Origin of the sequence: Winogradskyella echinorum (assembly GCF_014297365.1) — a bacterium.
In the GTDB taxonomy this organism is placed as follows: Bacteria; Bacteroidota; Bacteroidia; order Flavobacteriales; family Flavobacteriaceae; genus Winogradskyella; species Winogradskyella echinorum.
Genome location: NZ_JACOQD010000002.1, coordinates 749,726 through 807,396 on the forward strand (window position 1 = coordinate 749,726; position 57,671 = coordinate 807,396).

General features: G+C 31.3%; 64 protein-coding genes (2 of these 64 running past the window's edge). 49 read left to right on the forward strand and 15 right to left on the reverse strand.

The features are described 5' to 3' along the window. The 4 genes from H8K90_RS10420 to H8K90_RS10435 all read left to right on the forward strand — a co-directional run. Positions 1-356 carry the 3' portion of an ABC transporter permease family protein gene (locus H8K90_RS10420; RefSeq protein ID WP_186845900.1) on the forward strand. It extends 43 nt beyond the left edge of the window, so only the last 356 of its 399 coding nucleotides appear in the window; its start codon lies off the left edge, out of view; the stop codon is at positions 354-356. Next, positions 349-600, forward strand: coding sequence for a hypothetical protein (locus H8K90_RS10425; RefSeq protein WP_186845901.1), 252 nt, complete (start codon positions 349-351; stop codon positions 598-600). Before H8K90_RS10420 ends, H8K90_RS10425 begins: the two co-directional genes overlap by 8 nt. 146 nt (positions 601-746) lie before the next feature. Further along, positions 747-1,337: a hypothetical protein gene (locus H8K90_RS10430; protein ID WP_186845902.1), complete on the forward strand. Its 591-nt coding sequence runs from the start codon at positions 747-749 to the stop codon at positions 1,335-1,337. 71 nt (positions 1,338-1,408) lie between these two features. Further along, complete coding sequence (locus H8K90_RS10435) at positions 1,409-2,008, forward strand: YdeI/OmpD-associated family protein (RefSeq protein WP_186845903.1); 600 nt, start codon at positions 1,409-1,411, stop codon at positions 2,006-2,008. A 216-nt stretch (positions 2,009-2,224) separates the two neighbouring features. On the opposite strand, the gene yajC is transcribed toward H8K90_RS10435, so the two are convergent. The 4 genes from yajC to H8K90_RS10455 all read right to left on the reverse strand — a co-directional run bounded on the left by yajC (position 2,225) and on the right by H8K90_RS10455 (position 5,415). Beyond that, on the reverse strand, positions 2,225-2,515 hold the full coding sequence (yajC, locus tag H8K90_RS10440) for a preprotein translocase subunit YajC (protein WP_186845904.1): 291 nt from the start codon (positions 2,513-2,515) through the stop codon (positions 2,225-2,227). 13 nt (positions 2,516-2,528) lie between these two features. Next, positions 2,529-3,083, reverse strand: a complete 555-nt coding sequence (locus tag H8K90_RS10445) for a DUF1573 domain-containing protein (protein WP_186845905.1) — start codon at positions 3,081-3,083, stop codon at positions 2,529-2,531. 194 nt (positions 3,084-3,277) lie between these two features. After that, positions 3,278-4,189: a transcription antitermination factor NusB gene (gene nusB / locus H8K90_RS10450; RefSeq protein WP_186845906.1), complete on the reverse strand. Its 912-nt coding sequence runs from the start codon at positions 4,187-4,189 to the stop codon at positions 3,278-3,280. Positions 4,190-4,311: 122 nt separating this feature from the next. Further along, on the reverse strand, positions 4,312-5,415 hold the full coding sequence (locus tag H8K90_RS10455; protein ID WP_186845907.1) for a Glu/Leu/Phe/Val family dehydrogenase: 1,104 nt from the start codon (positions 5,413-5,415) through the stop codon (positions 4,312-4,314). Positions 5,416-5,546: 131 nt separating this feature from the next. On the opposite strand from H8K90_RS10455, the gene H8K90_RS10460 reads away from it, so the two are divergent. From H8K90_RS10460 to H8K90_RS10470, 3 genes are all read left to right on the forward strand, one after another. Continuing rightward, positions 5,547-7,301, forward strand: a complete 1,755-nt coding sequence (locus tag H8K90_RS10460) for an ABC transporter ATP-binding protein (protein ID WP_186845908.1) — start codon at positions 5,547-5,549, stop codon at positions 7,299-7,301. Positions 7,302-7,366: 65 nt separating this feature from the next. Next, entirely contained in the window at positions 7,367-7,756 is a 390-nt protein-coding gene (locus H8K90_RS10465) for a PUR family DNA/RNA-binding protein (protein ID WP_186845909.1), read from the forward strand. Between the two features lie 84 nt (positions 7,757-7,840). Continuing rightward, positions 7,841-10,348, forward strand: coding sequence for a M14 family zinc carboxypeptidase (locus H8K90_RS10470; protein ID WP_186845910.1), 2,508 nt, complete (start codon positions 7,841-7,843; stop codon positions 10,346-10,348). A gap of 153 nt (positions 10,349-10,501) precedes the next feature. Here H8K90_RS10470 and H8K90_RS10475 read toward each other — a convergent pair whose 3' ends face one another. Continuing rightward, positions 10,502-10,837: a tRNA-binding protein gene (locus tag H8K90_RS10475; RefSeq protein WP_186845911.1), complete on the reverse strand. Its 336-nt coding sequence runs from the start codon at positions 10,835-10,837 to the stop codon at positions 10,502-10,504. Between the two features lie 57 nt (positions 10,838-10,894). Between H8K90_RS10475 and H8K90_RS10480 the strand changes: the two genes are divergently transcribed. The 11 genes from H8K90_RS10480 (at position 10,895) to H8K90_RS10535 (ending at position 20,345) form a co-directional block, all read left to right on the forward strand. Then, positions 10,895-11,449 carry a thioredoxin family protein gene (locus tag H8K90_RS10480; RefSeq protein WP_186845912.1) on the forward strand — a complete coding sequence of 185 codons (555 nt, stop codon included), beginning with the start codon at positions 10,895-10,897 and terminating at the stop codon, positions 11,447-11,449. A gap of 265 nt (positions 11,450-11,714) precedes the next feature. Continuing rightward, on the forward strand, positions 11,715-13,703 hold the full coding sequence (locus tag H8K90_RS10485) for a WD40/YVTN/BNR-like repeat-containing protein (RefSeq protein ID WP_186845913.1): 1,989 nt from the start codon (positions 11,715-11,717) through the stop codon (positions 13,701-13,703). A gap of 162 nt (positions 13,704-13,865) precedes the next feature. Continuing rightward, positions 13,866-14,780, forward strand: a complete 915-nt coding sequence (locus H8K90_RS10490) for a hypothetical protein (protein ID WP_186845914.1) — start codon at positions 13,866-13,868, stop codon at positions 14,778-14,780. A 165-nt stretch (positions 14,781-14,945) separates the two neighbouring features. After that, positions 14,946-15,590, forward strand: a complete 645-nt coding sequence (locus H8K90_RS16990; RefSeq protein WP_246457645.1) for a cyclic-phosphate processing receiver domain-containing protein — start codon at positions 14,946-14,948, stop codon at positions 15,588-15,590. 19 nt (positions 15,591-15,609) lie between these two features. Beyond that, positions 15,610-15,831 (forward strand): hypothetical protein, encoded by a 222-nt coding sequence (locus H8K90_RS10505; protein ID WP_186845915.1) that lies wholly within the window; start codon positions 15,610-15,612, stop codon positions 15,829-15,831. Between the two features lie 152 nt (positions 15,832-15,983). Then, the gene (locus H8K90_RS10510; RefSeq protein ID WP_186845916.1) at positions 15,984-16,628 is read left to right on the forward strand and encodes a hypothetical protein; all 645 of its coding nucleotides are present in this window, start codon (positions 15,984-15,986) and stop codon (positions 16,626-16,628) included. Positions 16,629-16,779: 151 nt separating this feature from the next. Further along, positions 16,780-17,298 (forward strand): hypothetical protein, encoded by a 519-nt coding sequence (locus H8K90_RS10515; RefSeq protein ID WP_186845917.1) that lies wholly within the window; start codon positions 16,780-16,782, stop codon positions 17,296-17,298. 146 nt (positions 17,299-17,444) lie between these two features. After that, the gene (locus H8K90_RS10520; protein WP_186845918.1) at positions 17,445-17,987 is read left to right on the forward strand and encodes a hypothetical protein; all 543 of its coding nucleotides are present in this window, start codon (positions 17,445-17,447) and stop codon (positions 17,985-17,987) included. After that, positions 17,987-18,436, forward strand: a complete 450-nt coding sequence (locus tag H8K90_RS10525) for an HAD family hydrolase (RefSeq protein ID WP_186845919.1) — start codon at positions 17,987-17,989, stop codon at positions 18,434-18,436. The genes H8K90_RS10520 and H8K90_RS10525 overlap by 1 nt, the downstream gene beginning before the upstream one ends. A gap of 137 nt (positions 18,437-18,573) precedes the next feature. Then, complete coding sequence (locus H8K90_RS10530) at positions 18,574-19,206, forward strand: NAD(P)-dependent oxidoreductase (RefSeq protein ID WP_186845920.1); 633 nt, start codon at positions 18,574-18,576, stop codon at positions 19,204-19,206. Between the two features lie 341 nt (positions 19,207-19,547). Next, on the forward strand, positions 19,548-20,345 hold the full coding sequence (locus H8K90_RS10535; RefSeq protein WP_186845921.1) for a DUF1963 domain-containing protein: 798 nt from the start codon (positions 19,548-19,550) through the stop codon (positions 20,343-20,345). Positions 20,346-20,501: 156 nt separating this feature from the next. Here the strand turns inward: H8K90_RS10535 and H8K90_RS10540 are convergent, their stop codons facing one another. Both H8K90_RS10540 and H8K90_RS10545 read right to left on the reverse strand, forming a co-directional pair. Continuing rightward, a complete protein-coding gene (locus H8K90_RS10540; RefSeq protein WP_186845922.1) occupies positions 20,502-21,197 on the reverse strand; it encodes a LytR/AlgR family response regulator transcription factor in 696 nt (231 codons plus the stop codon). Position 21,198: 1 nt separating this feature from the next. After that, positions 21,199-21,780, reverse strand: a complete 582-nt coding sequence (locus tag H8K90_RS10545; RefSeq protein WP_246457646.1) for a sensor histidine kinase — start codon at positions 21,778-21,780, stop codon at positions 21,199-21,201. Between the two features lie 431 nt (positions 21,781-22,211). Between H8K90_RS10545 and H8K90_RS10550 the strand changes: the two genes are divergently transcribed. The 7 genes from H8K90_RS10550 (at position 22,212) to H8K90_RS10580 (ending at position 27,864) form a co-directional block, all read left to right on the forward strand. Beyond that, positions 22,212-23,384: a metallophosphoesterase gene (locus H8K90_RS10550; RefSeq protein ID WP_186845924.1), complete on the forward strand. Its 1,173-nt coding sequence runs from the start codon at positions 22,212-22,214 to the stop codon at positions 23,382-23,384. A gap of 179 nt (positions 23,385-23,563) precedes the next feature. After that, the gene (locus H8K90_RS10555) at positions 23,564-24,109 is read left to right on the forward strand and encodes a dihydrofolate reductase family protein (RefSeq protein WP_074673399.1); all 546 of its coding nucleotides are present in this window, start codon (positions 23,564-23,566) and stop codon (positions 24,107-24,109) included. A 162-nt stretch (positions 24,110-24,271) separates the two neighbouring features. After that, positions 24,272-24,733 (forward strand): barstar family protein, encoded by a 462-nt coding sequence (locus tag H8K90_RS10560; RefSeq protein ID WP_186845925.1) that lies wholly within the window; start codon positions 24,272-24,274, stop codon positions 24,731-24,733. Continuing rightward, entirely contained in the window at positions 24,723-25,244 is a 522-nt protein-coding gene (locus H8K90_RS10565) for a hypothetical protein (RefSeq protein ID WP_186845926.1), read from the forward strand. Before H8K90_RS10560 ends, H8K90_RS10565 begins: the two co-directional genes overlap by 11 nt. Before the next feature lie 138 nt (positions 25,245-25,382). Further along, positions 25,383-26,156, forward strand: a complete 774-nt coding sequence (locus H8K90_RS10570) for a hypothetical protein (protein WP_186845927.1) — start codon at positions 25,383-25,385, stop codon at positions 26,154-26,156. 164 nt (positions 26,157-26,320) lie between these two features. Further along, complete coding sequence (locus H8K90_RS10575; RefSeq protein ID WP_186846201.1) at positions 26,321-27,085, forward strand: DUF6090 family protein; 765 nt, start codon at positions 26,321-26,323, stop codon at positions 27,083-27,085. A gap of 167 nt (positions 27,086-27,252) precedes the next feature. After that, a complete protein-coding gene (locus H8K90_RS10580) occupies positions 27,253-27,864 on the forward strand; it encodes a zinc-ribbon domain-containing protein (protein WP_186845928.1) in 612 nt (203 codons plus the stop codon). Between the two features lie 170 nt (positions 27,865-28,034). Here the strand turns inward: H8K90_RS10580 and H8K90_RS10585 are convergent, their stop codons facing one another. After that, positions 28,035-28,310, reverse strand: a complete 276-nt coding sequence (locus tag H8K90_RS10585; protein WP_186845929.1) for a winged helix-turn-helix transcriptional regulator — start codon at positions 28,308-28,310, stop codon at positions 28,035-28,037. A gap of 157 nt (positions 28,311-28,467) precedes the next feature. Here H8K90_RS10585 and H8K90_RS10590 point away from each other — a divergent pair, with 157 nt between their 5' ends. After that, positions 28,468-28,980: a VOC family protein gene (locus tag H8K90_RS10590; protein WP_186845930.1), complete on the forward strand. Its 513-nt coding sequence runs from the start codon at positions 28,468-28,470 to the stop codon at positions 28,978-28,980. Between the two features lie 378 nt (positions 28,981-29,358). Next, positions 29,359-29,883 carry a GNAT family N-acetyltransferase gene (locus tag H8K90_RS10595; protein WP_222611343.1) on the forward strand — a complete coding sequence of 175 codons (525 nt, stop codon included), beginning with the start codon at positions 29,359-29,361 and terminating at the stop codon, positions 29,881-29,883. 44 nt (positions 29,884-29,927) lie between these two features. Here the strand turns inward: H8K90_RS10595 and H8K90_RS10600 are convergent, their stop codons facing one another. Then, the gene (locus tag H8K90_RS10600; RefSeq protein WP_186845931.1) at positions 29,928-30,656 is read right to left on the reverse strand and encodes an energy transducer TonB; all 729 of its coding nucleotides are present in this window, start codon (positions 30,654-30,656) and stop codon (positions 29,928-29,930) included. Positions 30,657-30,749: 93 nt separating this feature from the next. Continuing rightward, positions 30,750-32,900, reverse strand: a complete 2,151-nt coding sequence (locus tag H8K90_RS10605; RefSeq protein ID WP_186845932.1) for a TonB-dependent receptor — start codon at positions 32,898-32,900, stop codon at positions 30,750-30,752. 203 nt (positions 32,901-33,103) lie between these two features. On the opposite strand from H8K90_RS10605, the gene H8K90_RS10610 reads away from it, so the two are divergent. Further along, positions 33,104-33,778: a lysoplasmalogenase gene (locus tag H8K90_RS10610; RefSeq protein WP_186845933.1), complete on the forward strand. Its 675-nt coding sequence runs from the start codon at positions 33,104-33,106 to the stop codon at positions 33,776-33,778. A gap of 9 nt (positions 33,779-33,787) precedes the next feature. On the opposite strand, the gene H8K90_RS10615 is transcribed toward H8K90_RS10610, so the two are convergent. Continuing rightward, on the reverse strand, positions 33,788-35,059 hold the full coding sequence (locus H8K90_RS10615; protein ID WP_186845934.1) for an NAD(P)/FAD-dependent oxidoreductase: 1,272 nt from the start codon (positions 35,057-35,059) through the stop codon (positions 33,788-33,790). Positions 35,060-35,194: 135 nt separating this feature from the next. Here H8K90_RS10615 and H8K90_RS10620 point away from each other — a divergent pair, with 135 nt between their 5' ends. Continuing rightward, on the forward strand, positions 35,195-35,689 hold the full coding sequence (locus H8K90_RS10620) for an RNA polymerase sigma factor (protein WP_186845935.1): 495 nt from the start codon (positions 35,195-35,197) through the stop codon (positions 35,687-35,689). Between the two features lie 4 nt (positions 35,690-35,693). Then, positions 35,694-36,326: a hypothetical protein gene (locus H8K90_RS10625; RefSeq protein ID WP_186845936.1), complete on the forward strand. Its 633-nt coding sequence runs from the start codon at positions 35,694-35,696 to the stop codon at positions 36,324-36,326. Between the two features lie 208 nt (positions 36,327-36,534). On the opposite strand, the gene H8K90_RS10630 is transcribed toward H8K90_RS10625, so the two are convergent. Both H8K90_RS10630 and H8K90_RS10635 read right to left on the reverse strand, forming a co-directional pair. Continuing rightward, positions 36,535-37,335 carry a lysophospholipid acyltransferase family protein gene (locus tag H8K90_RS10630; RefSeq protein ID WP_186845937.1) on the reverse strand — a complete coding sequence of 267 codons (801 nt, stop codon included), beginning with the start codon at positions 37,333-37,335 and terminating at the stop codon, positions 36,535-36,537. Positions 37,336-37,384: 49 nt separating this feature from the next. Further along, on the reverse strand, positions 37,385-38,026 hold the full coding sequence (locus H8K90_RS10635; protein WP_186845938.1) for an NUDIX hydrolase: 642 nt from the start codon (positions 38,024-38,026) through the stop codon (positions 37,385-37,387). A 217-nt stretch (positions 38,027-38,243) separates the two neighbouring features. On the opposite strand from H8K90_RS10635, the gene H8K90_RS10640 reads away from it, so the two are divergent. The 16 genes from H8K90_RS10640 (at position 38,244) to H8K90_RS10715 (ending at position 53,857) form a co-directional block, all read left to right on the forward strand. Next, a complete protein-coding gene (locus H8K90_RS10640; RefSeq protein ID WP_186845939.1) occupies positions 38,244-39,011 on the forward strand; it encodes a hypothetical protein in 768 nt (255 codons plus the stop codon). A 4-nt stretch (positions 39,012-39,015) separates the two neighbouring features. Next, positions 39,016-40,935 carry a T9SS type A sorting domain-containing protein gene (locus H8K90_RS10645; protein ID WP_186845940.1) on the forward strand — a complete coding sequence of 640 codons (1,920 nt, stop codon included), beginning with the start codon at positions 39,016-39,018 and terminating at the stop codon, positions 40,933-40,935. 66 nt (positions 40,936-41,001) lie between these two features. After that, the gene (locus H8K90_RS10650) at positions 41,002-41,715 is read left to right on the forward strand and encodes a peptidylprolyl isomerase (protein ID WP_186845941.1); all 714 of its coding nucleotides are present in this window, start codon (positions 41,002-41,004) and stop codon (positions 41,713-41,715) included. A gap of 193 nt (positions 41,716-41,908) precedes the next feature. Next, positions 41,909-44,053, forward strand: a complete 2,145-nt coding sequence (locus H8K90_RS10655; RefSeq protein WP_186845942.1) for a M3 family metallopeptidase — start codon at positions 41,909-41,911, stop codon at positions 44,051-44,053. 112 nt (positions 44,054-44,165) lie between these two features. Next, positions 44,166-45,182 (forward strand): TlpA family protein disulfide reductase, encoded by a 1,017-nt coding sequence (locus H8K90_RS10660; protein ID WP_186845943.1) that lies wholly within the window; start codon positions 44,166-44,168, stop codon positions 45,180-45,182. 152 nt (positions 45,183-45,334) lie between these two features. Further along, a complete protein-coding gene (locus H8K90_RS10665) occupies positions 45,335-45,904 on the forward strand; it encodes a hypothetical protein (RefSeq protein ID WP_186845944.1) in 570 nt (189 codons plus the stop codon). Positions 45,905-46,095: 191 nt separating this feature from the next. Beyond that, on the forward strand, positions 46,096-46,947 hold the full coding sequence (locus H8K90_RS10670; protein ID WP_186845945.1) for a hypothetical protein: 852 nt from the start codon (positions 46,096-46,098) through the stop codon (positions 46,945-46,947). A 224-nt stretch (positions 46,948-47,171) separates the two neighbouring features. Continuing rightward, complete coding sequence (locus H8K90_RS10675) at positions 47,172-47,990, forward strand: hypothetical protein (protein ID WP_186845946.1); 819 nt, start codon at positions 47,172-47,174, stop codon at positions 47,988-47,990. A gap of 145 nt (positions 47,991-48,135) precedes the next feature. Beyond that, on the forward strand, positions 48,136-48,579 hold the full coding sequence (locus H8K90_RS10680; RefSeq protein WP_186845947.1) for a hypothetical protein: 444 nt from the start codon (positions 48,136-48,138) through the stop codon (positions 48,577-48,579). 205 nt (positions 48,580-48,784) lie between these two features. Then, on the forward strand, positions 48,785-49,024 hold the full coding sequence (locus H8K90_RS10685) for a ribbon-helix-helix domain-containing protein (RefSeq protein WP_186845948.1): 240 nt from the start codon (positions 48,785-48,787) through the stop codon (positions 49,022-49,024). Next, complete coding sequence (locus tag H8K90_RS10690) at positions 49,017-49,304, forward strand: type II toxin-antitoxin system RelE/ParE family toxin (protein ID WP_186845949.1); 288 nt, start codon at positions 49,017-49,019, stop codon at positions 49,302-49,304. Before H8K90_RS10685 ends, H8K90_RS10690 begins: the two co-directional genes overlap by 8 nt. 157 nt (positions 49,305-49,461) lie before the next feature. After that, positions 49,462-50,373, forward strand: coding sequence for a hypothetical protein (locus H8K90_RS10695; RefSeq protein WP_186845950.1), 912 nt, complete (start codon positions 49,462-49,464; stop codon positions 50,371-50,373). Positions 50,374-50,514: 141 nt separating this feature from the next. Further along, entirely contained in the window at positions 50,515-51,306 is a 792-nt protein-coding gene (locus H8K90_RS10700) for a helix-turn-helix domain-containing protein (protein WP_222611344.1), read from the forward strand. A gap of 64 nt (positions 51,307-51,370) precedes the next feature. Continuing rightward, positions 51,371-52,765: a serine hydrolase domain-containing protein gene (locus H8K90_RS10705; protein ID WP_186845951.1), complete on the forward strand. Its 1,395-nt coding sequence runs from the start codon at positions 51,371-51,373 to the stop codon at positions 52,763-52,765. 86 nt (positions 52,766-52,851) lie between these two features. Next, the gene (locus tag H8K90_RS10710; protein WP_186845952.1) at positions 52,852-53,208 is read left to right on the forward strand and encodes a bleomycin resistance protein; all 357 of its coding nucleotides are present in this window, start codon (positions 52,852-52,854) and stop codon (positions 53,206-53,208) included. Between the two features lie 13 nt (positions 53,209-53,221). Further along, on the forward strand, positions 53,222-53,857 hold the full coding sequence (locus tag H8K90_RS10715; RefSeq protein ID WP_186845953.1) for a hypothetical protein: 636 nt from the start codon (positions 53,222-53,224) through the stop codon (positions 53,855-53,857). Between the two features lie 17 nt (positions 53,858-53,874). On the opposite strand, the gene H8K90_RS10720 is transcribed toward H8K90_RS10715, so the two are convergent. Both H8K90_RS10720 and H8K90_RS10725 read right to left on the reverse strand, forming a co-directional pair. Beyond that, positions 53,875-54,486: a trimeric intracellular cation channel family protein gene (locus H8K90_RS10720; protein WP_186845954.1), complete on the reverse strand. Its 612-nt coding sequence runs from the start codon at positions 54,484-54,486 to the stop codon at positions 53,875-53,877. A gap of 129 nt (positions 54,487-54,615) precedes the next feature. Then, positions 54,616-55,341, reverse strand: a complete 726-nt coding sequence (locus H8K90_RS10725) for an RDD family protein (RefSeq protein WP_186845955.1) — start codon at positions 55,339-55,341, stop codon at positions 54,616-54,618. Positions 55,342-55,376: 35 nt separating this feature from the next. Between H8K90_RS10725 and H8K90_RS10730 the strand changes: the two genes are divergently transcribed. The 3 genes in view from H8K90_RS10730 to H8K90_RS10740 are tightly spaced (each overlapping or abutting the next) and all read left to right on the forward strand, a layout consistent with a single transcriptional unit that may run on beyond the window. Then, positions 55,377-56,384: a stage II sporulation protein M gene (locus tag H8K90_RS10730; protein ID WP_186845956.1), complete on the forward strand. Its 1,008-nt coding sequence runs from the start codon at positions 55,377-55,379 to the stop codon at positions 56,382-56,384. Further along, positions 56,381-57,301 carry a cation-translocating P-type ATPase gene (locus H8K90_RS10735; RefSeq protein WP_186845957.1) on the forward strand — a complete coding sequence of 307 codons (921 nt, stop codon included), beginning with the start codon at positions 56,381-56,383 and terminating at the stop codon, positions 57,299-57,301. Before H8K90_RS10730 ends, H8K90_RS10735 begins: the two co-directional genes overlap by 4 nt. Continuing rightward, positions 57,294-57,671: the 5' portion of a DUF4129 domain-containing protein gene (locus tag H8K90_RS10740; RefSeq protein ID WP_186845958.1), read on the forward strand. The gene runs 351 nt beyond the window's last position; the window shows 378 of its 729 coding nt (coding positions 1-378); its start codon is at positions 57,294-57,296; the stop codon falls past the right edge of the window. The genes H8K90_RS10735 and H8K90_RS10740 overlap by 8 nt, the downstream gene beginning before the upstream one ends.

Genomic DNA, 57,671 nt, shown 5'->3' on the forward strand with positions numbered 1-57,671 from the left:
GAGAAATAATTGCAATGATACTATTTGGAGGTTTATTTATAGTAGGACTAGCAACATTATTTGGTTTTGTTGTTATGTGGTTATGGAATTGGTTAATGCCTATGATATTTGGCTTAACTACACTTACATTTTGGGAAGCTGTCGGAGTTTTTATTCTATTTAAAATTCTCTTAGGTGGTTGTGGAGGCTTTGGTGGTAAAGACAAAAAATCGTCTAAATCGCACAAATGTAATACGGATTCTAAAGGAGAGTTCTCTAAATGGAAGCATTACGACAACTTCTGGAAAGAAGAAGGAAACAAAGCCTATGAAAACTACGTAGATCGTCTAACCTCTAACCAAGAACAACATGATTAGTCCATTTTATAGAAATCTTAAAAACGCTATAAGAATTCACATCTTTAAAACAAATATTGAAACCAAACTAGATGTAGATATGTTACAACTACTTTTTAGTTCTAATAGAAGCATTATTAATTGGTCTGTAGATTTAGAAGATATTGATAACGTATTGAGAATTGAAGCGAGTAAAAACCTAAGTGAGAACGAAATTATAACTCAACTCAACCTTATTGGATTTTCTTGTGAAGAATTGGATTGATCTATTCTAGCGTATTTTAGCTATAAAAAATTGAATCTTTTAAAGTCAATTTGCTGATTTGACAATCTAGAAATTTTCAGTTAACTTGTCCTGAGCTTTACTAAGGAAAACAATTTTATCATTGGTTTATTAACGATAATTAGAGGATGAATACCACAGAAATCATAGGTCGTACTATTATAGACATTTTCGTTTGGTCAAAAATGGATGTTGATGGACTTGACGAGGCTGAAGTATCTATTCAGTTAGATAATGGCAAACTAATTGGAATTCCCTGGAGCTTTGAATCAGAAAAAATTGAAAAAGAACTAAAACCTGATTCAGAAAGTTTGTTTTTAGACCTTAGCGATATTCCTGTACACAGTATCAATCCTGAAAGAAAAACAATTCAAGAAGTTTTAGACGCTAAAAAGAAAAGAGAATCTTCATTAATTGGCAGATTAAAGAAGGCTGTTGGACTTGGTGAAGGAATTCCAAGAGAGTACAAAGTGTATAAAACTGAATACAGAGAAAACAAGTTGAAGTATTTAAAGAATCAAAAAATTAAAGACTTTTTAATGTTTGACGATTCTGATTCTGTGGGATATATAGAACTTGAAAATGGATACATAATAACCGAAACAATAATGTCTCCACAGGGAACTGGAGCTGCAGGATTAAAATATTATTCTAACTTAGAAAGTTTCGAAGAAAGTTGGGGTACAGAATATAAAAGATTAAAAAATAAAAACCAATAACAAAATGTTTATAGATAGTTCCCTTAGGGACAAAACGACACTATATACATATACCTTAAACAAAACCAAAAATGCAAAAAATCTATTCCGTAGAAGAATATATAGAACTCAACCAAAAATGGTCTAAGGAGTTAACACGTCTACGCAATATAATTTTAAAAACTGAGCTTACAGAGACCGTAAAATGGAGCATGCCTACCTATTGTCTTAATGGTAAGAATGTATTAGGTATTGGTGCTTTTAAAAATCATTTTTGTTTATGGTTTCATAATGGAGTGTTTTTAAAAGACACACAAGGCTTACTTGTTAATGCACAAGAGAATAAAACCAAAGCTATGCGCCAAATGCGTTTTAATAGTATAGAAGACATTAAAGATACTGTTGTACTCTCCTATGTAAAAGAAGCCATTGAAAATCAACGCGCTGGTAAAGAAATTAAACCAAAAAGAGCTTCGAAAACAGTTGTTATTCCCGATGAGTTAACAGCTATATTAAAATCAAATTCAGAATTAAACTCAGCTTTTAATGCCTTAACTCCTGGCAAGCAACGTGAATATTGCGAGTACATAGAAACTGCAAAACGCGAAGCGACTAAACAATCTCGACTAGAAAAAATTACACCTATGATTATAGCTGGTGTTGGGCTTCATGATAAGTATAAGAATTGTTGATATTTCAACTACTATCTGTAATCTAACATTTTGTCATTCCTGCGTCCACGTGTCGCTGTAGCTTTAGCGGAGGCGCAAGGCAGGAATCTAGTACTCTTTTCTGGTTATTAAAATGGATTACTGCTTTCGCAGGAATGACAATTAAAAATGGTATAAATAAAAAAAAGACCGTTCAAAGTAATGAACAGTCTTTTTATATTTTTTTAAACACTCAATCTATTTTACAACAGCTGGTGCATTTAGTTTTCTACTCATTTCCATAGAAATCGCAGAACGGTCAAATTTAATTTTACCAGCCATAGTTTCTATAACACAGCTGTTATCTTTATCGTTTAATTCTGCAATTTTTCCGTGCATACCACTTTTGGTAATCACACGATCGCCACGCTTTAACTCAGCAGCAAACTTCTTTTCTTGTTTAGCTCGTTTCATTTGTGGTGCAATCATAAAGAAATACATCACAGCAAAAATGGCAATAAATGGTAAAAAAGATCCTAATCCTTCCATTAAATAGTTTTAATTAGTTGTGGTTATGACCTTCGTGACCTGGTTGAGTCGATGTCTTTGTTGTTGGTGTCGCTAAAGGATTAATTGTAGCAGTTCCTGGCTTTTGTGCCGAAGCAGGTGCATTAGGATCCTTTTGAACGAAAGAAGTAATCTTTACAATTTCAGAACCTTTTTCAGTGTTTGTTGTCATTGTAATTGATTTAGAAACTTTTCCATTTCCTTTACCATTAAACTTAACATTAAACTCACCTGTTTGTCCTGGTGCAACTTCTTTTGTCCAGTTAGATGGTACAGTACATCCACATGTACTTTTAATATTACTTACAACTAACATAGAATTACCTGTATTAGTGTATTTAAATGTAGTTTCTACAGGTGTTCCATCTGCTATAGTACCAAAATCGTGCTCAGTTTTATCAAAAGAAATAACTGGAAAATCACCAGCATTTGCATCTCTATCTGCAGCTATAGCAACATTTTCTGATTTAACTTTACTTGCAGCATCTTCCTTACATGAAGTAAAAGCTACCATACATAATGCGCTAAGTCCTAAAATTACTTTTTTCATTAGTTTATTTTTTTAATTAATTTTTACTAAAATCTTTCAGGCGCCAAAGGTAGTAATATTTTCCACCAATTAAAATTTTTCACTAATTCTTAACACGTTTTTGTAAGAAAAAACTACTTTTTAATCGTTTATCAGTTATTTTTAAGGGGCAAAATGTATGTTTTTCACCTAATTAACCGTATAACAACGTAAAACTACATTAATCCTCTTCCTGTTTTTGGGTGGATACCTTTAGACTGATATTCTTTTACTACTTTATCTAAAATTCCGTTAATAAACAAACTACTTTTTGGTGTAGAATACGCTTTGGCAATTTCTAGATATTCATTTATAGTTACTTTGTAAGGTATAGACGAAAACTTCTGAAATTCGCATAGTGCCATTTTTAACAACACACCATCTAAGCTCGCTAAACGTTCGCTATCCCAATTGGTAGTTTTAGCTGATATTTCTTCTGCAAATTTAGAACCATTAAGCAATGTCTTTCTAAATAAATCTTGAGCAAACTCTAAATCATCTTCATCTTTATATAACTCTGGCAATAAAGCAGTTTCTGGAGATGTTAATTTTAATTTACGTAACACCTTTAGAAGTGTCGTATTTACAACCGGAAAATCGTCGACCCAAGTTAATCGCTTATCTTCAAAATAATCGTATAACTTATCATTTGGTGCTATAATGTCCGTGTATATGTCTAAAATAAAACTCTTATCGTTTTTAAAAGAAGTCTCTGCATCATTAATATAATTAGCATATAACTCACTTTTTAAAATCTCTTTGAACAGAATATCTACATATTCAAAATCTAAATCCCAATAATTGAGCTTACGTTTTGCTATACGCTCTTGTACCATTGTATTACTACTAATAAGATGTAAAATCTCATTATTTTGAAACTTAGTATTAGGATTTTTATCAGAATCTGTTCCTAAGAGTTTTTTCTGCAATTTTTCGTTATGATCTTTACTCTTTTTATGAAGCTCTATGAGTAAAGCTAAAATAGATAAGTACAAATCGTACATACTGTCTAAACTGTGATTTAAAAACTTTTCGTCTTTTTTAAGATCATCACTTTCTGTACCTTTAAAAGCATACAAAGATTGCATAACTTTTATTCTGATGTGTCTTCGATTTAGCATGTATAAGAACTAACTATTATTATTGGTTAATAAAAAAGGTGAGCCTTAACTCACCTTGCAAAAATACTATTATTTAAGTCGTAAAAAAATTATTTCGCGTTTTCTCTTTTACGAGTTTCAATACGTTCTCTAGCTATGTTTAACGCAGCAGTATGTGGTGTTAAATTATTTACTTTAGCGTTATCTAAAATTTCGAGTGTTGTATTATAGATATTTTCCGTTTTACGGATTATTTCTTGTCTGTCATAATTTTCTAACTCTGCATACACATTAATAATTCCGCCTGCATTAATTAAAAAATCTGGTGCATAGACAATTCCTCTTTCTTGTAGAATCCTTCCATGTTTATTTTCGTCTGCCAACTGATTATTAGCGGCACCTGCAACTATTTTAGCTTGCAATTTGTATATGGTTTCATCGTTAATTGTAGCACCTAAGGCACATGGCGCATATATATCCATAGCTTCAGTATAGATATCATTTCCACCATAAATAGTGACACCATATTTTGAGCGTACTTCCTCTAAACGCTCTTGGCTAATATCTGAAATAGTTACATTGGCACCTTCGTTAACCAAATGTTCTACTAAAGCTTCACCAACATTACCAATTCCTTGTACAAAAACGTTTTTGTCTTCTAAAATATCTGACCCAAACTGAAATTTTGCTGCTGCTTTCATTCCCATAAAAACACCGTAAGCTGTTATAGGCGAAGGATTACCTGCACCTCCTTTGCTTTCAGAAATACCCGTTACATACGGAGTTACTTCTCTAACGGTATCCATATCTTCGGTGGCCATACCAACATCTTCCGCCGTGATGTAACGTCCACTAAGCGAATGTACAAATTCGCCAAAGCGTCTCATTAATTCGGGTGTCTTTTGTGTTTTAGCATCACCAATTATAACGGCTTTACCTCCACCAAGATTTAAACCTGTAATGGCAGATTTAAAGGTCATACCACGAGATAAACGTAGTACATCGTTAAGGGCTTCCCATTCGTTTTCGTAATTCCACATTCTTGTTCCACCTAAAGCTGGTCCTAAAACTGTATTATGAATACCAATTATAGCTTTTAAACCAGTATCTTTGTCGTTGCAAAAAACGATTTGTTCGTGATTATCAAAAGAATGCTGACCAAAAACTGGGTCCATTTTTTTTAACTCTTTTGAAGTTATTATTTCTGAAGTCATGTAAGTTCGATTTAAGGCTATTTGAAGATTCTCTAAAAACAGCGTGCAAAAATAAATTATAAATGGAGCATTAGCAAAATATTAACTAAAAAATACGATTATCGTAATACTTTTGCCCTACCAAATACAACATGAAAGCACTAAAACACCTCAATAAATACTTTTTTAAATACAGATATCGCTTAATAATTGGTGTAATCATCACAATTATAGCTAAGATTTTTGCCCTCTTTACTCCAAGATTGGTTGGCGCATCAATAAATGTAGTTTCGGATCGTTTAGATGGTAAAATTACAGAAGAAGTTTTTAGAAGCGAGTTAATGATTAATATTTTGTACCTAATTGGTGCCGCTGTTGTTGCTGGTATTTTTACTTTTTTAATGCGACAAACCATAATAAATGTGTCGCGCTACATTGAATTTGATCTTAAAAACGAAATCTATCAGCATTACCAAGTGTTGTCTTTAAATTTCTATAAATCTAACAGAACTGGAGATTTAATGAATCGTATTAGTGAAGATGTTGGTAAAGTACGCATGTATGTTGGGCCTGCTTTAATGTACACCATTAATACCATTACCTTATTTACAGTTGCCATAATTTATATGGTAAATACAGCACCTAAATTAACACTGTATACACTACTACCCTTACCATTTTTATCAGTAGCTATTTATAAATTAAGCCGAATGATTAATAAGCGTAGTACAATAGTACAGCAGTCACTCTCTACACTTTCTACCTACAGCCAAGAAACATTTAGTGGTATTTCGGTTATTAAATCTTATGGTATAGAACCAAAAACCTACAATGAGTTTGAAGAACTTTCGGCAGAGAATCGTCAAAAACAAATCAATCTTACCAAAGTACAAGCCTTATTTTTTCCTTTAATGATTCTGTTAATAGGTATAAGTAATCTTATTGTTATCTATGTCGGAGGAATGCAATACATGAATGGCGAAATAGAAAATATAGGTACCATTGCTGAGTTTATTATTTATGTAAATATGTTAACGTGGCCTGTTGCTACTGTAGGTTGGGTAACCTCTTTAGTGCAACAAGCAGAAGCGTCTCAAGAACGAATTAATGAATTCTTAAAAACCAAACCAGACATTACCAATAAAGCCAAAGCATTAACTCCAATTAAAGGAGATATAGAATTTAAAAACGTGTCTTTTGTTTATCCAGATACCAATATTGAAGCTTTAAAGGATGTTAGTTTTACTTTAAAATCTGGAGAAACTTTAGCAATCCTCGGAAAAACAGGTTCAGGAAAATCTACAATTTTAGATTTAATTGGTCGTCTCTACGATATTGATAACGGCACTATTTTGGTTGATGATAGTGTTATTTCCGATCTCAACCTATATAGTCTTAGAGAGAGTATTGGATATGTACCACAAGATGCATTTTTATTTTCTGACACAATTAAAAACAACATAAAGTTTGGTAAAGAAGATGCTACTGATGACGAAGTTATAGAAGCTGCCAAAAATGCCAGAGTTCATAAAAACATTATAGACTTTAAAAATGGTTATGATACTGTTTTGGGCGAACGTGGCATAACACTCTCTGGTGGACAAAAACAACGTGTTTCTATAGCTAGAGCTATTATTAAAAAGCCAGATATATTACTTTTTGATGACTGTTTGTCTGCAGTAGATACCGAAACAGAAGAGAAAATTCTTAAAAATTTAATAAAGCTCACCAAGGATAAAACGACTATTATTGTTAGTCATCGTGTGTCTTCCGCAAAAAATGCCGACCAAATTATCGTCTTAGATGATGGCAAAGTAATACAAACAGGAAGCCATGAAAGCCTTATAAATACTGATGGTTATTACAAGGAATTATATACAAAACAACTCTCCGAAAAAGAAATGTAATATTTAGTTGGTTAGCTTACTTTTTTTTTAGATTTTTGAATTGAAATTAAAAAAAAGATTGAGTTATGAGTGATTATGAAATGATGGACAAAGAAGAGATTTATTCTAAAGTATTACGTGCCGGAAGAAGAACCTATTTCTTTGATGTAAGAGCAACAAAAGCTGGTGATTATTATTTAACTATTACAGAGAGTAAGAAGTTTACCAACGACGATGGCTCTTTTCATTACAAAAAGCATAAAATATACCTTTACAAAGAAGATTTTACTGAGTTTAGAGAGATATTAGCCGAAATGACAGATTACATCATCAACGAAAAAGGTGAAGAAGTAATTAGCGAACGTCATCAAAAAGACTACAAGCGCGAAGATGATTTTGTAGCACAAGAAGCAAAAACTCCTGAAGACACAAAAGGTACTGACAGTTTTACTGACATTAGCTTCGATGATATTTAAAAATAACTTTTGTTAAATAATATATAACCCTAACAATAACTGTTAGGGTTTTTTTATTTTTAAACTTTAACCAACCTCACAGATATGCAACGTATAGTTTTACTTCTATTTTTAGCAACCACTACCCTATTTTCTCAATCTCAAACCGAATTATCTTATTATTTACCACAAGATGTTCAGTACAACCCGAGTATTCCAACACCGCAAAGTGTTATAGGACATAATGTTGGTAAATGGCACATTACACACGATAAATTAGCTGAATACATGAAAGTTTTAGCTAACGCATCAGACCGTATAACTATTGAAGATAGAGGCAAAACCTTTGAAGACAGACCTTTATTACTGTTAACTATTACGTCTCCAGAAAATCATAAAAACTTAAATGCTATACAGAAAGCACATATTGAAGCTACAGAAACTAACAGTGCTAATACCGAAAACAGACCTATTGTAGTTTATCAAGGATTTTCAATTCATGGAAACGAGCCGAGTGGCTCAAATGCCTCTTTATTAGCTGCTTATTATTTAGCAGCAGCAGAAGGTTCTAAAATTGATGATTTATTAAATAATACGGTAATACTATTTGACCCATCACTAAATCCAGACGGATTACAACGTTTTGCATATTGGGCCAATACAAATAAAAACATAAACCTAAATCCAGATCCTAACGACAGAGAATACCGTGAAGTTTGGCCTGGAGGACGCACCAATCATTATTGGTTTGATATGAATAGAGATTGGTTGCCAGTACAATTACCAGAATCTAGAGCACGTATAGAAACCTTTCACAGTTGGATGCCTAATATCTTAACAGACCATCATGAGATGGGTACCAATTCTAGTTTCTTTTTTCAACCAGGAATTCCGTCTCGTACACATCCACTAACACCACAATTAAATCAAGATTTAACAAAAGGTATTGCTACTTACCATGCCAAAGCATTAGATAAAATAGGCTCTCTTTATTATTCTGAAGAAAGTTTTGACGATTTCTATTATGGTAAAGGTTCTACGTTTCCAGATATTAATGGAGGTATTGGTATTTTGTTTGAGCAAGCAAGTTCTCGTGGTCATATTCAAGAAAGTGATAATGGCATATTAACCTTCCCATTTACTATAAAAAATCAATTTACGGCAGCACTTTCAACTTTAGAAGCCGCAAATGGTATGCGAAAAGAAATTTTAGAATACCAACACAACTTCTTTAAAAATGCAAGAAATGAAGCTTCTAAAGAAGCCAATAAAGCCATTGTATTTGGTGATGAAAAAGATGCTGCAAAAACATACCATTTAGCTGAAATTTTAAATCGTCATAAAATAAAATTTCACGATGTAAAATCTGATTTTACTTTAAACGGAAAGAATTATAAAAAAGGTTACAGTTTTATCGTTCCAAAAAATCAAAAAAACACGAGACTGATTAATGCTATGTTCGAAAAACGGACCACTTTTAAAGATAGCTTATTTTATGATATTTCTGCTTGGACATTTCCGTTAGCGTTTAACTTAGATTATGACGAAACCACTACCTCTAAAGCTGGAAAGGTTGTAGAAGAATTACAACATCTACGTGGAGGTGTTTCTGCAAAAAGCGAGTATGCTTACTTATTTGAGTGGAATGAATATTATTCGCCAAAACTTTTAAATGCAGTTTTAAAGAAAGGTTTACGTGCAAAAGTAAGTATGAAAACTTTTGAAGCAAATGGTAAATCTTACGATTACGGAACCATAATGATTCCTGCTAGAAATCAGGATATGAGTACCAGCGAAATTTATACCTTCTTAAATGATATGGCTCAAAAAAGCTATATTAAAATTGATGCCGTTTCAACGGGATTAAATAAAGGTATAGACTTAGGAAGTAACAATTTTAGAAGTTTAGAATTACCGAAAGTTGCCATTTTAGTTGGTGATGGCATCACGTCTTACGATGCTGGAGAGATTTGGCATTTATTTGATACAAGGTATGATATTGTAGCAACAAAACTAGACACCAAAAGTTTTGGACGTGCAGATCTAAGTCGCTATAACACCATAATTATGGTTAATTCTTTTTCTGGATTAAGTGATGGAAATACCAAAAAACTAAAATCGTGGATTGAAGATGGTGGTACGCTAGTGGCTTATAAAAATGCATTACGTTGGTTAAACTCTAGTAAATTAATGAAGATAGATTTTAAAAAGAGTAATCTTACTGCAAAAAATATTAGTTACGAACAACGTGGAGATTTTAGAGGTGCACAAGTTATAGGAGGTGCAATTTTTGAAACCAAATTAGACCGCTCGCATCCTATTAATTTTGGTTATAAAAATAATAATCTTGCTATGTTTAGAAACTCTACTTTGTTTATAAAAGCAGATAAAAATAGCTATAACAATCCTATACAATATACTAAAGACCCTCTATTGAGTGGTTATATCTCTGAAGAAAACTTAGATAGTATAAGTAGCACTGTTCCTTTAAAAATCGGTGGTATAGGAAGAGGAAATATTATTGGCTTTACAGATAACACCAACTTTAGAGCCTTTTGGTATGGCACTAATAAGTTATTAATGAATGCAATTTTCTTTAGAGATGAGATGTAGTCTGTTAGTTGTTAGATGTTAGATGTTAGATGTTAGATGTTAGATGTTAGATGTTAGATGTTAGTGAAACAAAAAACACCTATAGCAAACCAATGATTTAGCAAACAAACTTCTAAAGAATTAAACAACTAAACAGTTAAACAGTTAAACAAATTAAGACACCACCATTCCGTTTTTAACTTTAGTTTCTGGATGCAGAAGAAAAACATCATTTTCTTTAACTGCTCCTACTACTAAACACTCGCTCATAAAATTAGCAATCTGTTTTTTAGGAAAGTTAACCACAGCTACTATCTGGCGATTTTTTAAATCTTCTTTGGTGTATTGTGTGGTTATTTGTGCAGAAGATTTTCTAACTCCTAAATCACCAAAGTCTATGGTAAGTTGATATGCCGGCTTACGAGCATTAGGAAAATCATTCACCTCAATTATGGTGCCGATGCGTAAATCTACTTTGGTAAAGTCTTCAAATGTTATTATATTATCCATATTCTTACCCTAAAGAAGGGGTATTTATTTTTGAACCTTAAATATACTAAAAAAATAATGGCTAGAACAGAATCTAATATGTTACCCTTAGGCACAAAAGCACCTGATTTTAAATTGGTTAACACCGTTGATAATAGCACTAAATCACTCAACGAATTAAAAGGCATAACTGGTACTTTGGTAATGTTTATTTGTAACCATTGTCCTTTTGTAATCCATGTAAATTCACAGTTATCACAATTAGCTAAAGATTACATTTCAAAAGGTATTAATTGTATTGCTATATCTAGCAATGACGTAGATAATTACCCACAAGATGCACCGCATTTAATGAAACAAAACGCCATAGACAACGATTATATTTTCCCATATTTATACGACCAAACACAAGAGGTCGCTAAAGCTTATGATGCAGCCTGTACACCAGATTTCTTTTTATTTGATGCAGATTTAAAATTAGTATATACAGGACAATTAGATGACTCTAGACCTGGAAATGGTATTGCTGTAACAGGGAAAGATATACGCGCAGCTATGGATGCACTAGTAAACAACGAGGCTGTAAACCCTAATCAAAAACCAAGTATGGGCTGTAATATTAAGTGGAAATAAAAAATACCTCATTAAAACGATTTTAAAAAAATGGTGCTAATTATAAATTTTATTATATTGATAAAGAGGAACAAAAGCTCCTCTTATCCGGAAAATAGAACTGGATATTGAGTATATTTATCCTCATATAACTAGTTGCCCACAATTAAACGAAACCCTTAACAAACAAGAAACTGACTAGTTAACTAACTGAAAAACATAGTTCACTCAATCTGAATTTTTAAATTCATAAACCCGAATTAACTTCGTGGAAACGAATGAAACAATGAGAAAATTACTTTTATTACTAATATTTATTTTACCGCTAACAATATTTAGTCAAGATGAATATTTAGCTAACTTACCTATTAGTGGAGGAGTTTCAGAAATAGGAGTTTCACCTTCAGAAAAGATTTGGATTGCAACTAAAGCTGGTAACACATATTACACGGATAAAATAGGTGATTTATGGCATTTTGGACCTTTAGGAACAAAAGACCCATTATCAATTTCAAGTAGAGGAATTTTTGAAAGAGTGAGTTTCTTTTCAGAAGATATTTTGATGATTTCTGGCTTTATTCACGGAGAAAACTCAAATCAAGATTTTGTGCTTCGTTCAACGGATAAAGGAATAACTTGGAATAAAGTAAAATTTGGTAAAAGCAGTTGGATTGATGCTTTTTACATAAATGAGAGTGGAAAAGCTTGGATGAGTGGAAATTCTCAACTTATTTACTATACTGATAATAATGGGGAAACTTGGAAAAGCTTTGATAAAGCGGGAAATGAAAACGCATTAAGATTTAACACAATTCATTTTGCTAAAGATGAAAAAACAGGCTTATTTGGTTCTTTTTGGAATGTCCTTTACAAGACCACTGACAATTGTGGAACTTGGGAGAGATTGCCGACACCATTAGACCAAAAAAAATATAAAAGACTTTCCAAAGAACATAGACCTGACATAAGAAAAATAAGAATTTTTGGTGATTATTACATAATCAATCAACAAGGTAACATCTTCTATACAAAAAGCGATAATATTAACTGGATAGAATTACCAAATATATCTGACTTTGAAACCACATCTGATGAATCTATTTATTTAATTGACAAGGATTTAAAAATTGATTTAAGGGATTCAGAATTCGTTTCTATATGGAAATCCGATAAAGAATTGAGTAGCACACCTTCTGCTATCAACACAAAAAACAAAAGTCTTTTCGTTTTTACTTACGGAGAAATTTATAAAATCAACAAGACCGATTTTATAGTTTCAAAGCTTATGACAAATGAAGTGCCAATTAGAGAACCTTACTTAAAAGTAAATTATAGAGGAGAAGAAATTGGATTTGATGGAACTACTGTTTTAAGATTTGATAAAAATAGAACGGGATGGTATCGATATATGGAATTACCTGTTAACGTTTCAAACGCTGTTATTTTTGATAACCAAGTTGTGATTGCAGACAATTATTTAGACAAGAGGTTTGTTGTAAATATTGATGAACAAAAAATTTCTGAATACGAACTTCCAAAATCACTATTTAATCTATCGGCAAATAATATAGATAAGTTTTCTATAGAAATAGGAAGTCAAGGTTGTTTTCATAGCGACAGGCAATTCAGAGAATATCGATTAAAAAATAATTCATTTAAACTCTACAAAAAAGGTAAAGGATTTTTATCCAAAATGGATAAAGAAATAAATCCTCAATTATTAAATGATATAGTCAACGAAATTGATAATTCTCGTTTTAAAAAACTAACTGTAAACGATTTAGAAATTTCAAAAAAAGATTTGGACAACTTCAAAGATTTCATCGGTAAAGAAGAACAGAAAATAAAGAAAAAAGGCTTTGACCGTTTTGACTTCGAGAATTATTACACGTTTCCAGGTGAAAACACAGATTTTACTTTTTACAAAAATGTGGCTGACAGATTTGATTCGATTCCAGATGTTGTGATTAACCAAGTATTTAATACTGGATATGGCAATTGGAGTACCACAAGTGTTTGGAGAAAAATAACAATTGTTTTTAAAAACGGAGAAGTCTTGACCATTGAAAATTCAGACGATAAACCAAATTATTTATATACACCTTGGATTATAAATTTTAACGGATTAATTATTAAAAGTAACTCTTTAAAATTAGGTGAGTTCATTAACGAATTAACTAATGGAGATTTATATTCTGATGTTTCCAAAGAAAAAAATTACGCTATTTATAAGGTTTCTGATTTTCTTTACAAACAGTCACTGAATAAAAAATAACTGTGGGCAACAATGTGTATAATTCATTGCTAGTTATAGCCTACTTACGAAAGTCCTCGCGGACTTTCTATCTGTGATTTATTTGCTAACTTTAGTGCTTAAACACGCAACGAAATCATACACTAGACCGTTGTGGTGCATTTTCTCACTCAAATCTGATAAATGAAAAAACTGATATTTCGACTGACTTTACCTTTGACTTTAATTTCATTTGGAATTATAACAAAGTGGAGTTTCGGAATTGTAGTTGACGGAACTGATGAATTCTTTTACGGATTTCCATTAATTTATAAATGCGATGGATTTCACACCTCTTTATCTACGCAATATTTTCTGACAGAGATGGCAATTAATTTGCTAACTTATTTTTCCTTTTGGTTATTAATAACTTGGACTTTAAGCAGATTTTGGAAAATTAACATTCCTAAACTGATTTCTAAAATATTTTGGATTGGGTTTGGAGTTTTGTTTTTAAGCTTTATTTATCTATCAAATGACTTGGACGACCGATATTTAATAAAACGTGATTTTGACATTAAAATCTTTGACAGTGGAATTACAATTTTCGGAATGCACTCGACGGACAGAGATAAATATCAATCCAAATTAAATAATCAATCGGAATCTCGGAATTTTAAGAAAGAGGTATCTGAATTCGCTCTGAATTACTCGCCCAATGGAGCATCTGCTTTGGACTCAATTCCAGAAAGTATAGTTAAAGGATTTAAAGAGTTGAGAACTATTGACAAAAATGCTCACGAAAAATATGTGACTTTGATTTTTACCAAACTTTATGCTGAACATTTACAATGTTGTCATCAGTCATATATCATTGAACATTTCCCAGCAGATAAATCTGAATATAATTTTGATAAACTGACTATGGTAAATGAATTTGCTTTTATGTCAAACTATCTCGACGATGAAAAGTTACCTGAAATTTGGACTTCTGGAATTATAGAAAAATGGTTGACCGAAAACCCAGAATTGTTGGAATTTGAGCCAATTAGAAAATATAACCAATTCATCAAAACAGTATCTGAAAAGATTAAAAATGGCGATTATTGGAACAATTAAAAATAAAAAAACGACACCACAACACCGTGTATAATTAATGGCTAGTTATCGCCTACTTACGAAAATCCTCGCGGATTTTCTATTCGATTTTTATTTGCTAAATTAGGTGCTTAAACACGCCACTAATCATACACAATCACGTTAGGCACAATTTGAATCAACTTTATGAGAATACGATATTGCTGGAGATGTAAAATGGATATTCCCATGCTGGAAGGTGAAGAAAGTACTATTGCTTCCCAATTGTATTCAGAAGGATTTAAAACGTTGGAAAAGGATAGACAAAAGCGATTTAAGAAGCTTCTCGATTATTATAATGACTTAACTGGATTCGGAGAAACCGAACCAAACGCCATCATTCATCATTTTGCTGATATGTATGGTCCAGATTGTGAGAATTGCGGAAAACCTTATAGAACTCACAAAGCGTCATTTTGCGCTGCTTGTGGAAATAAAAGAAAAATGAAAAAACTCTTTTTAGACGATGTTAGAACTATAGAAATGGTTTATGATAAATCAATGGAATCGGAATTTGACATTGTTCGCACCTACTCTGCTTTTGTTGATTATATAAAAACTAATGGTCTTCCAAACTACATAAGTTTTGATAATGACCTTGGACTTGGAGAAGACGGAAAAGTAGCACCTGATGGATTGGCTGCCGCTAAATGGTTAGTCTACGAATCTGGACTTGATTTACGGCATTTAGAATTTAAAGTTCATTCTGCAAATCCTGTTGCTGCCGAACAAATAAGAGGACTTTTGAATAATTATATAAAACACCTTAAAAAACTGAATGAAAGTTCTTGAACAACATAACATAAATGCATTGAGCAAAATCATATATCAGACGAATATAATGCCTTCTGGAAATAGTCGTTCATTTAATAAATTAAGTGAAAAATTGATTCTTAACTTTCAAAACAGATATGAATTGGAGAAAATAAAAAGAGTAATCTCAAGCGAATTAATTACGACTTACGGACTTTCTGTAAATGAAAACGAAGTGGAGGAAATTACTAAAATAGTAAGTTCGTGGTATAATAAATAAAAACTGTGCCTAACACCGTGTATAATTAATTGCTAGGTCACTGCCGACTTACGAACATTCCTGCGGAATATTCTATCTGTGATTTATTTGCTAAATTAGTTGCTTAACCACGCAACTAACCATACACAACAACGTTACCACACATTTGAGAAATGCCAACACCAATTCATAGTAAAATAATAAATAAAATTGCTCGGAAAATTTTAAAGGAGCACGGAATTGTTCGTAAAGGACAATCTCGAAAATGGCTTGATGACCAATATTGGTTTACAACTGGAATTGAATTTCAACCTTTTAAAGACAGAAGAGGAACTTGTTTAAATGTTGGTGTTAATTTTCATTGGTATGAGCAAAGCTATTTTTCCTATGACATTGGATATAGAGAATCTGAATTTATTGACTTTGTGAATGAAGAGCAATTTGAGAATGAAATGAATTCTCTCGTGGAATTAGCTTTAAAACGAACATTAGAATTGCGTGAGAAATTAACGGATATAAGAACTGTAACGAATACAATACTCAATCACGAATATACAAGCGATAGTCTTTGGGGAAATTACCATCGAGCAATTATTTGCGGACTGAATAACGAACCAAAAAAGTCCGAACATTATTTTAATCTCGTTTTAGAAAACAAATTGGAATGTGATTGGGAACAGGAACTAAAGCAAAGAGTTGAGAAATTAAAAACGGATTTGAATAATACTGTAGATTTTAGAAATAGGATTGACAAGATTATTGAAAAAACTCGGATTAAAAAAAAATTAAAAGAAACTGAAATAAAAAACGTGTGGTAACACCGTGTATAATTAATTGCTTGGTCACTGCCGACTTACGAACATTCCTGCGGAATATTCTATCTGTGATTTATTTGCTAAATTACGTGCTTAACCACGCAACTAACCATACACAAAACCGTTGTGCGTCAGCTGAAGAAACCGAAAACAAATGGCAATTTATCAATATTATTTAGCGGTTGTTCCTAAAGAAGGAATTCTAAAAAAACACAAATTGATTCCAGCCAAAATCGGAGTTTGTACCGAAACTGGATACTTTGAATCTGATGCGGAACTATATTGGAAAGAAATTGATAAAAAAGCAGAGGAAATAACGCCAAAAATTGACTCAATTGTAAAAAGAGCTGATTGGGGAAATAGTAATTCAAGTTTTAACTGGAAAACATATACTGAAACTTTGGACAATGATGCTTTTATGGGATTGGATGAAGAAACATTCTCGATAACTGAATTTTCCTTTAGAGCGGATTTGCGAGAAAATGGATTTAAGTTCTTGAAAAATATGATTGAATTGGGAAAAGAAAACGACTGGATGTTTATGGACAGAAAAGGTAAATTAATGAATGCTGATTTTGAAGAAATCAAAGAAAGTATTCGGAATTCGGACGCTCATAGTTTTTTGAAAGACCCAATTAAGTTTTTAGAAAGTCTCGATAACGAAAATGAATAAAGCCGAACGCACAACAATGTATAACCGCAATTACGGCGGATTCGACTACGTCCGAATCCACTCGGAATTGCTAACGCCTGTGCTTAACCGAAAATTAACGCATATTAACCCGTAACTGACGGTTATACGAGACCGTTACCCAACATTTGAAAACCGTCACGAAACATAACCTAAAACTGAATTTAAAAGAAGCCACTTCTTCTTTATTAGAAATGGCGAGAAATTCTTATTGGAATAAAATTTCGGACAATACGAGTTACATAATTTCAGAAATAGTAAATGACGAGCGGAATTTTTTTGATAAACGAATCGCACGTAAAAAAGCAAACGAGAAAAAACAACCAAAATCACTTGAGCAAATAACAGCTGAATTAAAAGACTTTTATGAAAATCTTTATGATATAAACCTGTACATCTATAAAAGCGAAAAGGAAAGCACAATAATTGAAATTCAATACTATCCGAAATCATCACTCGAACCTGACTTTTACGAAACTGTAAAAGAAAATAATCCAATGCTACATTGTAAAGTTGGACTTCCAAATTATCGAAGAAATGATACAGACAAATTTGATATTAATTGGGAATTGGGTGGAATTCGTCACGAATGGAATAGTTTTCTAGGTAAAATCCGATTCAAAATTTGGGGATATAAACGTGAAATAAGAAAAAAATTGAGGAGAGTTTAATGAACATAAGTTTTGACCTTGATAGCACATTAATTCCAAACGGAAAGGAATTTGAAACTGAAAAGAGAAACGGAATTGCAAAACTGTTCGGAATTGAGGAAATGCGGAAAGGCACTCGTGAATTGATTTCTGATTTACAAAACCAAGGTCACAAAATTCATATTTATACAACATCATTTAGAACTAAAAGAAAAATACGATTGACTTTAAAGTATTACGGAATAAAAGTCAGCCGGATTGTAAACGAAAAAGAAAATCGAAAAGTTTTAAAATCTCGGAATATTAACTCATCCAAGTTTCCACCAGCATTTGATTTTGACTTACATATTGACGATTTAAAAGGTGTTGGAATCGAGAGTGAAAGATTAAATTATAAAGCAATTATTGTTGAACCGACTGATAAAAATTGGATTGAAAAAATAAAAAGCGGAATAAAAAACGTTGGGTAACACCTTATAAAATTAATTGCTAGTTATAGCCTACTGACGAAAGTCCTCGCCGACTTTCTATCTGTGATTTATTTGCTAAATTCAGTGCTTAAACCACGCAACGAAATCATAAACTAGACCGAAGCCAGTAATTTGAAATGACCGAAATTTTAAAGAAGTATTTAGTTATTAAATGGTGGTTGCCGATATTAGTTTTCGGTATATCAATCATTCTTTTCATTAGCGGAGCAATTCTACCAAATACTGACTTTGCATTTTACACTGTTTTATTTTTTGGTGTTGTATTACTGATTTCAACAATTTGGCAATTTTTAAAAGGTAAAATAGCAATTGGATTTTTACAGTTGTCAATATTAGCAATACCAATTTTGTTTTTCGGATTTATGGTTTATCTATTTTCTGGAATGATGAACAAACCGGACGGAGAATTAGCTTTAGACAGAATTGAACATTTGATTCAAGAAAAAACAGACTTAACTATCCCAAAGGATTTTGAGATTTTAGAAAACCTTATCGAGCATACAGAAGGAGCTTTAGACTCTGATTATTTTATAGGACTGACAATTCAATATAATGAATATGACGAGAAGAATATTGTAGAACAAATTCTCAAAAGTGCAGAATTGAAATCAGATAAAGGTTCGTGGAAAAAATATGACAACGGATTTGATTTTGAACATAATAAAAACGAAATAAATAGAGCTGAACCGTTTTATTTCAAAGTAGATACTCTAAATAATAAAATGGAATTGAATTTAAGTCACTTGTGAATAAAAAATTACTGGCAACAAAGTTTATAGCTCATTATTAATCAGTCGTTTAATCAAAGTTAAGGCGTGTTTGGAAAGTCTCCAAATTTTTAAATTTGACGATTTCCAATAAAAAAGATAAATAGTAAAATTTAAAAAACTGGCTTATACTCAACCGAAAAATAATCGCTAATTTGCACGCAACGAGCCATACACAATCACGTTGTACGCAATATCCCAAAAACATCACGCTGAAATAAATGTTTAGTTTTAGAAAGAACAATTTAGAAAAGATAAAATCATTCATTCGGAACTCGGACGAAATTGGAATTGATAAATCTGACAAAGAGAAACTAATCAAAATGATTAGACCGACAGTTGGAATTAAGACCAAAGCCTCTGATGATAAAAACCTTAAAGTTGGAAAATCCAAGATTGGCGGAAAACCTGATTTACCAAAAGATTTTGAATGGCCGAGGGCAAATGGAAAACCGATGTTGTTTTGTGCTCAATACAATCTTGCGGAATTAATAAAATTTGACAAACAAGACCAATTACCAAAAAAGGGATTTTTTTACATCTTTTTAAGTCTGGACGAAAAATGGAATGAATTTAACGGAGTAAATCAGCCATTTAAATTCATATTCAGCGAAAATGAAAATATTTTCCGAACGGAATTTCCCATTGACATCGAAGAAAGCCAAAAGTTTAAAACGGCAGAAATCCAATATTTCCAATTTTATACAATTCCTGATGACGAGAATTACAAACTATTTAAGTTTGACAAAAAATACGATGATTTCTACTTTTACTTTTACCAACCAACGGAGGAATATATTATAGAAGAACTTTATGAAGATTCAAATAAAATGCACCAATTACTTGGTTATGACAGGTCTATTCAATCAAGTGTAGTTTATGAATTCGCTTCTAAAGAATTAGGTCTTTATGGAGCTGAAAGTTCGGAATATAAAAAGAGATGGAATGAAATTTTGGAACTATCCAAAACGTTTGAACTACTTCTTCAATTAGATTGCGATGATTCAGAGACTGACTTGTCAAGATTTGGCGGAAGTGGAGTTTATTATTTTGGACTTTCAAAAACTGATTTAGAAAATAAAAAATTTGACAGTATTAAAATGTCGTTTCAGATGACATAAAATACTGCGTACAACAACGGCTATAGTTCATTACGGCTGAAATTCCTATTCGGAATTTCAAGCCTTTTTGCTAAATTTATGTTACGGCGGAATGATACTCGCGTACCATTCCGTAACGAAACCATAGCCAAAACCGTTAGCAACTATTAAAAAAACTCACTGCAATAATTGAACAATGTTAGTTCTGAAAACTTTTCCAATAGGAATGATATGGTCAGAAATAAATATCCTGTTTCCCTCAATACTTTTAATATGCTTTGGAGCAACAGCAAATGATTTGTGAACCTGCAAAAAATCTTCTTTTGGTAATAAATCTAATACACTTGATATTTTTTCCCGAATAGTAATGATTTCTTGTGTTGTTATCACTTTTGTATAATTTCCTGATGCTTCAATAAATAAAATAGTATCAATTTCTACTTGTGTGTATTTTTTATTACTTCGGAGAAAAATACGCTTCGAAACTACATTGTTTTTAGACGGAACAACCTCTTGAGTAATTGATGTACTAAAGGTTTTATTAATAGCCTTTAAAAAGCGTTCAAACCCAAAGGGTTTTAATAGATAATCAGAAATATTAAGCTCATAACCTTCAAGAGCAAATTCTTTATAGGCAGTTGTGACAATTACTTTTGGCGGGTTTCTTAATGTTTTTAGAAAATCAAACCCTTTCAATTTTGGCATATTCAGGTCTAAAAACATCAAATTCACCTCATTTTTATTTAAATATTCAAATGCTTCCAAACCATCATAGCAATTTTTCATTAACTGCATATTTGGTAACAAATCACAATAATTTTTTATAATATCGTGCGCTATATGTTCATCATCAATAATTAAATAAGTAATCATATTAGTTTAAAATTAATTTTACGCTGTAAGCGTTTTCAGTAGACGAAAATAGCAAGTTGTGCTTATTTGGATAAGTTAATTCTAATCTTCGCTTTAAATTTTTCAAACCTATTCCAGGTTTGTTGTTTAAATTTTCAGAACTATCAAAATTATTTTCTATCATAAAGGTTATGTTGGTTTCTGATGATGTAAAATTGATTGTTACGTTTGCATTTTCCCTTAAATTCTCAACACCGTGTTTAAAAGCATTTTCTAAAAGAATAATAAATAGTAATGGAGCAACTCTTTTATTTTCATCAATATCACAATTGAAATTAACAACTATATTCTTATGATAACGCATTTTGTGAAGTTCAATGTAATTCTTTAAATAGTCAACTTCTTCCTTTAGTGTTACCGTTTCGTTTTCACTTTCGTAGATACTGTAACGCATCAAATCAGATAATTTTAGAATTAACTCTTGTGCTTTTCCTGCATCTTTATTTACCAAGCCATATAAGTTATTGAGCATATTGAAGAAAAAATGCGGACTTACCTGACTTTTTAAAAGCATTAATTCAACTTTTGATTTTTCGTTTTTCAATTTTGCAATAAAAATAAGCTGACGAATAAACCAATAAACGCCTAAACCAAGTAGCAGTATATAATAGGAAATAACAATAATGACAATTTTAGGATTGTAATTTCCCAAAAACATAACGGACTTATTATCAGTAAAAATTACTTCGTAAATTGTAAGTAGTATAGGTATTATCGCCAATATCAACAAAAATATGATAATCCATTTCTTATTATAATTTATAAATTTCATAACGCAATAATACGAGTATATATAATCCTTTACAAAAAAGTTGACATACAATCAATTATAGGTTATGTAACTGAACTCAAATGTGATGAAGTGACTTTATCCGCGTCAGGAAACCGTTTATAAATCTGTAAAAGTTGTTTATCACAATTATTTTGGAAGTTATGTAACCAATTTTAGGTTTGCTGAAATTAAAACTTAAAATAATGAAAAAAAGAATTTTTAGATACGTAAAACACATATCCATAACCCTATTAGTATTAGGCACATCCGTTATTCTATTTGGTCTTTATCACGGAGCAAGTATGCACTATGGAGATAATCCTATAATGATGGATTGGGATAAAGATGGTCCTTATGTTTTTTATAAAAATGATAGCATTTTAAACGTAAATTACATTAAAGGAAATCAAGATGATGGTTTCTTTTTAGAACAAAAAGAATATTCGGTTAACTCAAGAATCCCAGCTTTTTGTCATTTCCCACTTGATTCGACAAGCTTTGACTTTTCTATAAATACAGACATCAAAAGTCCTTTAAACACTTATGACGATAATAATAGGATTTTAGCAATTTCTGATATTGAAAGTGGTTATAGAACTTTTCGTGATTTTCTTATTAATAACAAGGTTATCGACAAAAACCTAAACTGGATATTTGACACAGGACATTTAGTTTTAGTAGGTGATTTTGTAGATAGAGGTTTTTCAACAACACAAGTACTGTGGTTTATATACAAATTAGAAAAAGATGCTGAAAAAAAAGGAGGTTTTGTTCATTTTATTTTAGGTAATCACGAATTGAAAAATATGCAAGGAAATTATGATTCTTCATCCCCAAAATATTTTCACGTTGCTTCAATTTTAGAAAAACAACAACGCCAATTGTACGATTCAAATTCTTTTATAGGTAGATGGCTGGCAAGTAAAAATACAATGGAACTCATCAACGGTACACTTTTTACACACGGAGGAATACATCCAGATTTAGTTGATTATAATTTGAGCATAGATGAAGTCAATGAAATTACGAGTAATAATTATTATAAACCTTTCTATCCTAAACCAGAAAAAACCAAAGCCCAATTTTTGAATTCAACTCATACAGGAATTTCTTGGTACAGAGGGTATTTTAAAGATAATTTGACACAAGAAGATGTTGAACTCGGTCTTCAAAAGTTCAATGCAAAATCAGTTGTAGTTGGACATACACTTCAGTCTAAAGTCAATAGAAAGTACAATGGAAAAGTCATAGGAATTGATGTAAAGCATCCCAAGGATTATCATAAAAACTTTCCGAACAGTAAATCAGAAGGATTACTGATTGAAGGAGGCAAATATTATAGAATTTTATACAACGGAAAGAAGGTGGAAATATAACAGTTGCTAACACCGTGTATAATTAATTGCTTGGTTTTAGCCAATTTACGAAAGTCTTCGCGGACTTTCTATCTGTGATTTATTTGCTAACTTTAGTGCTGAAACACGCAACGAAATCATACACAAACACGTAAGCAAGCTGAAAACAAGATTGTAACTTTAACGAAAAACAGTAAAAAGTGAGAAAATTAAAACTTCAAATTCAACTCTCGATTGATGGATTTATTTCTGGTCCAAACGGAGAAATGGACTGGATGATTTGGAATTGGGATGAAGAACTAAAGAACTTCGTCAAAGAAATAACAGAATCGACTGACACCATCGTATTAGGACGAAAACTTGCTGAAGGATTTATTCCACATTGGAAATCCAACAAAGAATTGGAAGGTGCTGAAAAAATTAATAACTCAAATAAAATAGTTTTTACAAAAACGCTCGAAAATACTGAATGGGAAAATACCCTTTTGGAAAAAGGAGATTTAGTCGAAAAAATAGAAAAATTAAAGTCCTCAACTGGAAATGACATAATTGCCTATGGAGGTGGCGAATTTGTTTCTTCATTAATTAGAGAAAATTTAATTGACGAATATTATTTTTTCATAAACCCTTCGATTTTGGGGAAAGGAATGCCAATATTTGAGAAAGTTAATTATAAAACTGAATTAAAATTGGAAAGAGCAAAAGCCTACGAATGTGGAATAACAGTTTTGACATATAAAAAGTAAAAGCCTGCTTACAACAACGTGTATAATTAATTGCTTTGGTCGTTGCTTATTTGGAAAATTCCTTCGGAATTTTCTCGCGTTCGTTTTTGTTTACTAAATTAGTGGCTTAACCACGCAACTAACCATACACAATCACGTTGTAGGTAATTTAAACGAACTCAAATGCTTCGAAAGGAAATTAAAGATGATAATGAACTCTATCTGTATTTTAATGAGAAATTAATCTACAAAAGATGGTTGAATCAAGGTTATTCAAAAGTATTTGACAGATTCGCTTATGGAAAAGACACTTTTATAAGCATTACAGAAGACGAAAACGGGAAAATTAAACAATTAAGAAAAATATTTATAAACGGAGAATTTTGTGATTCCAAGTTAGACTTTTGGAACAAATACATTGAAGAAATGGAATTTTCCGATAAAAAAGATTTTGGAAAAAATCTTGATGCGTTTAATGATGCTATAACAGCGAAAGGACCTGGTTTCCCAGGAGACTGTATTATTGAAATAATCGGAATTAAAAAATTAATACAAATATTTGGGAAAGATGATTTTGATTTTATCATAGACACTTTGCAACAAGCTGAATTCGTTGATTTAATAATTGAAAAAGATGAAAGTTGAATCATATAAAATAAAAGGCTGGAAAGAAAAGGAAACAGGAGTACTTATTTCAGAAAATGAAAATTGGATTTTGGTAAATCATATTCCTGCAGACTATGCATTGGACGGATTTAAATTATACAGAAAAAAGTTTGTGAAAAAAAGAATTTCTGGCGCATCTGAAAAGCAGATTGAGAGAGTTCTGAATTTAAAAAACATAAAAACACCTAAATTAAAAGACTTTGTATTTAATGATGTTTTGGGAATCCTAAAATGGAGCGAAAAAAAATATGGATTATTCGAATTCCAAGACAAAGGAGAAACTGAATTATTTTATGGAAAAATAAATCGAACTGAAAATGACATTCTAATAATCGATATGATAAAGTCTAATGGACAAATTGAAAAGGATTATGATTATGATTTCTCACTCAAAAAAATTCGCTCAATTACATTTGAAACTGATTATTTTGAATCAATTAGACTATTAATGGCTGACGAAATAAAAAACTACCTACAACAACGTGTATAATTCATTGCTAGTACTTGCCTACTTACGAAAATCCTCACGGATTTTCTATTCGGTTTGTATTTGCTAGATTTGTAACTGGAACACGCAACGAAACCAAACACAAACACAAACACGTCAGGCAACATAGGAGAAACGACATTGACAGAAAGAAAAACCAATTTTAAAACCATTTGGCAAAGAGCCAAAATCAGACCAATTTTACTACTCTTCGGTTTTCAGGGAATTGGATTTGCATTACTTCTATTTCTACCAATGGGCTTAATGATAAATTCATTAGGAAATAGTTTTCCGTTTGTTGAAAACACTGAAAGAATTCAATCTGATGGAATAAAAGCAAATGCCACTCTCACTGGAATTAAAGGCATTGACAACATTACTATCAATGGAAATAATCCAAAAATTTTGACTTATGAATTTGATAATAATGGAGAAAAAAAAGAATCAAAATTTAGTGTTTTTGAACCAGAAAAAACTGATAACTTAAAAATTGGAGATATAATTCCTATTAAACATTTGAATGGAAAATCGATACCAACTGAATTTGAGCAATATTCGTTTAGTATGGATTTTATGTATTACATAGCTGGAGTAGTTTTTTTAATTGGACTAATTCTTTGCTACCTTCTACATTCAAGAATAAATAAAGAAATCTCGTTATATAAAACGGGCAGAATTGCGGAGGGAAAAATAGTTTCAATAAGCCATAATAAAGGTTTCACATTTTCGAAATTTGGTTCTTCAATGGATGTGCATTATGAATATGGAAATAACCTTGCGAAATCAAGGACCAACAATTTTGCTTTGACAAATAATAAATCAATTGGAGATTCAATTAAAATTTTAGTATCACAAGACGGAAACTCATCTTGTATATATCCAGAATTGATTGCAAAAATCAATGGTTGGAAATAAAATAACTGCGACCATCAATAAGACCAATTAATTACTTATAATCAATCAATTACCAAAATCCTTGAGAATTTTCTTTTGTTTTATTATTTACTAAATTACGTTCTTAAAAATGCAACTACTCATAGCAGAGACCGTTAAACATTATAATCATAAACCGCCAACCAATGATAAAATTCTTTAGAAAAATTCGCCAGAACTTGCTTATGGATAATAAAACTGGAAAGTATTTTAAATATGCAATCGGTGAAATTGTTTTAGTTGTTATCGGAATTATAATTGCTCTTCAGATTAACAATTGGAACGAAAACAGAAAAAATAAGATTACTGAAGCCGATTATTACTGTAGAATATTAGACGATCTTAAACTCAATGAGAAATTAATAGATGAAAATTACAAGCTTACTACAGACAGAATAAAACTCACCAAATCCCTTATAAAAGATTTAAACAGCATACCAAATGATAGAAGTACAATCTTAAATAAATTTGTATTTGCCTTAAGACAAGATGTTTCTGTACCAAGTAATATTACATTTGAAGAACTAACTTCATCTGGTCAATTAAAACTATTAACAGATATTAAATTAAAGAACAGACTGATTGAACATAGTACATTTTTGAACAATTCTTTAAATCTACTAAAAGAAAATAGAAATGAAATTGTTAAAAGATATACGGATTTTGAGCTTATAACCGAATTAGGGTATCAAGATATTGAATATATAAATCGAGAACTCGATAAGGAACATGTTGCCTTCCTACCGAAAATTAATTGGACAAACGACCCAACTCACCCCATATTTATAAAATTTCAAGATAATCTTATTTTTATATTGGGCATGCAAATTAGACAGAAACAACATTTTTCTAATTTAAAGCAAGAAATACAAGAACCCATAGAACTATTAAAAAACAAAAAGTGTAAATAACGATGGCAAAACAAAGTGTATCGCTCATTGTGTTAGAATTCCTTAATTTAAATTCATTGCAATTTGCTATCTTTAGGTTACGGTGAAAAATCATTACTAATTTTCCGCAATCAATCATTTACAAAACCACTAGCCGTAATAAAAAGACAACACAGAATTAAAAGTTAATGATAGTTTACATTACAGGTACTTACCAGATTTCAATCCATTCTTACAGACCGAAAGATATAAAATGTCATAGTTGCGGTGCATCAAGCCAAGTTATCGTTGAAAAAAAAGCATCCGTTTTTCATTTAATGTATATTCCTATTTTTCCTTATAGAATTAAAAACATTTTTACATGTAAGTCTTGCAATAATGTGTTTGAATTGAAAGATTTAAAACCAGAACATAAATCTTATTATAAGAACTTTGTCTCAAAGAAATGGATACCAATTTGGCTTTTTAGTGGATTGATAGTTATTTTGTTGGGAATCGGATTTTTCGTTTATAATAACATCAAAAACAAAGAGGAAAGGCTAAATAAACTTACAGACGGTAATCAAAAGCAAATTATTGAATTTAAAACTGATAACGGACAGTATACAACATTAAGAACTGTAAAAATAACGTCCGATTCAATATGGCTAAATTACAATAATTATGAAATTGAAACATATGATTTAATTTACCGAATTAGTGGCTCTGGAAATTACGCTTCCGATACTTTGAAAGTTAACATTAATGATATTAAAGAACTATTTGAACAAGGAAATGTGAAATCCATTTATCCTTATTAACAATTGTACATTGCCTAACAATAAGTATAATTTAATTGCTAATAATCAATTAATTACCACAATCCTCACGAATTTTATATTCGGTTTTTATTTGTTAAATTAGGTGTTTAACTTCGTAACAAACCACATACAAAATCGTTGAGAACTAGGATAAAATCGAGTACATTTAATTAATCCTTATTATCTTCCAAACCCCATTTATCTAAACTTCGTAAAATACTCTCAAGTGATTTCCCTCTAGTAGTTAAACTGTACACCACTTTTGGAGGAACTACCGGAAATACTTTTCTAGAAATAAGCCCGTCTTTCTCTAAATCTCTCACGGTTTGGGTAAACATTTTATTAGAAATCCCTAGAATTTTCTTTTGTAATATTCCTGAACGCAAACCTCCGTCTAATAAATGAAATAGAATTAAAGGTTTCCATTTTGTACCTATTAAATTCATTGTATAATTTAAAGGACAACTATTTTCTTTATTCAAAATAAAAATTTTATATTGTTGATTATCAGTATTTTACTCGTTTTGGTAACTATACTACTTTTTAGTAAGTTATTGCTTAGGAGGTAAATATAGAGTAATTTTACAATCTAAAATATAACTTATGTCAACTAATAAAAATTATCCAAAATCATTTTCGCATATCGGAATAACAGTGCCTAATATAAAAGAAGCTGTAAAATTCTATTCAGAAGTAATGGGCTGGTACATCATTATGGAGCCTTCAAAAGTTAAAAAGGAAACGGAAACTGCTATTGGAAAAATGTGCATTGATGTTTTTGGAAATGATTGGACGGAATTTGAAATTGCTCATTTAGCAACTTCTGACGGAATTGGAATAGAATTATTTTGTTTTCCGAATGGAATTAAAGAAGCACCTGAATTTAATCCTTTCAATACTGGTCTATTTCATTTTTGTGTACAAGACCCAAATATTGAAGAGCTCATTGATAAAATTTTGGCTTATGGAGGAAAACAAAGAATGCCAATAAGAGAGTATTATCCAAATGACAAGCCTTTTAAAATGTGTTATGTTGAGGACCCATTTGGAATTGTATTCGAAATCTACACTCATAGTTACGAATTAACCTATTCTTCAGGTGCATATTCAAAATAAAAAGCCAGAAGTAACACCTTGCATAATTAATCCTAATAACAAGAGTTTTAGTAAAATACCTTATGTTTTTATAAATTAGTTGATTTAATTAGATTAAAAGATAATAGTGCAGCAGGAAGAAAATAATACACAAAACCGAAAGAAAACACCTTTAACAAATTCGGAGGCACTCACCTTCTTCTTCATTCCGTTTGCTTTCTTTGGGTTAAAAAAGTTTAAAAAAAATGATTTTAACCAATCTGAGATGGACAGATTTAAACAATATGGTTTCGACTTAAAGGTTAAGCAAGCAAATGAAATGACATTATACGGAAGACTATTTTATATCGCTTTAACAATAATAATCATCTATTTACTTAAATTTAGTTAATTTGAACAATGCAGATTAAACTACAAACCGAACGTCTTATTTTACGACCTATTACTTTGGCAGATGCTCAAGATTTTTTTGAGATGGATTCTAACCCAGAAGTCCATAAATTTTTAGGCAATAAACCTGTTAAGCATATTGATGAATGTATAGCATATATAACTTGTGTAATAGAAGAATACAAGGCCTATGGTACAAGTCGTTTAGCAATTGTTCTTAAAGACACCAACGAGTTTATAGGTTGGGCTGGAGTAAGATTCGAACAAAATGTTAGAAAAGAATTCGACTATTACGATGTTGGTTATAGACTAAAACAACGTTATTGGGGCAAAGGTTACGCAACAGAAGCGGCATTAGCATCTTTAGATTTTGGTTTTAACCAATTGCAACTAAAAGAAATTGGTGCTGCCGCTGAGGCAAACCATATCGCATCAAACACTATTCTCAAAAAAATTGGAATGCAACCTTCTGGAACCTTCACTTATGATGGTAAATTGTGCCATTGGTATGTTATAAAAAACCCTAATTACTAATATTTCTTCTCAGCTGTAAAAACGATCTATACAAGTGTAAAAATTCACTCTTGCTCTAACTTAAAGTTTATAGGAATACTGTATGGTACACCTACAGGTTTATTACGTTGCTTACCTGGTTCCATTTTTGGTAGCAAACTTATAATACGTTCTGCTTCTTTTTCCAAAAGTTGATTTGGCCCTCTACTTTTAATATTGGTTACAACACCGTTTTTATTTATTAAGAAAAACACAAATACACGTCCTTGAATATTTAATTCTGATGCCGCTTTAGGATATTTAAAATGTTTTTGAAGATGTTTATTCATTTCTTTTTGAAAACAAGCCTTTAACTCAGCATTGGTTCCTTCACAACCTGGAAATTGTGGTATTCTTTCAATTACAGCAAAAGGTACTTCTATATCGTCTTCAACCTCTTCTACTTCAACTTCCTCAACACTTACAACTCGTTCTTCAATAACATCGTCTTGTCCTATTTCTGTACTCTCAATTACGGTTTCTTCAACATCTTCAACATCTTCTATTATAGTAATAGCTTCTGTAACCACTTGTTTTGGAGGTGGTGGAGGTAATGGTATATCTATGGTTGTTATAGGTATATCCTCATCAAGCTGTTCGTCTAACATTAAGACATCAATCTTTTTAGCTTCTGTTTTGTAAGTCTTATGCTCTAGTCCTAAATACGTTAAAACTAGCATTACGTTTAAGCCAACAGCAAAATATAAACTGCTGTTTCGACCTACATTGGCTTTGGGATTTTTTTTAGGCTTCATAATCTATGACTTTTATCCTTTAAAGCTAATTTTTACTTCGCTAAAAAACTATGATAAATGTCATATTTACCTCAATTAGAGCCATTTAAAATATTACAAATTTTCGAATTGATTATCGGTCCCATCCTCACTTATTGTCCAGAAGAAGCCAACAAAAAAGAATTGATCTGCTGCTGGTGTTAAAGCTCGTCTACTAAAATTACCATTCATATCTGTTGTGTTTGCGTACTGATACCCATTAATGTTTTTAAAACCTAATGCATTATTTACTGAGAAGTATAAAATCTTCTGAGGACTCAATAAATAGGCCCAATTGACACTTAGGCTGTTAAATGATTTGGTACGCTCGCTAAGAAATTTATCGGTATTAGGATTAGTGTATGGTCGTCCTGAAGAAAAACCGTAACTAAACCCAACTTGACTTTTCCAATCATCTATCCAATACTTAGCTACTAATGAGAGATTGTGTGTTGTTGCAAAACCAGGCTGAGCAGATTCTTGAAAATTTCTATAATTACGTTCTGTATCTAAATACGAATAGCTAATCCAATAATCTAAATTTTTAATCCCTGTGTTATCTCTCCAAAATAAATCTAATCCTTGTGCGTAACCATCTCCAGAAGAATTATAGTTACTGTTAAAACTCTCAAACGCACCTTCAAACTTTACTAAGTTATCGTAGTCTTTTCTGTATGCCTCTGCTCTAAAAATTTTACCATCATTAACATACTGATAATTAAGAATATAATGCGATGTTTTTTGTGCTTTTAAATCTTGTTCAAACTTTAAAATGGAACTGCTTGGATTCTGAAAAAAGTTACCATAAGCTAATGAAAACTGTCCGTTTTTTGATGTTTTATAGGCTAAAGCAGCTCTTGGTGCTACTTTTGTTTCATTAAATATAGAACTATGATCTGCTCTTAACCCTACTTTTAAAGCTAAGCTTTTTGAAAAAATTAAATCTGCTTCTACAAAACCAGCAGAAATATTGTTTTTAAATCCATAGGTTTCATTAATAGAAGCATCTTTAAAGTTTTCATCAAAATCTGTAATAAATTGTTCTGCACCAAAGCTTAGTTTAAATCTACTATTAAATCGTTTTCTAAGTTTTACCTTTAAATGTGCTGAGTTTTCGGTATCGCTAATATCACTTGCCATTACATTAATATCATTTTTAGCATAAGTGTAAGATAAACCTGTTTGTACACCCCAATTATTACCTAAAGCACCTTTATAGGATGTATTTAAATAAAAATTATTGTTGTTTAGTTTAAAATCTAGGCCTTCCTCTAGGTTGATATCATCTTGGGTTAATTCAAATTTAGAGGTATCAAAAGCAGCGTAAAATTTTAACATGCCACTATTTAACTTTTGTCTAAAAACGGTTTCACCTTGCGCACCTTGATAAGGAGTTTCCCAATCATTTCTATCTTCAAAAACAGCTAAATAAGGAGCCAAATTAATATAAGAGGCATTAAAGCTTAATGACGATTTTTCCCATTTTTGCGTATTTCCTAGTGTAGCACCAACGGTCATTATACCAATATCTGTCTTCTCTTGGTCGGGTTCGTCAATGGTATTTAAAAGTAAAACACTCGATAACGCTTGTCCATATTCCGAAGAATAACCACCTGTAGAAAATGTAATACCATCGAATAAAAATGGCGAATAACGTCCACGTGTTGGTATATTATTAGTGGTTGGAGAATACGGTGTAAATACTCTTATACCATCAATAAAAATTTGAGTTTCGTCTGCACTTCCACCTCTTACAAACAATCGTCCATCTTCTGCCACATTAGAGGTTCCTGGTAGTGTTTGCAGTGCACCAACAAAATCTCCTAAAGCACTCGCAGTTGTTACTACATCTAATGGTTTTAATACAGATACTTTACTATTATCGTTAGCTTCAAAAGTACCAGCACTTAGTACAACAGCATCAAGCGTTTCTACATCTTCTCGCAATTTAATTTGAAGGTTAGATAACTTAGAAACATCTTCAACGATTTGTTTAGTTTCATAAGATAAAAATGAAATGATTAAAGTTTGTGTTCCTGTCTCTTCAGTTGTAAATGAGAATTTTCCATTTTCATCTGAAGTAGCACCATCGTAAGTACCATCTAAATAAACATTGGCGCCAAAAATAGGTTGGTTTTTATTATCAACTACTTTACCAGAAATAGTGGTTTGCGCGAAGCTTAAATTGATGAGAAGTAAGCTGATGATTGTGGTTAGATATTTCATTTGTTTTGATTGGTTATAAAGGTTCGTTTTTTGATACTGAAATTATATCAGCATAATTTGATAATACAAACTTGAGGTATTTTTAAACCAACACGAATTCTATATTACCGAATTGTAATATTTCAATGACGAATTGAATATCTTTGGAATAATCGACATTTAGTAAAAAACACCTATCGTACCAATATTAACTCAGCTTATATATGCTAACCAAAACCGAAAAACAATTCAGCATTCTATTTGTTATTATTGTTCTTTTTGAACTTATAACAGGTAGTACAGAAAACCTAAAAATGGTTCATTACTTAGCTAAACCAGCTATTGTAATTAGTCTTATCATTTTATTTATAAGAACATCGCAATCACTTGCAAAACCAATAAAAAATCTAACACTCTTGGCTTTAGGATTTTCTTTGCTTGGCGATATTTTATTAATGTTTGTAGCTAAATCTGAACACTATTTTACATTAGGCTTAGTGGCGTTTTTAACGGCACATATTATGTATGTACTTGCCTTTTTAAAAGATAGAAACAAAGGAAAATCACCTTATGGATTTATCGCCTTATTATTAGTCTATGCTGCTTGTTTATTCAACTTTTTAAAGGATGGTTTAGGGGAAATGCTTATACCAGTTATTGTATATATGATTATCATTTTAGCGATGGCAACCTCAGCATTTTTAAGAAAAGGTAATGTAAATATACTTAGTTACGGTTTGGTATTTTTAGGTGCTATATTTTTTATGGCTTCGGATAGTATTTTAGCTTTAAATAAATTTTACAAACCACTGCCTTGGTCTAATATTAGCATTATGGTAACCTATGCCATGGCGCAGTATTTGATTGTTATCGGTATTTTAAAACTTAAAGAAAAGTAAGCTTTTAGCTTACTTTTTAAAAGGTCTAATGATTAAGCGTGCTGCCTTGTCAAAATTAATGTAGTTATACGTCCAGTTAAAGAGAACAATGACGCGATTTCTAAAACCAACTAAAGACATTAAGTGCACAAACATCCATATAAACCAAGCGAAAAAACCACCAAATTTATAATGCTTTAAATCTACAACCGCTTTGTTTCTGCCAATAGTAGCCATAGAGCCTTTATCGAAATATATAAAAGATTCCATAGGCTTTTTAGCAACTAGACGTAATAAATTCTTACCTAGCAACTTGCCTTGTTGTATTGCAGGTTGTGCCACTTGCGGATGCCCTTTTGGATAATCTTCTGAAGTCATTAATGCAATATCTCCTACAGCAAAAATGTTTTTATAATCTTCTACTTGATTATACTTGTTGACTTTGTATCTATTAGCCTTTTCTAATAATGCATTTGCCTTTAATCCTTCTACAGGAGCTCCTGTTACACCAGCTGCCCAAATTAAAGTCTCAGATTGCATTACTAAATCTGAATTTGTTATAACTTCTAATCCATTATAATTCTTAACAAACGTATTACAATGCACTTGTACACCAAGATCTTTTAAGAATTTTTCAGCTTTTTCAGAGGCATGTGTACTCATTGGAGGTAGCACACGATCTGCACCTTCTAGCAAGTGAATACGCATGTCACTAGGATTTAAATCTCGATAATCTCTTGGCAGAATATTATTTTTAAGTTCTGCAATGGCTCCAGCAAGTTCTACACCAGTTGGTCCTCCTCCAACGATTACGAAATTTAAAAACGCTTCACGTTCCGCTTCAGAATTTGCAATTGCCGCTTTCTCAAAATTCTGTAAAATGAGACTTCTTATGTTTAAAGCTTGTGGAACACTCTTCATTGGCATACTGTTAGACTCAATGTCTTTATTCCCAAAATAATTGGTCTTTGTTCCGGTTGCTATAACTAAATAATCATAACGAAGCTCTCCAATGCTTGTTTTAATCGTATTTTTTTCTGGTAAAATCTCTTCTACTTCTGCCAATCTAAAATAGGAAGTCTTATGTTTTTTTAAAATTTTACGCAGTGGATAAGCAATAGAATCTGGTTCTAATCCAGAGCTAGAAACCTGATATAATAAGGGTTGAAACGTATGATAGTTATGCTTATCGATTAATACAACTTGAATATTTTTATTAGCCAAGGTTTTTGCTAAATTTATACCAGCAAAACCTCCACCTATAATAACAACTCTTGGTAAATTTGATTCGGGAATATTCATAAAACAGTACTTGAATTTCTACTTACAAAGATACGGATTTAAAGGGCTAAAACAGAACTTTAAACAATAGGTAGAGAATTTTGTAACATAACTAAAAGTAATACTACTAATAGTGTAACTAACCAATTTCATCAATTGAATAAAGAACTAGAACATAGTTTTGTAGAGCAGTTGCAAAAGCATCAAAACATTGTACATAAGGTATGTCGTTTATATACCAACAATGCCGATGCGCATAATGATTTGTTTCAGGAAATAACAATTCAGCTGTGGCGAGCGTATCCAAAATTTAGAGGAGACTCAAAATTTAGTACGTGGATGTATCGTGTAGGACTAAATACAGCAATTACACTGTATAGAAAATCTAAACGTAGAATAAATACACAAGAGTTTGATTCGGTTGAATTTAGGATAAAAGCAGAGGAATATGATGATACTGAAGAGCAACAATTAAAGCTCTTATACAAAGCAGTACATCAATTAAATGACATTGAAAAAGCCTTAGTATTCTTGTATTTAGAAGACAAAGACTATAGAGAAATAAGTGCAACTTTAGGTATTAGCGAAGTGAATGCACGCGTGAAAATGAATCGCGTAAAAAAGAAATTAAAAACAATATTAAATCCGTAAAATTATGGATGAATTAGATTTATTAAAGAAAGATTGGAATAGTGATAAGGTAGAATATAAAAGTTATTCTGATTCGGATATTGCACCAATGCTACATAAAAAATCGTCTTCTATTGTAAAGACGTTGTTTTATATTAGTATAGCAGAATTGGTGTTTTGGCTTTTAGCTGGCATATTACCCTATTTTTTATCTTCAACCTTTAAAGAAAAGCTCGAAACCAGTTATGAACATCCATTAGTTGTTGGGTTTAATATTTTAAGTTATTGTATCATTTTATTGTTTATTTATTTCCTCTATAAATCATACAAGGCTATTTCTACTACTGATAGTGCAAAAAAATTAATGGAGAGTATCTTAAAAACTCGAAAAGTAATTAAGTACTATGTAATTTTTAATTTGTCATTAATTTTTCTTTCTGTACCATTAGCGTTTTATTTTGAATACAATGACAACCCAGAATTTCATCAACAGATCGTTGAAGCTAGCACCAAACAAATGCTGGTGGTTTATGCAGTTGTAGCATTAACTGCTGCTGTGTTTTTAGTGCTAATTTGGTTATTTTACAGATTAATTTATGGAATTCTTTTAAAGCGTCTCAATAGAAACTATGACGAATTAAAGAAACTAGAAGTTTAGTAAAAGAAAACTAAATTTATAACGGAATACTGAGATTGAGACTGCGAGTAAAATAACTATTACACAGAGTTTTACAAAGAAAGTATAAAGTTACGCTAAGAAAACAAACCGAATATTCTGGATATTTTGGCAATCAACGAAGACTCTTTTTTCCCTTTTGGGGAATCTCAAAAAATATTGCATTAACAATACAGATAACCAAGGAGCTTTACCAATCCCTAAGCTCTCTATTTAAACGTTCTTTTTCCTCTAATTCTTCTTGCGGAATAACTTTTAAGAATGATGGATGTTGCTCAATGGCATATTCTATTTTTTCAACAATATCAGCAATCGACTCATTTTCATAATCAATTTTCAAAGGTTCTTTTACTTCAAAAGTTTGAAATATATTTTTCTTTTTAATACGAAGTCCTTTTTTATCAAACGAACGTCTAAAACCATCAATAACAATAGGTACAACAATTGGCTTATAGGTTTTAATAATATGAGCTGTTCCTTTTCTAATCGGCTTAAAAGGTGTTGTAGTACCTTGCGGAAACGTAACAACCCAACCATCATCTAAGGCGGTTTTAATCATGGTAATATCGCTCATTTTTACCTGACGGTTTACATCCTTGCCTTGAGAGCGCCAAGTACGTTCAATACTAATAGAACCTGTATACGCAAAAATTTTAGGAATAATACCAGATTTCATCGTTTCTTTAGCAGCAACATAATACATGTTTAGCTTCGGATTCCAGAGATAACCAACATTTTTAATATTATCTAAACGACCACTTAAACTCGCATTAAATACATGAAACATAGATATTACATCCGCAAAATAAGTTTGATGATTAGAAATAAACAATACGTTAGTATCTGGTAAGTTCTTTATAATATCTGAGCCTTCAATCTGTAGTTCATTAAAGCCTCTAAAACGCCTATGAGTTAGTAGGCCTAGAATTCTAATGAGCCATTTTTTAACCCAAAGTATATGTCCGAAAGGATTTCTTTTAAATAATCCCATAGTTAGTGTTCAAATTTTAGTCTTGTACAAATGTAACAAATAAGATAAGCTACAAAACTTGTTTTAACAAGTCTTTTATTTCTCCAAGCATCATTGCAGTAGCTCCCCAAACAATATGCCCATTTAATTTAAAAGCTGGCACATCTACCTCAACATTAAAAGATGTTGATACTCTAGTAGTTATACAATTGGCTTCATCTAAAAAGTCTTTTAACTTAACTTCAATGATATCTTCTACCTCAGTTTCTTGTTTTATAAATATTGGTGTGGTTTTAGAAACAGCCACATAAGGATGTACTATAAAGTTACTTGGCGGAATGTATAATGGAGACATTGTCTTTATAATTTCTACTAATGACTCTGGCACTCCAACTTCTTCTTCAGTTTCGCGGATAGCCGTAACCATAAGATTATCATCTTCCTTCTCATACCTACCACCAGGAAAACCAACCTGTGCAGAATGGACTCCTTTATACGTTTTGCGTAAAATTAGCACCAAATATGTTTCATCTTCAGCATTTGGGTAAAATAGAGACATTACTCCAGCTTTTTTAGCACTTTTGGCTTTCTCCTTCATTTTTTCAGCCAATTCTAAGCGATAAGGAGGAGACATTTTAGCATGAGAAGTTTCGCCAAAAAGATCGAGATGTTTTATTTTTACTACAGATTCTAAAAACTGATTAAAACGCATTTTACTTTTTTTTAAATAACGTTAAATTAATGTTATTTCTAAAAGAAAGGTAAGAATAATCTTTCTCACTTGATTTAATTTATATAAATTTAAGCATCTTTTTTAGATTTAATTTTTGTTGACTAACAAAATAATATTCATCCCTTAAAAGAATATTATAATGAGTTTTTAACTCATAATTTAAAACCTGAATTATTAACAATTAAATCTAAATATCATGAAAAAATTAATTTTTACTGTAGTTTTATCTTTATCTTTTTTATTCAACTTCTCCCAACAATGGCTTGGCTCTAACAATAGTAGCGGAAATATATACAGAACTGGTTTTGTAGGAATTGGACCAAATGCAACTAATCCATCTTCATCTTTTGTGTCTAGTGCTGCTCTACTTCAGTTAAAATCTTACGGTAACGCTGAAATAATTTTTGATCATACAGATGGAAATGGAACATCGGATTTAGGGGTTATATCTTTTGAAAGAAACAGTGATCACCTTGCTCACATTAGAAGTGGTCATGATGGCGCCATTGATAATGCTTTTTTGTCATTTCACACACAACCCTCAGGCGGTTCTTATGGATGGATTAATGATAATGAAAAAATGAGAATTTCATCTAATGGTAATGTTGGCATTGGTACAACAAATCCATCAGAACTATTATCAGTTAATGGAAAAATACTATGTGAAGAAGTAGAAGTTATCTTAGATGTTGCACCAGATTACGTTTTCCAAAAATATTACACAGGTTCTTCTACATTAAAAGCAGATTATGTTATGCCTACAATAGAAGAAGTTGAAGCATTTACAAAAAAAAATCATCACTTACCAGAAGTGCCTTCTGCAAAAGAAATTAAAGAAGAAGGCTTACAGCTAAAAGAAATGACAACTTTACTTTTACAAAAAGTAGAAGAATTGACGCTTTATACTATAGAGCAAGAGAAGCGTATAAAAGCTTTAGAAGCCGAATTAGCTAAAAAGCAATAAGGTTATGAAAGTTTATATAAATAAGCTATTAACATTGTTGATTCTAATTTTTAGCATCAGTAGTTATGGACAAAGTTGTATCAACGATTTTGAAGGCACTAACCCATTGTTGAATTATGTAATTGAAGGTGTTATAACTAACGATCCTGCCATTACACCTCATTATATTAATTGTGGAATTGATCCAATAGGTAATCAAGGTTCGATAAATATTACAAGTAATACTCCCGAACCTTATCTATCTGGTTTAGGTATTAATAACATTAGTTCAACTTTCAATAACTCAGGCAACGCTTTAAAATTAAATCCAAATCCAAATTACGTTGCAACAGGGAACAATCCACCAATTCCCCAAAGCTTCAGAACCTCTGTTACAACCACTAGCTTTCAAATGGCTCAAGGAAATATTTTATCCTTTAGATTTTTACAAATAGGACACCGCCCGAATGGGTCTGGACATTTAAATCCATATTTTCAATATAGATTATTAAATTCTAATAATCCATCGATTGTATATGATGAAAGATGTTTTGAAATTGCAGATTCTATGTGCGGTTATTCTGAAGTAAATGACCCTAACTATCCAAACAATATTGTGGTATATACTCCACAATGGAGATATACTGAAGTTGACTTGAGTCAAATACCTAGTGGCACAACTAGTCTATTACTAGAGTTTTCTGCAACAGATTGTAATTTATCAGGTTTTGGTAGCAAACATTTTAGTACAGTATATATAGATGAAATTTGTGGAGTGCCCTTGGGGAATTTAAATATAGATAACATCAATATAGAATGTCCTGCAAATAGTTTTGATGTTTGTGGCAATTTTAATTTACCAATTGGAACAAGTTTGACATCGATGAGTTTAGATATATTAAATAGTTCAAATAATATAATTGGAACTTTAAGTAATCCAGTCATAAATGGAAGTAATTATTGTTTTACTGTAAATCCAGCAGATTTTGGTAATTCTCCAACGGGCAATTATTCTTTTCAAGTTACTCTAAACAATGAAACTGAATGTGATATATTATCACCAATAATAGAGCAAGGGGGAATAGTAACTTTTAATGATTGCATTGCCCCATGTGATACAATTACTGATACAACAGTTGTTGGTAATATTTTATCTTGGGCTAGTTCAGCAACAACATTTGAATTAGAATTTGAAGCTGATGGAGCATGTTGCCCAAATGGTGGAGAAGAATATAATCCACCAGTAAACTTAACTTATCAGATGAGCAATTCCAATCAAATAAATTTAACAGATGTATTTCAAGATATTCAGAACGTCAATAGTGGTGTTAAATGTTTTAGATATAGAATTAAAACCGATTGTAGTGATTGGAGTGATTGGTGTTGCCTAAGACCAAAAACAGGTGGTGGTTTTGAAAATCCTTATAACGAATGCTTTCCTAGTAATCCTTGCGATGATTTTGAAACTTCAATTAGTATTACTGATGATGTTTTAAATGGCACAATCGTATATGATGAAGTTTTAAATATTACAGCAAATAATTCTATTGAAAGTGGAGCAAATGCCACATATTTAGCTAGTAACTCTATCACACTTAATCCAGGATTTTATGCAAAAGATGGTAGTGAGTTTTTAGCTAGAATTGTAGAATGCGTCGATATTGATATTGTTCCACCACCAACTTCTGGGAAAAGTATAAGTTTTGATGATAAACTCAGAGTTTATCCTAATCCAGCTCAAGACAAACTTTATATATACATAAAAGAACAGAAGCTGAAATCTTTTACTATTTATGATTTATATGGTAAAGTGATCAATGAAAGTTATGAATTAAATGATAATAACCTTGAGATTGATGTAAATAAATTAAGTAGAGGCATCTATTTATTACAAATTAAGTTAGAAGATAACTCAATTATAACTAAAAGAATAATACTTAAATAATCTTCAATTATTCTAAACAAAAAAGCTGATTAGTGTGTCTAATCAGCTTTTTTTACTTTTGAAGTTATGATAAAACATTTAAGATTTCTATTAATTGTAAGTTTGCTATTAACGAATTGTGAAGATAAACAAACTTCAAAACAATCCGAAAATGCTGTTGTAAAAGATTCTATAGTTACTAAAAAACAACCCAAAAAAGAAACAACCAAGAAAGCTGAAACTGATTTCCCAAAGCTTACTGATGCTAATGCTATGGAATTCTTTTTAGAATATGATAAAGAGAACAAAGAAAATAAAGTAAGAATAACAACCGATTTCGGTACTATAGACATTCTCCTCTATGATAAAACCAAGTTCCACAGATCTAATTTCATATACTTAACCAAACGCAAGTATTTTGATGGCACACAGTTTTACAGAGTGGTTAAAAACTTTGTAATACAAGGTGGTAGTAGTGATGGATTAGACTTATATAAAAAGCGACGAAAAATAGGAAAATACCTCTTGCCACCAGACACCAAAAGAGGCTATGAGCATAAACGCGGTGCAATATCAATGCCTAGTAGCGAAATAGAAAATGCCTATAAACTCGCATCACCTTTTCAATTCTTTATTGTAGTTAATAGAGAAAAAGCCAAACATTTAGATGGAGATTATACGGTTTTTGGTGAAGTAATCAAAGGCATGGATGTGGTAGATAAAATCAATGCCGTAGAAACTGATGATGGAGATTGGCCGTTACAGAACGTGCATATACGTAAAGTAGAAATTATAAAATAATTAAGAATCTTCCTTTCTAATTTCTGTATCTTGTTTGCATAGTTAACAAAATTTAATTATTTGTCATGCTGAACTCGTTTCAGCATCTAATTTTTCAATTCATCAAGATTCTGAAACACTTGTCTGACGGTAGACAGAAATTCAAAATGACAAGTATTAGCTTTTGATCTATATAACCAAAAACTAACAAACAATGATCTCTAAATCAATTAAAGTTGCCGTTCTAGGCAGCATTGTTCTTTTTGCAAGCTGTAAAGAAGAATCAAAAACTAACGACAAATTAATGAGCGATAACATACTAATCCAAGAATGGACAGGACCTTATGAAGGAGTACCAGCGTTTGACAAAATGAATGTTGCTGATATTAAAGCAGCTGTAGAAGAAGGCATGAAATTGAATCTAGAAGAAATTGAAGCTATTGCCAATAACGAAGAAGCTCCAACATTTAAAAACACCATAGTTGCTATGGAAAGTGCTGGCAAAGAACTTAATCGGGTCTTTACATATTATGGCATTATGAGTAGCAATAAGTCTTCACCAGAGTTTAGAGCTGTACAAACCGAGTTAGCACCAAAATTATCTGAGTTTCAGTCTAAAATTTCTCAGAACGAAAAATTATTTCAACGTATAAAAGCGGTTTACGATGCGTCTCAAAAAACACCTTTAGAACCACAAGCACAACGTGTTGTCGATTTAACCTATAAAGGTTTTGAGATGAATGGCGCTAACCTAGATGCCGAAAAGAAAAAACGTTATGCCGAAATTGCCAAAGAACTCTCGAGTCTATATACCAAATTTGGTAATAATGTATTGCACGATGAAGAAAACTATGTTACCTATCTAACCAAAGATCAATTAGGTGGTTTATCTGATGGTTTTATAAAATCTGCTGCAAAAATTGCTGCTGATAAAGGGCAAGAAGGTAAGTATGCTATTACCAACACAAGGTCTTCAATGGATCCTTTCCTTACCTACTCTACTGAGCGCCAATTACGTAAACAAGTTTGGACCAATTATTACTCTCGTGGAGATAATGGAGATGCTTATGATAATAACGAAATCATAGCTAAAATTCTAAAACTTCGAAAAGAACGCGTAGGTTTAATGGGTTATGATAATTATGCCCAATGGAGATTACAAGACCGTATGGCTAAGAACCCAGAAAATGCTATGGACTTAATGCTCAAGGTTTGGCCTGCTGCAACAGCAAGAGTTAAAGAAGAAGTTGCAGATATGCAAGCGGTAGCCAATGAACTTGGAGATAATATTACTATTGAACCTTGGGACTATCGCTACTACGCTGAGAAGGTACGTAAAAAGAAATACGATTTAGATAGTGACGAAGTAAAACAATATTTACAATTAGATAAATTAACCGAAGCCATGTTTTTCACAGCTGGCGAATTGTTTAACTATAAATTTACACCAGTTGCAGAAGATTCTGTACCAGTTTTTCATGAAGATGTAAAGGTATGGGAAGTAACAGACAAGGATTCTGGTGAGCATATTGGTTTATGGTATTTAGATCCATTTGCTCGAGAAGGCAAACGGTCTGGAGCTTGGGCAACCACCTACAGAAGTTACACTTCATATGAAGGTGAAACTAATGTATTGGCATCAAACAATTCTAACTTTGTAAAACCAGCACCTGGTGAAGCCGTTTTAGTGTCTTGGGACGATGCTACAACATTTTTCCACGAGTTTGGTCATGCACTTCACTTCTTCTCTTCTAATGTAAAGTATCCAACTTTAAATGGTGGAGTTAGAGATTACACCGAGTTTCAATCACAATTATTAGAACGCTGGTTATCTACTGATAAAGTCATTAATCAGTTTTTAGTACATCATGAAACAGGAAAACCAATTCCTGCTGAACTTGTTGAGAAGATTAAAAATGCATCTACATTTAATCAAGGTTTTGGTACTACTGAATATTTAGCCTCTGCTTTAATAGACATGAAGTTACATTTAGCAGACCCAACAGATATAGACATTGATACCTTTGAACGTGAAACTTTAGATGAATTAGGCATGCCAAAAGAATTACCAATGCGCCATAGAACACCTCATTTTGGCCATGTATTTAGTGGTGAAGGCTATGCAACAGCTTATTACGGTTATATGTGGGCAGATGTATTAACAAGTGATGCATCTGAAGCCTTTGCAGAAGCACCAGGTGGATTTTACGATAAAGACGTAGCGGCAAAACTGGTAAAGTATTTATTTGCACCACGTAATGCTATGGATCCAGCCGAAGCCTTTAGAAAATTTAGAGGACGAGATGCAAAGATTGAAGCGTTAATGAAAGATCGTGGGTTTCCGGTACCTCAAGAATAAAGAGAACCAATGAGACCGAAGTTCCTGTTATCCGGAAAACAGACCTGGATAATAAGTATATTTATCTTTATATAAAGAGTTGTAAACAATTAAAAAAAACCATCGAACTGATATGAAACAAACAATTGCACTATTAATTTGTGCTTTTATTTTTGGATGTAAACCTGAAATAAAACCAAATAAAATTGATTTATCCGATATTAATCTGATAATAAAAACCGACACTAAAATTGATAGTGTTTGGATTTCTAATATTGGACAAACAGAAAGTTTCTTTTTACCATTTAAGGACACAATTAAAGTAAACTTTAAAGAAAAATTAAATGATTTGTATAATATCGATTTTTATACTGAAAATGGTAGAAAATCAAATCAACTTTGGTTAAATGGAGAAAATGTAATTGTAAGTGGGAAACTTAACAAAAAATTAGAAATCGATACGATTCTAAATTCCGATTTATATTATAAGTCTATCAATTTTTCAAAAAACTATCGTGAATTAATTACAAATAAGGCTGATAGCATTACAATTGACAACTTTCTTCTTGAAAATATTAGTCAAAATACCCAAAGTCCATTTTCATTTGCTATGGCAAATCCATACATATATAGAAATCAGAATAACAAAGCCAAAATCGGAAAACTATTTGATATACTTTCGACCCAAAGCGACACCTTAAAAAATCACTTTATAAGTATTCATGGAAAAATAGAAAATATACTAAAAGTAAGTTCTCTAAATACGGGAGATTATAAATTTGCAAATATTGAGAATGAAGTTTCATCTATTGAATTGGAAAAATCAAAAACATATCTTCTTGATTTTTGGTTTATTAATTGTCCACCTTGTATTAAAGACCATAAGTTGATTTCTAATAAATTAGATTTTCTTAAAGAAAAAAATGTAGAACTAATCGGAATTTCTACTGACCGAAATCACTCTGACTGGAAAAATTATCTAAAAAAGCACAATTATAACTGGAGAAATTACAGGGAAATTGACTCTCTAAAAAGAGTTACAAAAGATATGGCAATATGGTCTTTTCCAACTTATTTACTTTTAAACAATAATGGAGAAATCAAAGCAAGATTTAATTCGTTTGAGGATTTTGAAAAAACATTAGAATAAATAACTGTTTACAACACCGTATAAAATTAATTGCTGGTTTTAGTTTACTTACGAAAGTCCTCGCGGACTTTCTATCTGTGTTTTATTTGCTAACTTTAGTGCTTAAACCACGCAACTAATCTTATACAACAACGTTGTAGCACATTAAAAAAATGAATGTTATAGAAGAAAATTTAGCGGAATACAAAACTGACTTTCCAAAAAGTTGGTCATTTCTTTGGTCGCCTGAAGAAGCCGAAAAAATTTCTAAAGAACATAAAGACCAAATTCATTTTTTGAATAAAAAAGGAACTGAAATTGTAAACGAATATCTCAATTCTTCTAAAATGTTGGGTTACTCAACTGGAGCTGATTGGAGCCCATTTACGAAAGGTTATTTCAAAACCGAAAATAAGTTTTGGGTCTACGAAAACTGTGATTCTGAAATAAAAAAATGGCTTTACAATCTTGGAATTCCATTCGACAAATATGTGTTTGTAGATTCAGACAGTTCTGAACAAGCAATTATGCTGACTTGGAAAATGGTTATTAAATATTTTGAAGGAATGTTTTTCGCCACAGATTTAGTAATCTTTGACGGAAGTCTGAATTGGGCATTGTTTTACTATCACGAAAGTCAACTCTTTTTTGGAAAGGACAACGCATTTGACCAACAAGCGGAATTTGTAAAAAATCTCGAACAGAATAAACTATTGAACGAAATTAAAAACCGATTAAAATAACGTGCTACAATACCGTGTATAATTAATTGCTTTGGCAAGTGCTTATTTGGAAAATTCCTTCGGAATTTTCTCTAGTTCATTTTTGTTTGCTTAATTAGTTGCTTAACCAAGCAACAAACCATATACAATACCATTATAGCACATTTGTGAAAACCACAACAACAAGACAATAATTTGAACGTTTAAAGTATATGAAAAGACATCAATTTATATTTTTTGCAATCATAGCATTAATGTCATTGGGTTGTGACAAAGACGAAAATAATCCAGAAGAGCCTATAGAGGAAAGTTTCTTTTTTGAAGATGGATTTGAAACACAGAATGATTTGGTAGACGAATTGTTTCCTTCTAATGGAAATCGATGGTCAACAATTCAACAAACTAATCCAACAAATGCAACGAACGAAATTTCAATTTCAAATACTGAATTCAACGAGGGACAAAACGCACTTCGCATTCTTGCTTATCAATCAGATTCTGACTTATCAAAAGTAGATATTGAGAAAAATGGACTTAACATAGTTTCAGGAGATAAGGTTATAATAAAAGCTGACTTTTTTATAGTTGGTACTGAATCTATCGAAAATTTATTACTGCTTGATTTAGAATGTTGTTCTTGTTGGGACCCAAACGTTGGCGATAATTATGGTTCTGAAAACCAATGTCCAGGCGTTAGATTAATGATGTCTGGTGGTAATGATTATCTCTCAATTGAAAGAGGAAAAATATCCGGAACAACAATACAACAAACAGATTTTGCATTTCCAAGAAATCAATGGGTTACAGTTCAATGGGAAATGACTATGTCAGATAGTGAGAATGGACTTAATCGATTAATTATAAATGAAACAGAAGTCATCAACCAAACTGGAATGAATATGCCAAATGCACAGGTTTTTGCAGATGTTTTTCTAAATCAAGGTATTGATTTTACTCTACAAGAACCTACTTTTTATGAACGTGTACAAATTGGAGCAACAGCAAATCCTACAGCGGGAAATATGGAACTATTTGTAGATGATTTTTCAATAAAAGTGGAATAAAATTGTGCTACAACACCAAATATAATTAATTGCTTTGGTCGTTGCTTATTTGGAAAATTTTTTCGGAATTTTCTCGTGTTCGTTTTTGTTTACTAAATTAGTTGCTGATACATGCATCTAACCATATACAAAACCGTTACCACACATTTGAGAAACCAATGAACATTAAAAATATTTCGATTTTAGTTTTTACCATTTTTCTCATTTCTTGTTCTGACAAAAAGTTGATTAAATACGAATTTAAAAACTCTGAAATTGAACTAAATTGGTTTAATTATAGTTATCTAACAAACACAAGTACTGATTTTATAGAAGTAAAATGTGGAAACTCATTTGAAACTATTTTTGAATCTCAAAACGGATTGCAAAAAGTAGAAGTGGAAAATAAAAGAATAACTATTTCTCATTTAAATTTTAACGGAACTGAACCCAAAATAAAGCGGACTGAAAATGTTTGTAGATATGAAATTAACTATAAAGAAGTTACTTCTCACGAAATGTATCAGAAGTATTTAAAGGAGAAGGAATCAAAAACCGAAAATGATTTGAACTCGAATTTAGTTGAGTTCCTTGACAATCCAATTGATCTATTAAATTTTAAGAAAAAGAAAGGAATGAAATTTACAACTGGCGTAACCAGTGGAACTGACTATTATTATCAACCTAAAATTAAAGATTCTATTTTCTATGTTTATTATTATCCTGACTTTAAAAAGGAATCTATTAAAATAGACCAATTTGTTGTTTTTAAACACGGGGAAAATAAGCACAACTACGAAGACAAAACAGAAACTTTAATTGAATTTAAAATTTTTAATCCAGATTCTGATTTAGGAAAAGCCAATCTGTATGGATTGACAAAAGCGGAATTGGAATCGAAATTTGGAACTGATTACCTAACTTTTGACAACGGAATCGCTTACTCGAATAAAAACAAGATTTTAACTATTGAACTGAACAATTCAAAAGTAAAATCATTTAGATATATTAAACTGAATACGGAAATTATTGACCAAAAATTAATTCGACAAATAGTGGAATAAAAACGTGTGGTTACAATGTGTATAATTCATTGCTGGTTATTGCTACTTACGAAAGTCCTCGCGGACTTTCTATCTGTGATTTTATTTACTAAATTAGTTACTTAAAGACGCAACGAAATCATACATTAGACCGTTGGCAATAATTATGAACAAACTGTACTACTTAACGATTTCAATTTTTACACTTAGCTGTAGTAGTGATAAGTGTCTTGAAAAATACGCTACGGACACTTCTTGTTTTGATAGCTTGATAGTAACGGATTTGACTTCTTTCCAAAAGGAAATTGATTTTTCAGAAAGGATTAATTGTTTTGAATGGGACAGTTTGGAAGTTGGAGAAAGAGGTTCGTACAAAAATTATCCTTGTTTAAATTTCCATCAAATATGTGAAAAAGGAAGTGGAACATATTTGGGCAAGGACTTAGAGAGCCATATGGATTGGTTCGACAGAGATAGACATTGGACTTTTATATATTTTTATGAAAATGGAACTTTATTGAATGACGTATTGGCTGTTCCTCTATCCACTTACTTATTTGATGAATTGAAAGAGAATAATGAATCAAATCTATTTCGGAAAATAAAATAACTTGAATAAAATAACTATTGCCAACAATGGCTATAGTTCATTGCGGTTAAATTCCTAATCGGAATTTCAAGCCTTTTTGCTAAATTTATGGTTACGGCGGAATGATACTCACGTACCATTCCGTAACAAAACCATAGCCAAAACCATTGGCAATAATTTGGGAATGATTCGAATTTGGTGTATATTTACACCAAATAATTAAATTATGTCAAGACAAAGTATATCATTTACAGAACCTAACGACGAATGGCTGAAAGCCCAAGTCGATGGAAAAGAATATTCAAGTAAAAGCGAATTAGTAAACGATTTAATTAGACAAGCTAGAAAACAACAAGTCGAAATTGATTGGATTCGAACTAAATTGGAAAAAGCAGAAAATAGTGGATTTACAAACGAATCAAAAAATGAAATTTTAGCTCAATCTAAAAAATTATTAAATGGCTAAATATCGATTAAGTAACGAAGCCAAAAATGACTTAATCCGAATTCATCACTATGGAGTTAAAAAATTTGGAATGACTCAAGCAGATAAATACTTTGAATCATTCTTTGAATATTTTGACATTATATCCAAAAGGCCTTTTTCATTCGAGTCGGTTGATAATATAAAAAAAGACTACAGAAGATGTGTTTGCGGAATAGATAGTATCTACTATAAAATAAATAATAACGTTGTTGAAATAATGGCAATTGTCGGAAGACAAAATTTGAACGAAAGACTATAATCTGAATAATAAAAACTGTTGCCAACAAAGTATATAATCCATTGCTAGTTATAGCCTATTTACGAAAGTCCTCGCAGACTTTCTATCTGTGATTTATTTGCTAATTTTAGTGATTAAACCACGCAACGAAATCATACACTCGACCGTCTGCAATAATTTGAAAAAACTACTCTACATACAAGTATTACTTATTTTTATTCTACTTTTTATTCTGCTTTTTCCACGCGGACAGAATTCAGCAGAAAAAGAATTAAATGGAAAATGGCGTTCAATTGAATATGAATATAGCACTTGGCACTTTTATCCTGACGGTTTAGTACTTAAATACCCTGATGAAACTGATGAAATAGCGCTTTGGAAATCTAATAAATCACAAATAGAATTTGACCTTCGTGATTTTGGTTATGATTCTACTGGAAAACTGATAGATACAATTAATAAGATTTTGATTAATTATAAGCTTTCCAAAAATAATGACAGTCTTTTTGGAACCTTAAAAAATAATTGGGGAATTCATGAATTCAGTTTGCTCAGGACAAAAAGCTATATTGAGTATCTGAAGAAAAAGTTCGACATTGAATTTACATTACCAAAGGATAGTTCTGGTATATATATTGGAAGTACGCATTTTTCAACAATCGGTGGTTATAAACTGCACCCTCTATATGGATTAAAAATTTTTATGGAAAGTTCCAACAATGAAATTATTGCAAAAACAGAGCTTTCTGAAAATCTAAATAATTTGGAGTTTGACATTAAAAGGTTTAAAGATAGTATTAAACCTTCGTGGTCAGAATATTTTGGAGAGAACGAAATGTATTTGGACCAACGATTCCATTTAAGAGTTTTTGCAGATAAAAACATTCCCGATTCAATAATTACAAATAAATTAAAGGTTACAGTTACCCAAAACTCTGAGGATAACAAACATTATCTTGATTATTTAAGAAATCAAAAAGGTGATACATTACCTATAAGGATTTATAGAATATTAAAAACTAAAGGAATTGAACCGCGGAATATAAAAGGAAAACAAATAAAAACTATTGCCAACACGGTGTATAATTAATTGCTTAGTTATGGTATACTTACGATAATCCTTTTATATTTTTATCTTGGATTACATTCACTAAGCAAAGGGCTAAACCACTTAACCACACAGATTTGAGATTTTAACTAAAAAAAATGAATCAACAACAAATATTGAAATTTGAAAAATAAAACAGATATAAATGAATTCCATCAACTTCCTATCCTTGATGGGCTAGAATTGCTAAATGCCAAATCTTGTACATTTAATTTCCCTTTTCATACGCACAACACATTCAACATTTCGTTGATTCTTAAAAACACTTTTAATACCAAACTTACCGATAGATTTTTAAAAGCACCTGTTGGGACAATTTGCATTACTAATGTAAAAGAAGTTCATGCTACACCTTGCGACAACCTAATTGGAAATTCATTTTTTACGTTCTATGTTTCGCCAGACGTTATTAGTAAACTTAACAACAACAAGAATGTGTTTTTTAAAGACAACATCATTTATGACCAGAGTATTTTTAGCGAACTTTATTATTTATCACTTAATTTCAAACAAAAGGATATTCAGTTTGAGGAGAGACTAAAATCTACATTAACTTCACTAATTTCAAAATATTCATATAACCAAGACAATAACTACAAAACAAAACAACTTTTTCAAAGTTTTATTAATAACACTTCTTTTGATGGTTTTTCATTAAGTAAAACAGCTTCGGAATTTGGAATAAGTAAGTACAAATTTATTAGACTATTTAAGCAAGAAACAGGACTTACACCCAACAATTTTATTCTACTAAAGAAAATTGAACAAAGTAAAGAAATGCTAAGAAACGGAAATCCGATATTTAATGTTGCTATCGACTGCGGTTTTTACGATAACTCGCATTTCTATAAAAACTTTAAACGGTTTATTGGAGTTAATCCAATGGAGTATCAAAATGCTTTCTTTTTAAGTTAGTGCAATATTTTACAATAGAAACGAATCTTAAATCTTCATCTTTGCTCACATAAAACCCAATAAAATGAAAATTTATCTTTCAATACTATGTGTACTAATATCTACTATTTCATTCTCTCAAAAAAAAGAAGATGCAATTAAAGATTTAGAAAACCAACTCGATTCTTTAATTACAAAAACAATGAAATTAGAACATATTCCTGGTGCTTCATTTATCATTGTAAAAGATGGAAAAACTTTGCTCAAAAAAGGTTATGGCTATACAACGTTAGGCAAAAATGCCAAACTGGTAAATCCCGATTCTACAATTTTTAGAATTGGCTCAATAACCAAAACGTTTACCACAACGGCACTACTTCAACTAAAGGATAGAAACTTGATTGACATACATAAAGACGTCAATCAGTATTTGAACTCTGTAAAAGTTCCAAATACGTATAGCAAACCTGTTACAGCATCACATTTAATGACACACAGTGCAGGATTTGATGAATTAAGAGGTAGAGTTGTTTATAAAAAAGACCAACAATTATCATTAAAAACTTTTCTCAATGGTAAACTAGTGCGTTTAAGGAAACCAGGAATCGTTTCAGCATACTCTACTTATGGTATTGCACTTGCAGGATTATTGGTAGAAGATATTAGTGGGTTATCTCTTGAAGAGTATATGAAAAAGAACATATGGCAACCATTAGACATGTCAATGACTAGTATAGAATTACCTAAAAATCTGGAAAATAATTTATCCATAGGTTATGAATATAAAAATGGAATAAACCTGCCAAAACCTTGGGAGTGGTATCATACTTTTCCTGCTTCCTCCATAAATAGCACTACTGCCGATATGGGTAAGTATTTGCAAATGCATCTTAACCATGGTAAACTAAAAAATATTGAAATTTTGAACACTGAAACAGCTTTGTCAATGCAGACACAACAACTCTCAGTGAATCCAGAAGTCTATGGTTTTGCATATGGTTTCTACGAGAAAAATCAATTTGGCCTTAAAGCCTATAACCATGGTGGAGATATGTTGGGATATAGTTCATTTATTACTTTAGTTCCCGAAATCAATTTAGGGATTTTCGTTGTTCATCATCATGAAAGTACAAATTTAAGAGCTAAGGTTATATCAAGAGTTTTAGAGCATTTTGGCACAAAAACAGTAACTAACTCCAATCCTGAAAGATTACACAATAATGTTTCGGAATTTGCAGGTACTTATAAATGGATGTCTAATTGTTATACTTGCCCAGATAGTAACCAGCAACCAACTTATAAAATTACAGTAAATGACGACCGTACACTTTCTGGTTTTGGTAGAAAATTTTATCAGGTAGAACCTCTATTATTCAAAAGTTATGATGGTAAAAGAATTATGGGGTTTCTACAATCTGAAGACGGAACTATTAAATATATGTCTTTAGGAAATGTGAACGCCTTTGAAAAAATAGAATAAAAACTTTTAACAACAATATATAAATTTAATTACAAATACAATCCTACCTCTTAATTGCTTAAATTTAAAAATCTAAAAAAACAATTATGCTAACGGCAATCCACCCTAAATTACCAATGAGAGATAAGAATGTTACTAGGGCATTTTACATTAATAAATTAGGCTTTAAAGAACTAGGAACTGTTGATTACGATGGCTATTTAATGCTAGCCAAAGACCAAATTGAAATCCATTTTTTTGAATTTAAGGACATCAATCCTAAAGAAAACTATGGAATGGTTTACCTTAGAACAGATAATATTGAAGGCTTATACCAAGAATTTTTAGACACGAACACCGTAATTCATCCAAATGGACCTTTAGAAACAAAACCTTGGGGACAAAAAGAATTTGCGCTATTGGATCCTGATAAAAATCTATTAACCTTTGGGCAAGGCTTATAAAAACTTAAATTAAATGCTACGATTTACAATAATATTTATGCTTGGATTAATTGGACACATTTCTTTTGGTCAAACCGATTCAACTGATGTAAAAGAAACTATTTCCAAGATAGACTCAACTAATGTTGATGCTTCAAAACACGGAAATTTGTTGTCTTATTTGTATGAATTACAGCAAATTTCAGGTGAAGATAACATTGAACATATAGATTCTACATCTGGTTATAGCATAATTATACCACTTTGGTGGAAAATAAGAGAAACACCTAATACAAGTTTATTTGGTGGTACATTTCCTGCCATAGATAATATTGAGAATGCCCTTATTTTTAAAGCATTTAATAAATCTGAGCACAAAAACATTAAAAAGTTTAGAGAATGGGTAATCGAAGATTACAAAATGGGTGACACTCCAAATTGGTCTAATAGTCATAAAGTGCTTTTAAAACAAGAGTTAGAAGATTTTAAAGATATTGGTAAAGCTTTTAAGGTTCAGTTAATGTGGAATGGAAAATTGTATTCTTGTTGCTATATAATTCTTGAAACTTCAAATTCATATTTATGGATAGATTTTACTGCTACTAAAGAAACTTATGATATAAATTTCTCTAAACTAAAAGAATTAATGGAAAATTATAAAACGCTATAAAGTGTCCAAATTTATAATCACTCTTCTTTTCTGTAAAGACTAGGTAAACTAATTTTAAACCTTACCGCCAACAACCTAACTAAAATGACTATTAAACCAGCAATTACAAAAAGATAGTTGCGATCTTCTAAAAACTCACGAAGTATAAAATAGGTTAAACCACCTAAAATACAGGCAGTGGCATAAATTTCTTTTCGAAAAATCACCGGAATTTCGTTACATAAGATATCACGTAACACTCCACCAAAACAAGCCGTCATTGTACCAAGTGCAATACAAATAATAGGATGTAAACCTGCAATTAAACCTGTTTCAATGCCAACAACTGTATAAAGTGCAATACCAATTGTGTCAAATAAAAATAAGGAACGCCTTAGATGTTTTAATTGATTTCTAAATAAAACTGCAAAAACCGTAGAACCAATAATTACATAGACAAAGGTCATGTTTCGCATCCAAGACACTGGCTCTACACCTATCATTACATCGCGTAAAGTGCCTCCACCAACAGCTGTAACAAAAGCAATGATAAGTACACCAAATGGATCCATACGCTTATTCATAGCGACTAAAACACCAGAAATGGCAAAAGCTATGGTTCCTAATATGTCTATTATTTGAAAAAACATACGTTTATGTTTATTACTTGTCATTCCGCACTTGATGCGGAATCTATTTTTATTTTGTATAACATCTTAAAACAAGTTTAGCTTAAGTAAAATTTACACAATTTTGCTTTTGCCAACCTGGTTCTCTGCTTACATATTTTGAGTATAGAAGTTGTAATCCTTTAAAATGGTGTCAATAAACTTAACGTCGTACAACTTAGATTCAATCTGCAAGGTATCGCAAATTTTCTTCTTTAATAGACTTAATGTTTTATAATCATTATTCTTTCTAGAAATAGTAAAAGCCTCTTTTATAATACGAACGTCCTTATCAGTGAGCTGCGTAACATTACTAAAAACAGGCTCATAATCATCACTAATTTCTTCAAGAATTGTACTAGAAATTTTGTGTTTTTTCTTTACACTAATAACAACAGTTCCTGCGGCAGAATCGCCAATACGCTGTTTTTTATCTGATAATAAGATACTTAAAATACCAATAGATGGTGTAAATATCCACAAATCAACAAGTCTTAGCATCCAACGCACAAAGAAATTATACCATTGTGTTGGCGAACCATCTATACTGACTACTTTAATTTTTAAAATCATTTTACCAATGGTTTGTCCACCAAATACAATATGGCAAATTACTGAATAGAAAAATGCTGGTAATAGAAATAATCCTGTAAAACCACGTTTGGTCCATGCATCTGACTCAAAAATCTGTGAGAATTCTACAAGATTCTCCATAATAGTTATATAGGTAATTAAAATAACACCATCAATTAAGAAAGCCACCATACGCTCACCTAAACCAATTAACTTATAATCTAGGTTAACATTTTGTGCTGTGTTAATTGCTAATTTGCTCATGGAAATGTATATTCGTTTTAAATATGAAATGATTTATGCGCGAAGCGTCTTTCGTGAAGCAAAATAAGGAAAAATGGATTGGTTTTGAAAACGCATTGGAGAATAATGCAAAAATAAATCCAGATGACTTAGCTTCTTACTATATACAACTTACTAACGATCTATCTTACGCTCAGACGTACTATCCTGGGAGCAAGACTTTGTTGTACCTTAATTCGTTGGCTTCGCAAGCACATCAAAAAATTTATATTACTAAGAAAGAATCTAAAAATAAAATTGTTTCGTTTTGGCGCGATGAGTTTCCGCTATTCTTTTATCAATACCACAAAACCTTACTCTACGCATTTTTAATTTTTATGTCTGCAGTTATTATAGGCGTGGTTTCAACATTGAATGACGATTCATTTGTGCGTTTAATTTTGGGAGATGCCTATGTAAATATGACCATTGAGAATATTGAAAATGGAGAACCAATGGCAGTTTACAAAAGCGGAAGTAATATTGGGTCTTTTTTGGGCATAACCATTAATAATATTAGAGTTGCTATTTTAGCATTTGCGCTTGGAGTGTTTTTTAGCGTTGGTACTATTTATGTATTATTTAGTAATGGTATTATGTTAGGAGCGTTTATCACCTTCTTTTACAATAATGATATTTTAGAAAAAACCTCAACAGTTTGGTTACATGGTACTATTGAAATTTCGGTAATTGTAATAGCAGGTTGTGCTGGTTTGGTAATGGGTAATAGCTTTTTGTTTCCGAGAACGTATTCTAGGCGTGTCGCTTTTATGAAAGGTGCTAAAGATGGTTTAAAAATTGTAGTGAGTACCATTCCGTTTTTTATTATTGCCGGTTTTATTGAAGGTTTTATAACACGTTATGGCGAACAAATGCCTTGGGTGTTAGCTTATGGGATTATTTTTGTTTCGCTGTTTGTTATCGTTTATTATTATATAATTTATCCTATAACGTTACATAAGGCTAACCAAGTAAAACTGGATAATAGAGCTTCTGAATTAATCCCCAAACCCCAACTCACGTGAACGAAAAGTATATAGAACTAAGAACAAGAAGTTCGTTTGGAGATATCATAAACACTTACTTCCTATTCTTAAAACATAATTTTAAAGCTTACACAAATTTATATCTTAGGTATAATGCTATCAGTATTATACTAACTTTAATTTGCTCTTACTTACTTGTCACAGGATTTATGGGTTTAGCAAGTAGAGATTTTAGATTTGGTATGGGCAACAACATTGCTACAGAAAGCTATTTTATTGCTGGTGTTATCATTTTGCTATTAATAGTATTTGTAACCTCATTAATTAACTATAGCTTTTCTAGTGCTTTTATTGCAGACTATGTTAATAATGAAGGCCATGTAGAATCTAAACGCATTTGGCGAAGTATCTTAAAAAATATTGGAACCATTATTGTTTTTATATTAATTGGTGCACTACTGTATATCGTTTATTTCATCATTTCTGGTATTTTAGCTTTTATACCTTTTCTAGGTATGCTTATACAGTATGGCTTAAGTTTTACCATGACTGCCATATTTGGATTAACCTTTATGTCTATTTTTTCATCTAACAAAGGATTTAGTGAAGCCATATCTGAAGGTTTTGATTTCTCATTCTCTAACTTTTGGCGCGTTATTTTGTATGGTTTAGTCATTGGAATCCTTAACTTTATAATTATGTCTATGCTATCATTAATACCATCAGTTATTATGGGTATTTATGTGTATTTTTCTGTAGATAGTGGTGTTGATATTGCTACGAGTGTTTTTTCTAAAATAGTGCTCACCTTATGGTTTACATGCTTTTTACTTGCCTTTATTTATAGCCAAGCACTTTCGCAATTGTCCTATGGTGTTCTATACTATAACCTTAATGAGGTAAAATACAATGTCTTTCTTCAAAAGAAAATAGATCAAATTGGTGTTAATGAGTAGCATAAAACTCAAACATATCAACACCATTATATTATCAACTTTTGGTTCTTCCTTAATATGGGCTCAAGATGTTATAGTAAAGCGAGATTCGTCTAATGTAGATGTTACTTATTTTAGAGACAATTTTAAGGACAGTTATTCTGGTGATGACTTTAACTATGCCATTAACGATACTGGTGGTATTAACCTAATGCAACAAATCCTTAGAAAATTCTTTAATTGGTTGAACGATGTTTTTGGCTTTGATATTGATTGGGTAGATTACCAAACATTAGAATACATTGTTTACGGTCTGCTTGGTATTGTAGCACTATATTTAGTAATTAAATTTTTGTTACAGAATCCTATAAGTTCCGTCTTTAAAACTGAA

What these genes read in the sequence shown, in the direction of transcription:
- H8K90_RS10425 (WP_186845901.1), top strand. Translation starts at nt 349, where the DNA reads ATGATTAGTCCATTTTATAGAAATCTTAAAAACGCTATAAGAATTCAC.
- H8K90_RS10430 (WP_186845902.1), top strand. Translation starts at nt 747, where the DNA reads ATGAATACCACAGAAATCATAGGTCGTACTATTATAGACATTTTCGTT.
- H8K90_RS10435 (WP_186845903.1), top strand. Translation starts at nt 1,409, where the DNA reads ATGCAAAAAATCTATTCCGTAGAAGAATATATAGAACTCAACCAAAAA.
- yajC (WP_186845904.1), bottom strand. Translation starts at nt 2,515, where the DNA reads ATGGAAGGATTAGGATCTTTTTTACCATTTATTGCCATTTTTGCTGTG.
- H8K90_RS10445 (WP_186845905.1), bottom strand. Translation starts at nt 3,083, where the DNA reads ATGAAAAAAGTAATTTTAGGACTTAGCGCATTATGTATGGTAGCTTTT.
- nusB (WP_186845906.1), bottom strand. Translation starts at nt 4,189, where the DNA reads ATGCAATCTTTGTATGCTTTTAAAGGTACAGAAAGTGATGATCTTAAA.
- H8K90_RS10455 (WP_186845907.1), bottom strand. Translation starts at nt 5,415, where the DNA reads ATGACTTCAGAAATAATAACTTCAAAAGAGTTAAAAAAAATGGACCCA.
- H8K90_RS10460 (WP_186845908.1), top strand. Translation starts at nt 5,547, where the DNA reads ATGAAAGCACTAAAACACCTCAATAAATACTTTTTTAAATACAGATAT.
- H8K90_RS10465 (WP_186845909.1), top strand. Translation starts at nt 7,367, where the DNA reads ATGAGTGATTATGAAATGATGGACAAAGAAGAGATTTATTCTAAAGTA.
- H8K90_RS10470 (WP_186845910.1), top strand. Translation starts at nt 7,841, where the DNA reads ATGCAACGTATAGTTTTACTTCTATTTTTAGCAACCACTACCCTATTT.
- H8K90_RS10475 (WP_186845911.1), bottom strand. Translation starts at nt 10,837, where the DNA reads ATGGATAATATAATAACATTTGAAGACTTTACCAAAGTAGATTTACGC.
- H8K90_RS10480 (WP_186845912.1), top strand. Translation starts at nt 10,895, where the DNA reads ATGGCTAGAACAGAATCTAATATGTTACCCTTAGGCACAAAAGCACCT.
- H8K90_RS10485 (WP_186845913.1), top strand. Translation starts at nt 11,715, where the DNA reads ATGAGAAAATTACTTTTATTACTAATATTTATTTTACCGCTAACAATA.
- H8K90_RS10490 (WP_186845914.1), top strand. Translation starts at nt 13,866, where the DNA reads ATGAAAAAACTGATATTTCGACTGACTTTACCTTTGACTTTAATTTCA.
- H8K90_RS16990 (WP_246457645.1), top strand. Translation starts at nt 14,946, where the DNA reads ATGAGAATACGATATTGCTGGAGATGTAAAATGGATATTCCCATGCTG.
- H8K90_RS10510 (WP_186845916.1), top strand. Translation starts at nt 15,984, where the DNA reads ATGCCAACACCAATTCATAGTAAAATAATAAATAAAATTGCTCGGAAA.
- H8K90_RS10515 (WP_186845917.1), top strand. Translation starts at nt 16,780, where the DNA reads ATGGCAATTTATCAATATTATTTAGCGGTTGTTCCTAAAGAAGGAATT.
- H8K90_RS10525 (WP_186845919.1), top strand. Translation starts at nt 17,987, where the DNA reads ATGAACATAAGTTTTGACCTTGATAGCACATTAATTCCAAACGGAAAG.
- H8K90_RS10530 (WP_186845920.1), top strand. Translation starts at nt 18,574, where the DNA reads ATGACCGAAATTTTAAAGAAGTATTTAGTTATTAAATGGTGGTTGCCG.
- H8K90_RS10535 (WP_186845921.1), top strand. Translation starts at nt 19,548, where the DNA reads ATGATTAGACCGACAGTTGGAATTAAGACCAAAGCCTCTGATGATAAA.
- H8K90_RS10540 (WP_186845922.1), bottom strand. Translation starts at nt 21,197, where the DNA reads ATGATTACTTATTTAATTATTGATGATGAACATATAGCGCACGATATT.
- H8K90_RS10550 (WP_186845924.1), top strand. Translation starts at nt 22,212, where the DNA reads ATGAAAAAAAGAATTTTTAGATACGTAAAACACATATCCATAACCCTA.
- H8K90_RS10560 (WP_186845925.1), top strand. Translation starts at nt 24,272, where the DNA reads ATGCTTCGAAAGGAAATTAAAGATGATAATGAACTCTATCTGTATTTT.
- H8K90_RS10565 (WP_186845926.1), top strand. Translation starts at nt 24,723, where the DNA reads ATGAAAGTTGAATCATATAAAATAAAAGGCTGGAAAGAAAAGGAAACA.
- H8K90_RS10575 (WP_186846201.1), top strand. Translation starts at nt 26,321, where the DNA reads ATGATAAAATTCTTTAGAAAAATTCGCCAGAACTTGCTTATGGATAAT.
- H8K90_RS10580 (WP_186845928.1), top strand. Translation starts at nt 27,253, where the DNA reads ATGATAGTTTACATTACAGGTACTTACCAGATTTCAATCCATTCTTAC.
- H8K90_RS10585 (WP_186845929.1), bottom strand. Translation starts at nt 28,310, where the DNA reads ATGAATTTAATAGGTACAAAATGGAAACCTTTAATTCTATTTCATTTA.
- H8K90_RS10590 (WP_186845930.1), top strand. Translation starts at nt 28,468, where the DNA reads ATGTCAACTAATAAAAATTATCCAAAATCATTTTCGCATATCGGAATA.
- H8K90_RS10595 (WP_222611343.1), top strand. Translation starts at nt 29,359, where the DNA reads ATGCAGATTAAACTACAAACCGAACGTCTTATTTTACGACCTATTACT.
- H8K90_RS10600 (WP_186845931.1), bottom strand. Translation starts at nt 30,656, where the DNA reads ATGAAGCCTAAAAAAAATCCCAAAGCCAATGTAGGTCGAAACAGCAGT.
- H8K90_RS10605 (WP_186845932.1), bottom strand. Translation starts at nt 32,900, where the DNA reads ATGAAATATCTAACCACAATCATCAGCTTACTTCTCATCAATTTAAGC.
- H8K90_RS10610 (WP_186845933.1), top strand. Translation starts at nt 33,104, where the DNA reads ATGCTAACCAAAACCGAAAAACAATTCAGCATTCTATTTGTTATTATT.
- H8K90_RS10615 (WP_186845934.1), bottom strand. Translation starts at nt 35,059, where the DNA reads ATGAATATTCCCGAATCAAATTTACCAAGAGTTGTTATTATAGGTGGA.
- H8K90_RS10625 (WP_186845936.1), top strand. Translation starts at nt 35,694, where the DNA reads ATGGATGAATTAGATTTATTAAAGAAAGATTGGAATAGTGATAAGGTA.
- H8K90_RS10630 (WP_186845937.1), bottom strand. Translation starts at nt 37,335, where the DNA reads ATGGGATTATTTAAAAGAAATCCTTTCGGACATATACTTTGGGTTAAA.
- H8K90_RS10635 (WP_186845938.1), bottom strand. Translation starts at nt 38,026, where the DNA reads ATGCGTTTTAATCAGTTTTTAGAATCTGTAGTAAAAATAAAACATCTC.
- H8K90_RS10640 (WP_186845939.1), top strand. Translation starts at nt 38,244, where the DNA reads ATGAAAAAATTAATTTTTACTGTAGTTTTATCTTTATCTTTTTTATTC.
- H8K90_RS10645 (WP_186845940.1), top strand. Translation starts at nt 39,016, where the DNA reads ATGAAAGTTTATATAAATAAGCTATTAACATTGTTGATTCTAATTTTT.
- H8K90_RS10650 (WP_186845941.1), top strand. Translation starts at nt 41,002, where the DNA reads ATGATAAAACATTTAAGATTTCTATTAATTGTAAGTTTGCTATTAACG.
- H8K90_RS10655 (WP_186845942.1), top strand. Translation starts at nt 41,909, where the DNA reads ATGATCTCTAAATCAATTAAAGTTGCCGTTCTAGGCAGCATTGTTCTT.
- H8K90_RS10660 (WP_186845943.1), top strand. Translation starts at nt 44,166, where the DNA reads ATGAAACAAACAATTGCACTATTAATTTGTGCTTTTATTTTTGGATGT.
- H8K90_RS10665 (WP_186845944.1), top strand. Translation starts at nt 45,335, where the DNA reads ATGAATGTTATAGAAGAAAATTTAGCGGAATACAAAACTGACTTTCCA.
- H8K90_RS10670 (WP_186845945.1), top strand. Translation starts at nt 46,096, where the DNA reads ATGAAAAGACATCAATTTATATTTTTTGCAATCATAGCATTAATGTCA.
- H8K90_RS10680 (WP_186845947.1), top strand. Translation starts at nt 48,136, where the DNA reads ATGAACAAACTGTACTACTTAACGATTTCAATTTTTACACTTAGCTGT.
- H8K90_RS10685 (WP_186845948.1), top strand. Translation starts at nt 48,785, where the DNA reads ATGTCAAGACAAAGTATATCATTTACAGAACCTAACGACGAATGGCTG.
- H8K90_RS10690 (WP_186845949.1), top strand. Translation starts at nt 49,017, where the DNA reads ATGGCTAAATATCGATTAAGTAACGAAGCCAAAAATGACTTAATCCGA.
- H8K90_RS10705 (WP_186845951.1), top strand. Translation starts at nt 51,371, where the DNA reads ATGAAAATTTATCTTTCAATACTATGTGTACTAATATCTACTATTTCA.
- H8K90_RS10710 (WP_186845952.1), top strand. Translation starts at nt 52,852, where the DNA reads ATGCTAACGGCAATCCACCCTAAATTACCAATGAGAGATAAGAATGTT.
- H8K90_RS10715 (WP_186845953.1), top strand. Translation starts at nt 53,222, where the DNA reads ATGCTACGATTTACAATAATATTTATGCTTGGATTAATTGGACACATT.
- H8K90_RS10720 (WP_186845954.1), bottom strand. Translation starts at nt 54,486, where the DNA reads ATGTTTTTTCAAATAATAGACATATTAGGAACCATAGCTTTTGCCATT.
- H8K90_RS10725 (WP_186845955.1), bottom strand. Translation starts at nt 55,341, where the DNA reads ATGAGCAAATTAGCAATTAACACAGCACAAAATGTTAACCTAGATTAT.
- H8K90_RS10730 (WP_186845956.1), top strand. Translation starts at nt 55,377, where the DNA reads ATGCGCGAAGCGTCTTTCGTGAAGCAAAATAAGGAAAAATGGATTGGT.